The sequence below is a fragment of the uncultured Alsobacter sp. genome (assembly GCF_945952055.1).
Taxonomy (GTDB): Bacteria; Pseudomonadota; Alphaproteobacteria; order Rhizobiales; family Beijerinckiaceae; genus Alsobacter.
Window position 1 is genome coordinate 1 of sequence record NZ_CAMFHB010000008.1, and the last position, 52,537, is coordinate 52,537.

64 protein-coding genes (1 of these 64 cut by a window edge) are annotated in these 52,537 nt (G+C 69.5%); 11 read left to right on the forward strand and 53 right to left on the reverse strand.

Annotated elements, in window-relative coordinates; genetic code table 11:
* The 3 genes from Q0Q47_RS07995 to Q0Q47_RS08005 all read left to right on the forward strand — a co-directional run.
* Positions 1–936 (forward strand): SUMF1/EgtB/PvdO family nonheme iron enzyme (locus Q0Q47_RS07995; protein ID WP_293857125.1); only part of this gene is annotated, 936 nt, incomplete at its 5' end.
* A 185-nt stretch (positions 937–1,121) separates the two neighbouring features.
* Positions 1,122–1,286: a Flp family type IVb pilin gene (locus Q0Q47_RS08000; RefSeq protein ID WP_293857128.1), complete on the forward strand. Its 165-nt coding sequence runs from the start codon at positions 1,122–1,124 to the stop codon at positions 1,284–1,286.
* Between the two features lie 155 nt (positions 1,287–1,441).
* Positions 1,442–2,593 carry an aromatic ring-hydroxylating dioxygenase subunit alpha gene (locus tag Q0Q47_RS08005; RefSeq protein ID WP_293857131.1) on the forward strand — a complete coding sequence of 384 codons (1,152 nt, stop codon included), beginning with the start codon at positions 1,442–1,444 and terminating at the stop codon, positions 2,591–2,593.
* Positions 2,594–2,838: 245 nt separating this feature from the next.
* Here the strand turns inward: Q0Q47_RS08005 and Q0Q47_RS08010 are convergent, their stop codons facing one another.
* Genes Q0Q47_RS08010 through Q0Q47_RS08035 form a run of 6 tightly spaced genes read right to left on the reverse strand, consistent with a single transcriptional unit; the run spans position 2,839 to position 8,021 of the window.
* A complete protein-coding gene (locus Q0Q47_RS08010; RefSeq protein ID WP_293857134.1) occupies positions 2,839–3,414 on the reverse strand; it encodes a nuclear transport factor 2 family protein in 576 nt (191 codons plus the stop codon).
* A gap of 14 nt (positions 3,415–3,428) precedes the next feature.
* Positions 3,429–4,397, reverse strand: a complete 969-nt coding sequence (locus Q0Q47_RS08015; RefSeq protein WP_293857137.1) for a branched-chain amino acid ABC transporter permease — start codon at positions 4,395–4,397, stop codon at positions 3,429–3,431.
* Positions 4,394–5,302, reverse strand: a complete 909-nt coding sequence (locus tag Q0Q47_RS08020; RefSeq protein WP_293857645.1) for a branched-chain amino acid ABC transporter permease — start codon at positions 5,300–5,302, stop codon at positions 4,394–4,396. The genes Q0Q47_RS08015 and Q0Q47_RS08020 overlap by 4 nt, the downstream gene beginning before the upstream one ends.
* 18 nt (positions 5,303–5,320) lie before the next feature.
* The gene (locus tag Q0Q47_RS08025; RefSeq protein WP_293857140.1) at positions 5,321–6,031 is read right to left on the reverse strand and encodes an ABC transporter ATP-binding protein; all 711 of its coding nucleotides are present in this window, start codon (positions 6,029–6,031) and stop codon (positions 5,321–5,323) included.
* Entirely contained in the window at positions 6,024–6,785 is a 762-nt protein-coding gene (locus Q0Q47_RS08030; protein ID WP_293857143.1) for an ABC transporter ATP-binding protein, read from the reverse strand. Before Q0Q47_RS08030 ends, Q0Q47_RS08025 begins: the two co-directional genes overlap by 8 nt.
* Positions 6,786–6,821: 36 nt before the next feature.
* A complete protein-coding gene (locus Q0Q47_RS08035) occupies positions 6,822–8,021 on the reverse strand; it encodes an ABC transporter substrate-binding protein (protein WP_293857145.1) in 1,200 nt (399 codons plus the stop codon).
* A 144-nt stretch (positions 8,022–8,165) separates the two neighbouring features.
* On the opposite strand from Q0Q47_RS08035, the gene Q0Q47_RS08040 reads away from it, so the two are divergent.
* The gene (locus Q0Q47_RS08040) at positions 8,166–8,756 is read left to right on the forward strand and encodes a carboxymuconolactone decarboxylase family protein (protein ID WP_293857147.1); all 591 of its coding nucleotides are present in this window, start codon (positions 8,166–8,168) and stop codon (positions 8,754–8,756) included.
* 63 nt (positions 8,757–8,819) lie between these two features.
* A complete protein-coding gene (locus tag Q0Q47_RS08045; protein ID WP_293857149.1) occupies positions 8,820–9,098 on the forward strand; it encodes a hypothetical protein in 279 nt (92 codons plus the stop codon).
* 92 nt (positions 9,099–9,190) lie between these two features.
* Here Q0Q47_RS08045 and Q0Q47_RS08050 read toward each other — a convergent pair whose 3' ends face one another.
* From Q0Q47_RS08050 to Q0Q47_RS08075, 6 genes are all read right to left on the reverse strand, one after another.
* Positions 9,191–10,975: an adenine deaminase gene (locus Q0Q47_RS08050; protein ID WP_293857151.1), complete on the reverse strand. Its 1,785-nt coding sequence runs from the start codon at positions 10,973–10,975 to the stop codon at positions 9,191–9,193.
* 11 nt (positions 10,976–10,986) lie between these two features.
* Positions 10,987–12,012, reverse strand: a complete 1,026-nt coding sequence (locus Q0Q47_RS08055; protein WP_293857153.1) for an ABC transporter ATP-binding protein — start codon at positions 12,010–12,012, stop codon at positions 10,987–10,989.
* Positions 12,005–12,778 carry an ABC transporter permease gene (locus tag Q0Q47_RS08060; protein ID WP_293857155.1) on the reverse strand — a complete coding sequence of 258 codons (774 nt, stop codon included), beginning with the start codon at positions 12,776–12,778 and terminating at the stop codon, positions 12,005–12,007. The genes Q0Q47_RS08055 and Q0Q47_RS08060 overlap by 8 nt, the downstream gene beginning before the upstream one ends.
* Positions 12,771–13,610 carry an ABC transporter permease gene (locus Q0Q47_RS08065; protein ID WP_293857157.1) on the reverse strand — a complete coding sequence of 280 codons (840 nt, stop codon included), beginning with the start codon at positions 13,608–13,610 and terminating at the stop codon, positions 12,771–12,773. Before Q0Q47_RS08065 ends, Q0Q47_RS08060 begins: the two co-directional genes overlap by 8 nt.
* Before the next feature lie 184 nt (positions 13,611–13,794).
* On the reverse strand, positions 13,795–14,820 hold the full coding sequence (locus Q0Q47_RS08070) for a PotD/PotF family extracellular solute-binding protein (protein WP_293857159.1): 1,026 nt from the start codon (positions 14,818–14,820) through the stop codon (positions 13,795–13,797).
* A 143-nt stretch (positions 14,821–14,963) separates the two neighbouring features.
* Positions 14,964–15,794, reverse strand: coding sequence for a hypothetical protein (locus tag Q0Q47_RS08075; RefSeq protein ID WP_293857160.1), 831 nt, complete (start codon positions 15,792–15,794; stop codon positions 14,964–14,966).
* Positions 15,795–15,866: 72 nt separating this feature from the next.
* Here Q0Q47_RS08075 and Q0Q47_RS08080 point away from each other — a divergent pair, with 72 nt between their 5' ends.
* The 6 genes from Q0Q47_RS08080 to Q0Q47_RS08105 all read left to right on the forward strand — a co-directional run bounded on the left by Q0Q47_RS08080 (position 15,867) and on the right by Q0Q47_RS08105 (position 23,452).
* Complete coding sequence (locus Q0Q47_RS08080) at positions 15,867–17,882, forward strand: adenylate/guanylate cyclase domain-containing protein (protein ID WP_293857161.1); 2,016 nt, start codon at positions 15,867–15,869, stop codon at positions 17,880–17,882.
* Between the two features lie 125 nt (positions 17,883–18,007).
* Positions 18,008–19,594 carry a caspase family protein gene (locus tag Q0Q47_RS08085; protein ID WP_293857162.1) on the forward strand — a complete coding sequence of 529 codons (1,587 nt, stop codon included), beginning with the start codon at positions 18,008–18,010 and terminating at the stop codon, positions 19,592–19,594.
* A gap of 224 nt (positions 19,595–19,818) precedes the next feature.
* Entirely contained in the window at positions 19,819–21,423 is a 1,605-nt protein-coding gene (locus Q0Q47_RS08090; protein WP_293857163.1) for a caspase family protein, read from the forward strand.
* A 159-nt stretch (positions 21,424–21,582) separates the two neighbouring features.
* On the forward strand, positions 21,583–21,879 hold the full coding sequence (locus Q0Q47_RS08095) for a hypothetical protein (protein ID WP_293857164.1): 297 nt from the start codon (positions 21,583–21,585) through the stop codon (positions 21,877–21,879).
* Positions 21,880–22,069: 190 nt separating this feature from the next.
* On the forward strand, positions 22,070–22,618 hold the full coding sequence (locus Q0Q47_RS08100) for an NADPH-dependent FMN reductase (protein WP_293857165.1): 549 nt from the start codon (positions 22,070–22,072) through the stop codon (positions 22,616–22,618).
* Between the two features lie 507 nt (positions 22,619–23,125).
* Positions 23,126–23,452: a hypothetical protein gene (locus Q0Q47_RS08105; protein WP_293857166.1), complete on the forward strand. Its 327-nt coding sequence runs from the start codon at positions 23,126–23,128 to the stop codon at positions 23,450–23,452.
* Between the two features lie 52 nt (positions 23,453–23,504).
* Here the strand turns inward: Q0Q47_RS08105 and Q0Q47_RS08110 are convergent, their stop codons facing one another.
* The 41 genes from Q0Q47_RS08110 to terL all read right to left on the reverse strand — a co-directional run.
* On the reverse strand, positions 23,505–23,888 hold the full coding sequence (locus Q0Q47_RS08110; RefSeq protein ID WP_293857167.1) for a DUF6378 domain-containing protein: 384 nt from the start codon (positions 23,886–23,888) through the stop codon (positions 23,505–23,507).
* Positions 23,864–24,262 (reverse strand): DUF1937 family protein, encoded by a 399-nt coding sequence (locus Q0Q47_RS08115; protein WP_293857168.1) that lies wholly within the window; start codon positions 24,260–24,262, stop codon positions 23,864–23,866. The genes Q0Q47_RS08110 and Q0Q47_RS08115 overlap by 25 nt, the downstream gene beginning before the upstream one ends.
* Complete coding sequence (locus tag Q0Q47_RS08120; protein WP_293857169.1) at positions 24,262–25,521, reverse strand: hypothetical protein; 1,260 nt, start codon at positions 25,519–25,521, stop codon at positions 24,262–24,264. The genes Q0Q47_RS08115 and Q0Q47_RS08120 overlap by 1 nt, the downstream gene beginning before the upstream one ends.
* 9 nt (positions 25,522–25,530) lie before the next feature.
* On the reverse strand, positions 25,531–25,881 hold the full coding sequence (locus Q0Q47_RS08125) for a hypothetical protein (RefSeq protein ID WP_293857170.1): 351 nt from the start codon (positions 25,879–25,881) through the stop codon (positions 25,531–25,533).
* A gap of 20 nt (positions 25,882–25,901) precedes the next feature.
* Positions 25,902–26,285 (reverse strand): hypothetical protein, encoded by a 384-nt coding sequence (locus tag Q0Q47_RS08130; RefSeq protein WP_293857171.1) that lies wholly within the window; start codon positions 26,283–26,285, stop codon positions 25,902–25,904.
* Between the two features lie 158 nt (positions 26,286–26,443).
* Positions 26,444–26,677, reverse strand: coding sequence for a hypothetical protein (locus Q0Q47_RS08135; protein ID WP_293857172.1), 234 nt, complete (start codon positions 26,675–26,677; stop codon positions 26,444–26,446).
* Entirely contained in the window at positions 26,674–27,183 is a 510-nt protein-coding gene (locus tag Q0Q47_RS08140; protein WP_293857173.1) for a hypothetical protein, read from the reverse strand. Before Q0Q47_RS08140 ends, Q0Q47_RS08135 begins: the two co-directional genes overlap by 4 nt.
* Positions 27,184–27,219: 36 nt before the next feature.
* The gene (locus tag Q0Q47_RS08145; protein ID WP_293857174.1) at positions 27,220–27,717 is read right to left on the reverse strand and encodes a M15 family metallopeptidase; all 498 of its coding nucleotides are present in this window, start codon (positions 27,715–27,717) and stop codon (positions 27,220–27,222) included.
* A gap of 10 nt (positions 27,718–27,727) precedes the next feature.
* Positions 27,728–28,666 (reverse strand): hypothetical protein, encoded by a 939-nt coding sequence (locus tag Q0Q47_RS08150; protein WP_293857175.1) that lies wholly within the window; start codon positions 28,664–28,666, stop codon positions 27,728–27,730.
* Between the two features lie 22 nt (positions 28,667–28,688).
* Positions 28,689–29,177 carry a hypothetical protein gene (locus tag Q0Q47_RS08155; RefSeq protein WP_293857176.1) on the reverse strand — a complete coding sequence of 163 codons (489 nt, stop codon included), beginning with the start codon at positions 29,175–29,177 and terminating at the stop codon, positions 28,689–28,691.
* A 15-nt stretch (positions 29,178–29,192) separates the two neighbouring features.
* On the reverse strand, positions 29,193–29,660 hold the full coding sequence (locus tag Q0Q47_RS08160; RefSeq protein ID WP_293857178.1) for a hypothetical protein: 468 nt from the start codon (positions 29,658–29,660) through the stop codon (positions 29,193–29,195).
* A 9-nt stretch (positions 29,661–29,669) separates the two neighbouring features.
* A complete protein-coding gene (locus Q0Q47_RS08165; RefSeq protein ID WP_293857180.1) occupies positions 29,670–31,109 on the reverse strand; it encodes a hypothetical protein in 1,440 nt (479 codons plus the stop codon).
* A 25-nt stretch (positions 31,110–31,134) separates the two neighbouring features.
* Entirely contained in the window at positions 31,135–31,812 is a 678-nt protein-coding gene (locus tag Q0Q47_RS08170) for a hypothetical protein (RefSeq protein ID WP_293857182.1), read from the reverse strand.
* A 12-nt stretch (positions 31,813–31,824) separates the two neighbouring features.
* On the reverse strand, positions 31,825–32,952 hold the full coding sequence (locus Q0Q47_RS08175) for a baseplate J/gp47 family protein (RefSeq protein WP_293857184.1): 1,128 nt from the start codon (positions 32,950–32,952) through the stop codon (positions 31,825–31,827).
* Position 32,953: 1 nt separating this feature from the next.
* Positions 32,954–33,319 (reverse strand): hypothetical protein, encoded by a 366-nt coding sequence (locus tag Q0Q47_RS08180; protein ID WP_293857186.1) that lies wholly within the window; start codon positions 33,317–33,319, stop codon positions 32,954–32,956.
* 8 nt (positions 33,320–33,327) lie between these two features.
* Complete coding sequence (locus tag Q0Q47_RS08185) at positions 33,328–33,888, reverse strand: phage baseplate assembly protein V (RefSeq protein ID WP_293857188.1); 561 nt, start codon at positions 33,886–33,888, stop codon at positions 33,328–33,330.
* Positions 33,885–34,940, reverse strand: coding sequence for a phage late control D family protein (locus Q0Q47_RS08190; RefSeq protein WP_293857190.1), 1,056 nt, complete (start codon positions 34,938–34,940; stop codon positions 33,885–33,887). Before Q0Q47_RS08190 ends, Q0Q47_RS08185 begins: the two co-directional genes overlap by 4 nt.
* A gap of 7 nt (positions 34,941–34,947) precedes the next feature.
* Positions 34,948–35,163, reverse strand: coding sequence for a LysM peptidoglycan-binding domain-containing protein (locus Q0Q47_RS08195; RefSeq protein WP_293857192.1), 216 nt, complete (start codon positions 35,161–35,163; stop codon positions 34,948–34,950).
* A gap of 8 nt (positions 35,164–35,171) precedes the next feature.
* Positions 35,172–35,933, reverse strand: coding sequence for a hypothetical protein (locus tag Q0Q47_RS08200; RefSeq protein ID WP_293857195.1), 762 nt, complete (start codon positions 35,931–35,933; stop codon positions 35,172–35,174).
* Positions 35,934–35,943: 10 nt separating this feature from the next.
* Positions 35,944–37,683 (reverse strand): hypothetical protein, encoded by a 1,740-nt coding sequence (locus Q0Q47_RS08205; protein WP_293857197.1) that lies wholly within the window; start codon positions 37,681–37,683, stop codon positions 35,944–35,946.
* Between the two features lie 236 nt (positions 37,684–37,919).
* Positions 37,920–38,408 (reverse strand): hypothetical protein, encoded by a 489-nt coding sequence (locus Q0Q47_RS08210; protein WP_293857200.1) that lies wholly within the window; start codon positions 38,406–38,408, stop codon positions 37,920–37,922.
* Positions 38,405–38,539 carry a hypothetical protein gene (locus Q0Q47_RS08215; protein ID WP_293857203.1) on the reverse strand — a complete coding sequence of 45 codons (135 nt, stop codon included), beginning with the start codon at positions 38,537–38,539 and terminating at the stop codon, positions 38,405–38,407. The genes Q0Q47_RS08210 and Q0Q47_RS08215 overlap by 4 nt, the downstream gene beginning before the upstream one ends.
* Positions 38,540–38,574: 35 nt before the next feature.
* Positions 38,575–38,946, reverse strand: coding sequence for a hypothetical protein (locus Q0Q47_RS08220; protein WP_293857206.1), 372 nt, complete (start codon positions 38,944–38,946; stop codon positions 38,575–38,577).
* A complete protein-coding gene (locus tag Q0Q47_RS08225; protein ID WP_293857208.1) occupies positions 38,946–39,383 on the reverse strand; it encodes a hypothetical protein in 438 nt (145 codons plus the stop codon). The genes Q0Q47_RS08220 and Q0Q47_RS08225 overlap by 1 nt, the downstream gene beginning before the upstream one ends.
* A gap of 68 nt (positions 39,384–39,451) precedes the next feature.
* A complete protein-coding gene (locus Q0Q47_RS08230; RefSeq protein ID WP_293857211.1) occupies positions 39,452–40,993 on the reverse strand; it encodes a hypothetical protein in 1,542 nt (513 codons plus the stop codon).
* A gap of 26 nt (positions 40,994–41,019) precedes the next feature.
* Complete coding sequence (locus Q0Q47_RS08235) at positions 41,020–41,217, reverse strand: hypothetical protein (protein ID WP_293857214.1); 198 nt, start codon at positions 41,215–41,217, stop codon at positions 41,020–41,022.
* A 7-nt stretch (positions 41,218–41,224) separates the two neighbouring features.
* Positions 41,225–43,117 carry a hypothetical protein gene (locus tag Q0Q47_RS08240; protein ID WP_293857217.1) on the reverse strand — a complete coding sequence of 631 codons (1,893 nt, stop codon included), beginning with the start codon at positions 43,115–43,117 and terminating at the stop codon, positions 41,225–41,227.
* Between the two features lie 18 nt (positions 43,118–43,135).
* The gene (locus Q0Q47_RS08245) at positions 43,136–43,591 is read right to left on the reverse strand and encodes a hypothetical protein (protein WP_293857220.1); all 456 of its coding nucleotides are present in this window, start codon (positions 43,589–43,591) and stop codon (positions 43,136–43,138) included.
* 26 nt (positions 43,592–43,617) lie between these two features.
* Positions 43,618–43,881: a hypothetical protein gene (locus tag Q0Q47_RS08250; protein ID WP_293857223.1), complete on the reverse strand. Its 264-nt coding sequence runs from the start codon at positions 43,879–43,881 to the stop codon at positions 43,618–43,620.
* Positions 43,882–43,891: 10 nt separating this feature from the next.
* Positions 43,892–44,605 (reverse strand): hypothetical protein, encoded by a 714-nt coding sequence (locus Q0Q47_RS08255; RefSeq protein WP_293857226.1) that lies wholly within the window; start codon positions 44,603–44,605, stop codon positions 43,892–43,894.
* Between the two features lie 16 nt (positions 44,606–44,621).
* Positions 44,622–45,836: a hypothetical protein gene (locus tag Q0Q47_RS08260; protein ID WP_293857229.1), complete on the reverse strand. Its 1,215-nt coding sequence runs from the start codon at positions 45,834–45,836 to the stop codon at positions 44,622–44,624.
* A gap of 1 nt (position 45,837) precedes the next feature.
* Positions 45,838–46,188, reverse strand: coding sequence for a hypothetical protein (locus Q0Q47_RS08265; RefSeq protein ID WP_293857233.1), 351 nt, complete (start codon positions 46,186–46,188; stop codon positions 45,838–45,840).
* Between the two features lie 11 nt (positions 46,189–46,199).
* Positions 46,200–47,111 carry a hypothetical protein gene (locus tag Q0Q47_RS08270; RefSeq protein ID WP_293857236.1) on the reverse strand — a complete coding sequence of 304 codons (912 nt, stop codon included), beginning with the start codon at positions 47,109–47,111 and terminating at the stop codon, positions 46,200–46,202.
* A gap of 7 nt (positions 47,112–47,118) precedes the next feature.
* Positions 47,119–47,514, reverse strand: a complete 396-nt coding sequence (locus tag Q0Q47_RS08275; protein ID WP_293857239.1) for a hypothetical protein — start codon at positions 47,512–47,514, stop codon at positions 47,119–47,121.
* A gap of 13 nt (positions 47,515–47,527) precedes the next feature.
* On the reverse strand, positions 47,528–47,812 hold the full coding sequence (locus tag Q0Q47_RS08280; protein WP_293857242.1) for a hypothetical protein: 285 nt from the start codon (positions 47,810–47,812) through the stop codon (positions 47,528–47,530).
* Positions 47,813–47,905: 93 nt separating this feature from the next.
* Entirely contained in the window at positions 47,906–48,913 is a 1,008-nt protein-coding gene (locus Q0Q47_RS08285) for a hypothetical protein (RefSeq protein WP_293857245.1), read from the reverse strand.
* Between the two features lie 52 nt (positions 48,914–48,965).
* On the reverse strand, positions 48,966–50,282 hold the full coding sequence (locus Q0Q47_RS08290; protein ID WP_293857248.1) for a hypothetical protein: 1,317 nt from the start codon (positions 50,280–50,282) through the stop codon (positions 48,966–48,968).
* 10 nt (positions 50,283–50,292) lie between these two features.
* Entirely contained in the window at positions 50,293–50,718 is a 426-nt protein-coding gene (locus Q0Q47_RS08295) for a hypothetical protein (protein WP_293857251.1), read from the reverse strand.
* A gap of 7 nt (positions 50,719–50,725) precedes the next feature.
* Entirely contained in the window at positions 50,726–51,037 is a 312-nt protein-coding gene (locus Q0Q47_RS08300; RefSeq protein WP_293857254.1) for a hypothetical protein, read from the reverse strand.
* Positions 51,038–51,050: 13 nt separating this feature from the next.
* The gene (locus Q0Q47_RS08305) at positions 51,051–52,382 is read right to left on the reverse strand and encodes a phage portal protein (protein WP_293857257.1); all 1,332 of its coding nucleotides are present in this window, start codon (positions 52,380–52,382) and stop codon (positions 51,051–51,053) included.
* A gap of 11 nt (positions 52,383–52,393) precedes the next feature.
* Positions 52,394–52,537, reverse strand: partial view of a phage terminase large subunit gene (gene terL / locus Q0Q47_RS08310; protein ID WP_293857260.1) — the 3' end only. 1,398 nt of this gene lie beyond the right edge of the window; the window shows 144 of its 1,542 coding nt (coding positions 1,399–1,542); the start codon falls outside the window, past its right edge — the gene reads right to left on this strand; it ends in the stop codon at positions 52,394–52,396.

The window sequence follows — 52,537 nt, forward strand, 5'->3', positions numbered from 1 at the left end:
GCCCTGGTCGGCCTGCCCGGGGACGCCGGAGCGCGGGGCGCGCTGGTGGCCGCCGGCTGCGTCGGGCCCGGGTCGCCCGCCTGGCCGGCGCTCGAGACGGCGCTGGTCGCGGTCATCGCAGCCGGATCCCTGACCGCGCGCCTGCGCGAGGATGCAGGGCGCATCCTGTCGCGGCACGGCGACCCGCGCGACCTCGACGCCCTCGTGCCGGTGCCGGGCGGCTCCTTCACGATGGGGGCGCCCGCGCCCGCCAACTCCGCCCCGCCGCACCGGGCGACGGTCGGCCCGTTCCGCATGGGCCGCTTTCCGGTGACCAACGGGCAGTTCGAACGCTTCGTCGCGGAGACCGGGCGGGCGTGGCGCAGTCCCGAACGCGGCAAGCCCGACCGACGCAGCGCACCGGCGACCGATCTCACCTGGCGCGACGCGCGAGCCTATTGCGCCTGGCTGACCGACCGCTGGCGGGCGGAAGGCCGGATCGGAGCGGGCGAGACGGTGCGCCTTCCCACCGAGCCCGAATGGGAACGCGCCGCGCGCGGCGACCAGACCGGAACCGACGGCGCGGTGGTGTATCCCTGGGCGGGGCCCTGGAACCCGGACGCCGTGAACGGCGACGAGACGGGGTTCAACGACACCTGCACCGTGGGGATCTTCCCGGCGGGACGGGCGCCCTATGGCTGCCTCGACATGGCCGGCCAGGTCTGGGAGTGGGTGAGCACGTTGTGGGGCGAGGACATGGGCAAGCCCTCCTTCGCCTATCCCTATCGCGATGATGGGCGCGAGGACGCCGACGCGGGCCCCACGATCCGGCGTGGACTGCGCGGGGGCTGCTTTTCGAGCGGGCCGCCCAAGGCCTGCTGCACCTACCGCGGCAGCCTGGAGCCTGACGGGTTCTGGCGCGGCAACGGGTTCAGGATCGTGGTTGCAGGCCCTTGAACGGCGAGCCGCCGAGCCCGGAAGCGGGCCGTCGACCGTCGGGATCACGTCCCGAAAACAGCAGGTTTGCGAAACCGTTCGCTAACAATGACCGCAAGTGGGCTTCGGGTAAACGCAGTGGTTAACCTCGCAGCAGGCGTGCTCGTCTAGGTTACATTCACCTGCTTGAAGAGGAGAACCTGCAGATGCTGAAGCGCTTCATGAACGACGAGTCCGGTGCCACCGCCATCGAGTACGGCCTGATCGCTGCGATCATCGCGGTCGGCCTGATCGCCTCGCTCCAGGCTCTGAAGACCAACCTCGTCACCACGTTCACGAACGTCGGCAACGCGGTCAAGGGCGCCAACTAAGCGATTGCCTCGCGGCCTACTCGCAAAAGGGCTCGGCTTCGGCCGGGCCCTTTTTTTGTTCCGCCCCGTCGCCCGGCAGCGCGCTTCACAGGCCCCGCGGCCGCTGCTAATCTATCGATATCGATCTAAAAACGATCTCGACGGGGAAACGGGCCATGGACAACAAGGCGGTCGCACGCGAACTGGTCAGGCGCGCCCTGGAACGGCAGTCGGTCCGCTCCACCGACCAGGCCGAGGCTCCGATGCCGCTGCCGGTGTCGGCCTATCTCGATCCCTACCGCTACCGGCACGAGATCGACCGCATCTTCAAGCGCCTGCCACTGGCGCTGGCGCTGTCCATCGAGATCAAGGAGCCGGGCTCGTTCCGGACCATGGAGATTCTCGGCGTGCCGGTGCTCATCACCCGCGCCGACGACGGCAAGGCCCGCGCCTTCATCAACACCTGCCGTCACCGTGGCGCGCCCGTGTGCGAGGAGAAGCACGGCAAGTCGGACCGCTTCGTCTGCCGCTACCACGCCTGGTCCTACGACCACTGCGGCAAGCTCGTCGGTATGTATGGCCAGTCGACCTTCGGCGACATCGACCGCAGCGCCTTCGGCCTCACGCCCCTGCCCTGCGCCGAGCGCTGTGGCCTCGTCTGGGTGGGCCTGCGCCCGGACGTGCAGTTCGACATCGACGAGTGGCTGGGCGACTTCGCCGAGCAGCTGAACAGCCTGAAGCTCACCGAGTGGTACATCTACACCCAGCGCGAGCTCGAGGGGCCGGGCTGGAAGGTGGCCTGGGACGGCTATCTCGAGAGCTACCACCACAACACGCTGCACGCGAACACGGTGGGCAAGTTCACCATCGGCAACCTGATGCTGCACGACACCTACGGGCCTCACCAGCGCATCACCTTCGGCCGCAAGTCACTCATGGACATCATGGGCAAGCCCGAGAGCGAGTGGGGCGACCCGGAGGAGCACGTCCGGCTCATCCACTCCGGCTTCCCCAACCTGTCGATCTCCGGGATCCTCGGAGACCATGCGCTGGTGAGCCAGGTGTTCCCGACGGATCGCCCCGACCGCACCATCACCCGCCAGACCGTGCTCGCGGCGCGCGAGCCCAAGACCGACGCCGAGAAGGCCGCCACCGAAGGCTTCAGCCAGGTGACACTGACGGCGGTGAAGGACGAGGACTATGAGATCGGGCTCAAGATTCAGAAGGGCCTGGAGTCGGGCGGAAACCGCGAGTTCGTGTTCGGGCGGAACGAGCCGGCGCTCCAGCATTACCACAAGTGGGTGGCGAGGCTTTCGGCGGTGGATTGAGCGGCTGGGGGTTGGTGCGTCCTTCGACTCGGCCCTTCGGGCCGGCTCAGGATGAGGACCTTTGTTGTTGAACACAAAGGGACTTTTTTCTCCAGCCACCTCTCAGCCGTCCTGCCCGGGCTTGGCCCGGGCATCCACGACTTTGCCGGGACCATGCTGAAGTCGTGGATGGCCGGGCCAAGCCCGGCCAGGACGCGGAGAGGGTGTCGCAAGCTGGACCGGAGGCTCGTGCCGGCACCAACCGCTTACCTCTTCGCCGCCGACCGCCCATGCGCCCGGTCGAAATCCTTCCACGCCGCCAGCGTCTCCGGGTAATCGGCCTTCCGCCGCTCGGCCCCCACCGCCAGACGGTGCTCGTTGTTGAGGGCCGAGCCGTACTCGGTCACCGGCACGTAGTAGAGGAAGTGGATCGTCCGTTTGGCGAAGAGCCAGCGGCCCGCCTCGCGCCGGTAGACGTCCTCGTATTTCATCGCGGCGATGCTGACGACGTTGTTGGGCGTGGTCTCGGCGTGGGAGAGGACGAGGCCCGTGGCGCGGTCGGGGTCGGCGTCGTCGAAGGCGACCATGCGGTCGTGGGTCCAGTGGAAGGCCGGGCCGCGCACGTCGAAGAGCTTCACGAACATGGCGGCGATGGCGTCGCGCCCCTTGCCGACGAGGAGCCCGCTCGGCGAGGCGAACTCGGCATCGGCCGTGAAGAGGCTCGTCAGGCGTGGCATGTCGTGCTCGTCGCAGGCGATGGCATAGGCCGTCACCAGCTCGCCGATCTCGGCGCGGGCCTCGAGCCGGTCGATGCGGCGCAGAAGATCCTGGTCGTTCGCCATGGCGTGTCCTCCGATCACCTGGTCTTGCGGGCGAAGAGCCCGGACAGGGTTCCCACGACGCCGCTGCGCAGCAGCAGCACGAAGCCGACGAAGAGCGCGCCCTGGATGGCCTGGACCCAGGCCCCCGTCTTGGCGAGCGCGTCGAACATGGTCATCAGCACGGCGGCCCCGACGATGGGGCCGAGCGCGGTGCCGATGCCGCCGATGAGCACGGCGAGCAGCACCTCGCCCGACATCGAGAAGTGCACGTCGCCGAGATTGGCGAGCTGCAGCACGATGGCCTTGGTCGCCCCGGCGAGCCCGGAGATCGCGGCCGAAAGCGTGAAGGCGAGGAGCTTGAAGCGGCGCGTGTCGTAGCCCAGCGAGACGGCCCGGGGCTCGTTGTCGCGGATGGCCGTGAGAACCTCGCCGAAGGGGGAGTTCACGGCGCGGTTCACGATGGCGAAGCCCGCGAGGAAGATGACGAGCGTGACGACGTACATGCTCGTGTTGTCGGCCAGGCTGATGACGCCGAAGAGTTTTCCGCGCGGCCCCGTCTGGATGCCGTCCTCGCCCATGCTCCAGGGCGCCTGCACCAAGTAGAAGTAGACGACCTGGGCGAGCGCCAGCGTGATCATCGCGAAATAGAGGCCCGTCCGCTTGATCGCGAGCCAGCCGATGACGGCCCCCAGCGCGGCCGCCGCCGCCGTGCCGGCCAGGATGCCGAGCTCGGGCGTCAGGCCGACCACCGTGACGAGATGCGCGCAGACATAGGACGCCAGGCCGAAGAAGGCGGCGTGGCCGAAGGCGAGCAGCCCGAGATAGCCGAAGAGCAGGTTGTAGGCGCAGGCGAAGAGCCCGAAATACAGGATCTTCATCGCCAGCGTCGGGTAGACGACGAGCGGCAGCAGCGCCCCCGCCGCCGCCAGGCCGACGAGGTAGGCCAGTTCGCGGGCCCGCGGCGAGGCGAGCCAGGCCGGCGTGGAGGACGGTTTCCCGCTCATGTGCGCCCCATCAGGCCCTGCGGCCGCGCGAGCAGGATCAGCGCCATGAACACGAAGATCACCGTGGTGGAGCCCGGCGGGTAGACCACCTTGGTGAGCCCCTCGATGAGCCCCAGCAGGAAGCCGCTGACGATGGAGCCGAGGATCGAGCCCATGCCGCCGATGACGACCACGGCGAATACGATGATGATGAGGTTCTGCCCCATCTGCGGGCTCACCTGGTAGATCGGCGCGGCCATGACGCCGGCGAGCCCCGCGAGCGCCACGCCGAGCGCGTAGGTGAGCATCAGCATGCGCGGCACGTCGATGCCGAAGGCCTGCACCAGCTCCGGGTTTTCCGTGGCGGCGCGCAGATAGGCGCCGAGGCGGGTCCGCTCGATCAGGAGCCAGGTGCCGAAGCAGATGATGATCGACGCGACGATGACCCAGGCCCGGTAGTAGGGCAGGAACATGAAGCCGAGATTGAACGTGCCCTGGAACTCCTTCGGCGTGCCGTAGGGCAGCCCCGCCGAGCCGAAGCGCACGTGCAAGAGGCCCTCCACCATCATGGCGAGGCCGATGGTGAGCAGGAAGCCGTAGGCGTGGTCGAGGTCGTAGACCCGGCGGATGAAGATCCGCTCGGTGGCCATGCCGACGACGCCGACGATGACCGGCGCCAGGATCAGCGAGGGCCAGTAGCCGATGGACGGCAGGCCGCTGCCGGGAAAGAGCTCGGGCAGGTTCAGAAGCGCCCAGGCGACGAAGGCGCCCAGCATGTACTGCGCCCCGTGGGCGAAGTTGGCGATGCGCAGCATGCCGAAGATCACTGCCACGCCGAGGCTGAGCATGGCGTAGAACGAGCCGTTGATGAGCCCGATGAGCAGCTGCCCGAAGACGGCGGCCGAGTTGTAGGTCTTGCCCAGGATCTCGATCGTGAACACCGGTCAGACCCCCAGCATGGTCTTGAGCTCGTCCTGGCGGGCGGCGATCTCGTGGTTGGTCATCTCCGCGACCACCCTCCCCCCGTCGACGACGTAGTGCCGGTCCGCCACCGTCGCGGCGAAGCGGAAGTTCTGCTCCACCAGCACGATGGTGAAGCCGCGCTGCTTCAGGACCCGCAGCACCTCGCCGATGGCCTTGACGATGACCGGGGCGAGACCCTCGGTCGGCTCGTCCAGCAGCAGCAGGCGCGCGCCGGTGCGCAGGATGCGGGCGATGGCCAGCATCTGCTGCTCGCCGCCCGAAAGCTTGGTGCCGGGCGTCCGGCCCCGGGACCGCAGGTTCGGGAAGAGGTCGTGGATCTCGGCCACGGTCATGCCACCCGGCGCGACGACCGGCGGCAGGAGCAGGTTCTCCTCCACCGTCAGGCTCGCGAAGATGCCGCGCTCCTCCGGGCAATAGCCGATGCCCAACCGCGCGATGGCGTTCGACTTGAGACCCACCGTCTCGCGACCCTCGAAGACCACCGAGCCGGTGCGCTGGCGCAGGATGCCCACGATGGAGCGCAAGGTGGAGGTCTTGCCGGCGCCGTTGCGCCCGAGCAGCGTCACCACCTCGCCCCGGCGCACCACGAAGTCCATGCCGCGCAGGGCCTGGCTCTCGCCGTACCAGGCCTGCAGGCCGCGCACGGTGAGGTGGGGCTCGGCCTCAGTCATGGCCGGTCCCCATGTAGGCGTCGATCACGGCCGGGTTGTTGGCAATGTCGGCATAGCGGCCGGCGGCGAGCTGCTGGCCGTGCATCAGCACCGTGATCGTGTCGGACAGCGTTTCGACGACCGAGAGATTGTGCTCGACCATCAGCACCGTGCGGCTCTTCGCCACGGTGCGGATGAGCTCGGTGATGCGGGCGATGTCCTCCTGCCCGAGACCGGCCATGGGTTCGTCGAGCATCAGGAGCTCGGGGTCCAGCGCCAGGGTCGTGGCGATCTCCAGCGCCCGCTTGCGGCCATAGGGCAATTCGGCGGCGGGCACGTCGGCGGCGTCGGAGAGACCGACCTGGTCGAGCAGCGCCTCGGCCTGGTCGTTCAGCCGGTCGAGCCAGGCCGACGACATCCAGAACCGGTAGGACACGCCGGTCGGCCGCTGCAGGGCCATGCGCACGTTGTCGCGCGCGCTCTTGCGGCCGAAGACGGCGGAGATCTGGAACGAGCGCACCATGCCGAGGCGTGCGACGTCCCATGGTCCGAGCCCGGTGATGTCGCGCCCCTTGAACACGATGCGGCCGCGGGTGGGCGGCAGCACCTTGGTGAGCAGGTTGAAGACGGTCGTCTTGCCGGCCCCGTTGGGGCCGATGAGGGCGTGGACGGTGCCGCGGTGGACGGTGAGATCCAGCCCCCGCACGGCGGTGAAGCCGCCGAACTGCTTCGACAGTCCGGAGGCCTCCAGAATGATCCCGGCGGATGACGTCATCGCGAGCCTTCGCCGGTTACCTGCAAGTCCCGATGGTCAGAGCTTGCAGCCGCTCTGATCGACCGGCAAGGGCGCACCCTGCTCCAGCGTCAGCTCGCGAGCCACCTTCAGGAGGTCCCACGGGCCCTTGCTCTCGGCCGGGCTCTTCACCTCGAAGACGTAGCGCTGCTTCACCACGCTGCCGTTCTCGCGCACCCGCCCGTCCTTGGTGTTGAAGTAGTTGATCGGCAGGGAGCGGACCTTGGCCATCACGGCGTCGCTGTCCGTGGTGCCGGCGGCCTTCACCGCGGCGAGGTAGTGCATGACCGAGGTGTAGACGTTGATCTGCTGCGGGGTCGGCGGCTTCTTGATCTTTTCCTCGAAGCGCTTGGAGAAGGCGCGCAGGTCGTCGGAGAGATCCCAGTAGGCCGAGTCCACGAAGGTCACGCCCTGCGCGACCTCGAGGCCCAGCGCCTTCACGTCGGTGACGAACATGGCCGGGGCCACGATCTTCTTGCCCTGCTTGACGAGGCCGAACTCGGCGAGCTGCTTGATGGCGTTGACGGTGTCGAGGCCGCCGGACGAGAGCGCGATCACCTTGGCCCCGGAGGCCTGGGCCTGCACGACGGCCGAGGCGAAGTCGGTGCTGCCCATGGGGAACAGCGCCTCGCCCAGGAACTTGCCGCCGTTCTTCTCGATCAGCGCCTTGAGCTGGTTCGCCATCTCGCGCGTGCCGGAATAGTCGGCGGTGATGTGGAACCAGGTGTCGCCGCCGGCCGCCACGACGCCGGCCGCGACGCCGTTCGTCTGGATGTGCGTGTCGGTGGACCAGTGCACGGCCCAGGGCGAGCAGTACTGGCCGGTGAGCGAGGACGCGCCCGTCATCTGCCAGTTGATCTTCTTGCGCTCCTTGGCGACGCCCTGCACCGCGATGGCGACCGCCGTGTTCACGATGTCGAAGATCGCGTCGACCTTCTCCTGGTCGTACCACTGGCGCGCGATGGAGGAGCCCACGTCCACCTTGTTCTGGTGGTTGGCGCCCACGACCTCGATCTTGACGCCGGGCATCAGCTTCTGGCTGTCGGCGGCGGCCAGCTCGGCGGCGTGCAGCGAGCCGGGGCCATAGGCGTCGGCGAGCGGTCCGCTCATGTCCGACAGGACGCCGATCTTCACCTGCGTCAGGGGGGTCTGGGCCATCGCCGGCGCGCAGGCCAGCGCCAGCATCGCGGCGCCTGCGAGCATTGCTCTCATCAGCATGGTGCGTCTCCTCAGGGGCGCCGCCTCCTGGGTGGGACGGCTTTGTATATCGATTTCGATGAGTTTAATCTGAGCCTCCGCGGTCGTGCAACAGAGCCGGCTGCGTTTGGAGCCCGCCAGAGGCTCAACTGGGAGTGAGCGACCATGGCCCGCCTGAAGCCCCTCGACCCCTCCGCGTTCAGCCCCGACCTGCAGGCCTTCCTCGGCCCCGCGGCGCTGGCCGATCCGGCAAAGCTCGGCGTGCTGCGGATCTGGGCGCAGCGTCCGGACATCGCGATCGCCTACCGCACCTTCATCCAGGCGATTCTCGCCAACGCGGTGCTGCCGCGCCGGCTGATCGAGCTCCTGCGCATCCGCATCGCCTTCCACAACCAGTGCCGCAGCTGCATGGCGATCCGCTATCGCCCGGGCGTGGAGGAGGGCGTCACCGAGGATCTGGTCTGCGAACTCGCCGCCCCGGAGGAAGCCACCGACCTCACCGAACGCGAGCGCGCCGCCCTGCACTACGCCGACCTCGTGGCCACGAACCACCTCGCCATCTCGGACGCGACCTTCGACCGCCTGCGCGAGCACTTCACCGAGCCCGAGATCGTCGAGCTCGCCATGCACATCGGCTACTGCGTCGGCTTCGGGCGGATCGCGATGTCGTGGGACATGGTCGACGACCTGCCGGACCGCTTCAAGGACCGCTCCGGGCCGATCACGCCGTGGGGCGGCGACGCGACGGTGGTCTAGTCGCCGGCAGACGAAGGCTTAACCGGCGTTGTCCAGAGTGTCCCCACACGAGGAGTGGCGGCGATGCGGCGGATCGAGATCGGAGAGGGGCTGGAACTCGGCTTTCCCGGGCGCTCGAAGGATTTTCGCGAAGGCGTCGAGATCGGCCTGCTGGCGGCCGCGCTGATCTACGGTGCGCCGAGCGTGACGCTCGCGGTCAGCGTGCGGGCGATCCCGCAGGCCTCCGAACTTGCCCGCAAGCTCGGTTATTCCATGACCCGCGCCCCGAACCAGACCCCGGAGCCCGATGCCATCCAGTTCGTGTTCAAGGATACGAAGCGGCTGCGGGTGGTGAAGGGGTAGGCTTCCCCCTTTCGACGCTCCATCTCTCCGCGTCATCCCCGGGCCAAGCCCGGGCATGACGGTGGAGAGGTTGAGCCTTTGAAAAGAAACACCTAATCCGCCGCGATCAGCATCGGGTGGATCTCTCCCGTCGATCCGTCCGTCAGCCCCAGGTCCGTCAGGTGGGGCCCCGGGTTGCACGCCAGGCTCGCGCCGACGACAGCCTTGAACACGCGGTAGGGCGGCTTCCAGTTCACGATGGTGTCGGCCGCGGCCTTGATGGCGCGGAAGCCCTCGGCCACCTCGGGCGCGGGGGCATCCGACAACAGCCCACAGACCGGGAGCGGCAGCACCGCCAGCAGCTTGCCGCCGCTGGCCACCGCCATGCCACCTCCGCAGTCGATCAGCGCGTTGGCGGCGAGCGCCATGTCGCCGGGGTCGCGGCCGAAGACGGTCAGGTTGTGGCTGTCGTGGGAGATCGTGGTGGCCAGCGCGCCCTTCCAGTCGCCCCAGTCCTGCAGGATGGCGAGTTCGGGCGCGGCGGACCACTTGCCGTGGCGGTGGATCATGGCCATGACCGTCCCGTCCTCCGGCAGGCTGATGACGCCGTTGCGCACGGCCACGCGCTCCTCGCCCCATTTGGTGAAGCGCGGCGTCACGATGGTGCGCACCCGCGCGGTGCCGTCCGGAACCTCGGCGAGCTTGATGACGAAGTCGTCGGCGGTCAGCGGGTCGACCTTCATCGTGTCGCGGAAGGGTACCGCTCCCTCGGCGGCCGCGATCGGCTGCGTCAGCGCGCCGTTCTCGGCAGCGAGGCGGCCGGAGACGAAGACCTTCTCGACACCGAGGCCCGCGAGGTCGGAGAGCACCATGAGATCGGCGCGCCGGCCCGGGCCGACGAGCCCGAGGTCGCGCCGGCCGATGCGCATCGCGGCATTGAGGGTGGCGGCGCGCAGGGCGTCGATGGCCGGCAGGCCGTAGCGCACCAGCCGGCGCAGCACGTCGATCATGCCGCCCACCGAGACGAGGTCGTCGGGAAAGACGTCGTCGGTGCAGATCGTCATCGTCTGCGGCAGGTGCGGCAAGGTCTGCAGCGCTGCGACAGCGCCCGGCAAGACGTAGTCGTGCGATCCGCGCAGCTCGATGGTGAAGCCGGCGCGCAGCTTCTCCAGCAGGTCGTCGCCGGAGACCAGCTCGTGGTCGGATTCGATGCCAGCGGCGGCGAAGGCCTGCAGGGCCTGGCCGGACAGCTCGCGCCCGTGGCCGCAGACGAGCTTGCCGCTCTCCAGCCCCGCCGTGACGATGCCGCTCATGCGCGGCGCGCGGTCGATGACGCCGCGCATGTCCATGACCTCGGCGACGCCCACGACCTCCGGCCAGGAGAGCATCTCCTGCATTTCCGGGCGCTGCACGTCGGCGCCGGCCACCTCGATGCCAGGGGCCGACGGCACGCAGGACGGCGCCAGCACGAGGATGCGCAGCGGCAGGGCGCGGCTCGCCTCGATGGCCCAGCGCACGCCCTCCAGGCCGCGCACGTTGCCGACCTCGTGCGGGTCCCAGCAGATGGTCGTGGTGCCCTGCGGCACGATCGTCTCCGCGTAGCGGCGCGGCGTCACCATCGAGCTCTCGATGTGCAGGTGCGTGTCGATCAGCGTCGGCGCCACGTAACGCCCGGCGATGTCGTGCACCGTCGCCGCGTCCGAGCGGCTGCCGCGCGGATGGACGCTGGCGACGAGCGGGCCGACGAGGCCGATGTCGGCCTCGCGCAGTTCGCTTGTGGCGACGTCGACGAGGATGCCGCCGGTGAGCAGGACGTCGAAGGGCGCCTGGCCGCGGGCGGCGCGCACGGCGCGGTCGCGCAGGGCCTGGTCGTCGAGATCGTGCGGTTCGGTGGTCATGCGGGCACCTGTCAGGGCTGGGCGAGCGGGGCGGCGGTGGCGAGCGGCAGGTCGAAGGGCACCGTGTCGCCGTTGGCGTAGCGGGTCTGGGCGGCCGGCGTCTCGGCCTTGATGGGGCCGAGCGACGTGTCGAGAAGATACTCCACGGTCTGGCCGAGATAGGAGGCCCCGAGAACGCGACCCTGGTAGGCGCCCTGCCCGAGCGCAATGCCCTGCGGCCGCCACGCGAGCGCCCGCGTTCCGGCGGGGACCGCGGAGGCATAGGCGACCGCCCCCGCGCTGCCAGTGAGCCGTCCGCCCTCCAGCCCGAAGGTGTTCTCGAACCCCATGAAGCGCGCGACGAACCCCGACGCCGGCCGTTCGTAGATCTCCTCGGGCGCGCCCATCTGCTCGATCCTGCCGGCCCGCATGACGACGATGCGGTCGGCGAGCGCCAGCGCCTCGGCCTGGTCGTGGGTGACGTAGATCATGGTGATGCCGAGCTCGCGCTGGAGCCGGCGCAGTTCCGAGCGCATCTCCAGGCGCAGCCGCGCGTCGAGGTTGGACAGCGGTTCGTCGAGAAGCAGGAGGCGCGGCTCCACGACGATGGAGCGGGCGAGTGCGACGCGCTGCTGCTGGCCGCCGGAGAGCGCCTTGGGGACACGCGCCTCGAAGCCGGTGAGCCCGACGCTGGCGATGGCCGCCCTCGCCCGCCGGTCGAGTTCGCCGGCCTCGACCCGGCGCAGCCGCAGGCCGAAGGCGACGTTGTCGTAGACGCTCATGTGCGGGAAGAGCGCGTAGGACTGGAAGACGAGCCCGATCTCGCGCTTGTTGGCCGGCACGCGGGTGATGTCGCGCCCGTCGAGCACGATGCGCCCGCCGGCGGGCTCCATGAGCCCGGCGATGGCGCGCATGGTCGTGGTCTTGCCGCAGCCGGACGGGCCGAGCAGCGCGATGAGTTCGCCGCGACGGACCGCGAGGTCGAGCTTGTCGACGGCGACCGACCCGCCATAGGCGAGCGTCAGGGCCTCGAGGGAGAGGAAGCGCGGATCAGACATAGCGGGACAGTCCGAGCAGCCGTTCGGCAACGACGACGACGGCGAGCGACAGGAGGGCGAGCAGGGCCGAGAGCGCCGCGACCGAGGGGTCGTAGTTGAACTCCATGTAGGAGAGCATCTCGATCGGCAGCGTGGTGACGCCGGGCCCGGACAGGAAGAGCGAGACCGGCACCTGGTTGAACGAGGTGACGAAGCCCAGGATGAAGGCCGCCACGATGCCGGAGCGGATGTTGGGCAGCACGATGCGGAAGAAGGCCCCTGCCCGGCTGGCGCCCAGCAGGATCGCCGCCTCCTCGATGTCGACGCGCAGGTTGTTGAGGCTCGCCGAGACGATGCGCACCGCATAGGGGATGAGCAGCGCCGTGTGCCCGAGGAAGAGCCCCAGCATCACGGGGAGGCCGAGCGGCACCAGCAGGAAGCGCAACAGCGCGAGGCCGACGATGATCCCCGGTACGATGATCGGCGCCGTGACGATGCTGCGCACCGCCTCTCCGCCCGGGACCTTGTAGCGGTCGAGCGCGTAGGCCGCCGGCACGCCGAGGACGAGCGCCACGAGCGTGGCGCCGACGCCGAGCAGCATGGAGACGCCGAAGGCGGCGCGGAAGCTCTCGACCTCGAAGACCTTGGCGACCCAGCGCAGCGACAGGCCGGGCGGCGGAAAGGCCAGCGTCTCGCCGCTCGACAGGCCGGCGATGACGATCACGACGAAGGGGCCGAGCAGGAACAGCATCACCAGCGCGAGGAGGACGGACCCGAGGCTACGCATGAGCGCCTCCGGCCCGGCGGCCCGCCGCGAGACGGCGCAGCAGCACGTTGGTGGCGATGCTCATGACGATCAGGATCACCGAGATGACGCCGGCTGAGACGAAGTCGTTGGCGACCGAGACACGCTGGTACAGCAGCGTCTCCAGCATCAGCACCTTGGACCCGCCGAGCATGGCCGGCGTGATGTAGGCGGTGAGCGAGCCGACGAAGACGAGCGTTCCGCCCACGACCAGCCCCTCGCGCGTCAGCGGCAGGATGATCTGCCAGAAGACGCGCAGCCACGAGGCGCCGAGCACGCGGGCGGCGGGCACGACGTCGGCCGGCAGGTTTTCCAGCGCCGAGAGCAGCGGCAGCACCGCGAGCGGGAAGAAGAGCTGCACGAGGCCCAGGAACACCGCCGTCTCGGTGAAGAGGATGCGCAGGGGCTCGTCCGAGAGGCCGAGCTTCAGCACGAGCACGTTGAGGAGCCCCGTGCGCCCGAGGATCACCACCCAGGCATAGGTGCGCGCCACCGGCGAGATCATGAGCGGCAGGATGAGCACGCCGACGAAGCGCCCGCGCGCTGCCGGCCCGAGCCCAGTGATGGCGAGCGCCGCCGCATAGCCCACCACGAGGCACACCGCCGTGACCGTCAGCCCGAGCCTGAGGGTGCGCAGGAAAACCGCCTGGTTCAGCGGGTCGGCGAAGAAGGTCGTGAAATAGGCGAGGCTCCAGCCCGCCGGCGTGCGGAAGCTCTCCGCCAACAGCAGCCCGACCGGCAGAAGGAACCCAAGCGCCACGAACAGTGCCGCCGGCAGGACGAGGGCAAGCCCGATGCTGCGCTTCTCGAACACGGGGGTTTGATGCCTTTCCGATCGGGGCTCCCCCTCTCCGCGTCCTGGCCGGGCCTGGCCCGGCCATCCACGACTTTGCCGGGGCAGGGTTGCTCGTCCCCGCCGAAGTCGTGGGTGCCCGGGCCAGGCCCGGGCATGACGCGCGGAGAGAGGGCGCGCCTCTACTTCACCAGACGTCCGATCCTCACCGCGCGACCTTGCCGTTCCAGCCCGCGAGCCACTTCTCGCGGTTGTCCAGCAGGTCGGCGGGCTTGATGAGCTTCAGCGAGGCGACCGTGTCGGCGCCATAGGTGAGTGCCTGGGCCTTGTCGTCGGCGAGCTTCACGTCCTTGTTGGCGGGGCTGTCGACGAGGGCGTTGGAGATCTTGGTCTGGACCTCCTCGGAGAGCCAGTAGTCGATGAACTGGTGGGCGAGGTCGACCTGCTTGGAGCCCTTGACGATGGCGAGCACGTTCATGCCGCCGCCCATGCCCTCCGTGGGCGTGGCCCAGGCGATCGGCATCTGCACCTTGCGGATGCTCGGCCAGTCGAAGCGCCCGACCACGGCCGCGAAGATCTCCTCCTGCTCCATGAGCTGGGGCACCTGGGCGCCGCGGGCGTAGAAGGTGACGATGTCGCCCTTGTTGGCGGCTATGGCGTCGATCGCCTTGCCGTAGTCCGGCGTCGTGCCGCCGAGCGCCTTGTCGAGCATGCTGAGCAGGATCGGCGCCTGGGTGGTGGCGATGTTGGGCAGCGCCACGCGGCCCTTCAGCGCCGGCTGAAACAGGTCCTTCCAGGACGCGATCTTCACCTTGTCGGTGCGGTAGACGATCGACGTCGAGTAGAAGGTGTAGCCGACCGCCATCTTGTCGCCGAGCGGATCCTTGGCGATGTCGTAGAGCTTGCCGAAGTTGGCGAGCTTGCCCGTGTCGATGGGCTGCAGGAGGCCCTTCTTCGCCGCGTCGAGGGCCACGAAGTCGGCGATCGCGGTCACGTCGACGACAGGGTTGGCCTTGTTGGCCTCGAGCTTGGCCAGGCGCTCGCTGGCGTTGCCGGCCTCGATCACCACCGTGCAGCCGCACTTGGCCTCGAACGGGGTGTAGAGGTCGCGCTTGTAGACGTCCTGCGAAATGCCGAACACCGAGACGGTGAGGGTCGGCTTGTCGGCGGCGTGAGCGGTGCCGGTCAGCATCAGCGCGGCGGTCGCGCCCAAAATCGTTCGAACGAGCATGATGGATCTCCTCGGTCAGGCCTTATGCATGATCCTTGCCGAGACATGCACGATCCTGGCCGGGAACGTCACCGGGGACGTGGGTTTCCCACCGATTTTACCGGTCTATGCGCCTTCGCGGCGGCGACCCGCAGCGCGGCGCCTCAGCGCACGATGGTGTAGAGCAGGTCCGACACGATGGGGGCCTGCGGCGTCGGCGCGCAGGCGGCCACCGCCTTGGCGCGGGCCCGGATGGCGGCCGAGAGTTCGGCCAGCGTCTTCGGCCTGCCGCTCTCGAACAGGTCGAGATAGCCGCACGGACTTCTCTCCGGCGCGACGGCGAAGGCGATGACGCGGCCCTCGCCCGGATCCGAGCTCGCCTGGATGCGGGCCGCGGCATTGTCGGGGACCATCACAGGCGTGCCGGCGGGGACGGCCGCGCCCTTGCCGCCGTCCGGCTTCTGGATGAGCGTGAGTTCGCCCGAGTGGTCCTGGTCGTAGACGAACACCGCGGCGCGGATCCCAGGCGTGACCGTCAGCCGGATCGACGCGCCCGCCTTGACGCGGGGACCGCCCTCGATCGCCATGGCGACCGACGGCGTGCCGGTCGGGCCGGGCCTGCTGGAGCGCATGAGCACCCCACCGGCGACGCCCGACGTCTCGGCCATGGTCATGCCCTGGCAGGCCACGCGCTCGCGCTTGCCGACCGTGCCCGTGGTCTCGAGCCCCGCGAAGCTCACGTCGAGCTTGCCGCCGGAGATCTCGACCTTCACGCAGTTGCGGTGGTGGACGACCGTCACCTGGCTCCCGGCGCCGATCTCGATCGAGGTCGGGGCGTTGAAACTGGTGAAGGGCTTCAGCTTGGACCTGACGGGGCCGCTGACCGCGGTGACCGTCGCCAGGGCGAGGCCGTTGTCCTCGTCCTGGGCCTGCGCGAACGCGCCACTGGACATGGTCACCGCCAGTCCCAATGCTAGCCATCCCACTCGGGTCATCGATACGGCTCCAGCGCAGGTGATTCACGGATCCATCAGAAGCGGCGCGCCCGGCGGGCCGGGCAAACCATCATGACACGCAGCCGCTACCCGTTCGTTGCTGCCGCCATGATGGCGCTTGCTATCACCTTTGCCTCGCCCTGGCTGTGCTGGCCCGCACTTGACGGACTGATCGACGACGCCGGCACCCTCGTCCGCTACGAGGCCGGCGCGGAGCATGCCCCCAGCACGAGCGTCGCCGTGCTCGCGGTCGACGGCGACAGTCTCGCCGCGCGGGACCTCAGGGGCACCCCTCGCCTCCTGTTCGGGCCCGTCTGGGGCGATCTCACCACGTCGCTGATCAAGGCCGGCGCCAAGGCCGTCGTGTACGACTTCATGTTCGCGCTGTCGGTCGACGACTGGCTGCGGCGGCAGAAGGTCGGCCAGGGCGGCGTCGACGGCCCCTTCCTCGAAGCCATCCAGGACCACGCCGACAAGGTGGTGCTGGCCCGCAGCGGCGGCCAGTTGCCCGCCATGCCCTACCGGCTGGCGCTCGATGCCGAGGCCCATCCCGAGCGGCTCGGCCTCGCCGAGATCGTGTCAGACCCCGACGGCGTGGCCCGGGAGATGGCGGCACGGTTCCCCGGACTGGACGGGACCCTGCTCGCGTCCCTGCACGAGGCCGCCGTCGTGGCCGCCGGCGGGCAGGCGCGCCGGTCGGCTCCGGCCGGCACGCGCCCACGGCTCGACGGCCCCCTCGAGACGATGATCCCCACCATCGGGCTCGGCGCCTGGCGACGCTGCCTGGCCGCGGCTCCCGACGGAGGAGACCTGGCGCGCCGGGTGGCGGGGCGCGTGGTCTTCGTCGGCTCGGTCCTGCCGGAGGAGGACCGGCGCAGCGCGGGCGACAGGCTGGTCCTGCGCGCCTGGCCGCGTGGCCCGGCGCCGCCGCCGCCCTCCGAACCCTGCACCCTCGGCGAGCCCCGGCCATCCGCGCCGGCGACCGGATGGGTCCCGGCCGTCTACCTGCACGCGGCCGCCACGGCGGCCCGGCTGGAGGGACGGGCGCTGGCCCCGGCGGGCGCCATCCCCGTGGCGACGCTGGCCGGCATCACCGCCATGACGGCCGGCGGCATCGCCGTGGCCTGGTCGATCCCCGCCGTGATCGCGGGCCTCGCCGGCCTCGCCGTGCTGGTGCTGGCGGCGGCCGTACTGGCGCCCATGGCCTTCATCCACCTCACGGTGTCGCCGGCGCTGGCGGGGCTGGTCGCGACGGCGGCCTGCGTGCTCGCGTTCCGCTTCCTGGTGATCGAGCGGCGCGAAAGGCTCATCCGCACCGCCTTCGGCCGCTATCTCTCGCCCACGCTCGTGGCCGAACTCGCCGCACAGGAGACGCTGCCCGCGCTGGGCGGCGAGACGCGCCAGGTCACGGTGCTGTTCTCCGACATCGCCGGCTACACCCGCCGGGTCGACGGGCGCCCGCCCGACGAGGCGATCGCGCTCGTCAACCGCTGCCTCTCCACCATGGTGAGGGCGGTCGACGCGAACGGCGGCTATGTCGACAAGTTCATCGGCGATGCGGTGATGGCGCTGTGGAACGCGCCGGCGGCCCAGCCCGACCACGCCCGCAGGGCGCTCGCCGCCGGGCTGGAGGCCATGGCGGCCCTGGACGCCGAGGAGGCCGGCGCGCCCGATCCCATCCGCTTCCGCATCGGGATCGAGACGGGCGAGGCGTCGGTCGGCAACATGGGCACCGAGGGGCGCCTGTCCTACACGGCCATCGGGGACACGGTGAACCTGGCGGCGCGCCTGGAGGCGCTCGGCAAGCCCTACGGCGTGCCGGTTCTCGTGGGGCCGGGCGCGGCCGCCGCGATCGGCCTCGACCAGTTCCTGGCGCTGGACGACGTCGTTCCCGCCGGCATGAGCCGCCCGGTGACGGTCTTCCTGCCGCGGGCCTGCGTGCGGCGCGAGGAGGCCGATGCGTTCGCCGCCGCCCATGCGCTGGCGCAAGACGGCCACCCCGGCGAGGCGAAACAGGCGTTTGAAGCCCTCGCCCGCACGTCGACCGTCCTCGCCGCCGTGTCGCGGCTGCGGGCCGGCAAGCTTTAAGCACGTTCCTTCACGCTGTTGTCCCAAGCGCCTGTCGACGTGCCCTTGCGCACAGACTTTAAGGTGTTGGCGTTTAGCAATGTTGTATAGGTTGATGCACGACGTTGAGCTGGGGTTGTATTGCCGTGGTCCGCTACGCCGTTCTGTTCGTTCTCGTGGCCCTGGGACTGGCCACGCCGGCTTTCGCCGAGCGCAAGGTCGCGCTGCTCATCGGCAATTCGGCCTACAGTTCGGTCGCGCCCCTGCGAAATCCAGCAAACGACGTCGCGCTGATGGCGCGGACGCTGCGAGACGCCGGCTTCGACGTCGTCGAGACCGCCCTCGACCTTGACGACCGCGGCATGCGCCAGGCCCTGCGCCGGTTCGAGGACAAGGCGGCCGACGCCGATGTCGGCGTCGTGTTCTATTCCGGGCACGGCATCGAGATGAACGGGCAGAACTACCTCGTGCCCGTGAACGCCCGCCTTGCCGCCGACGCCGACGTGAAGGACGAGGCGATCCCGCTGGACCGGGTGCTCGAGGCGGTCGAGCGCGTGAAGCGCCTGAAGCTCGTCATCCTTGACGCCTGCCGGGACAACCCGTTCATCGCCACGATGCAGCGCTCGGCCGGGCAGCGGTCGGCCGGACGCGGCTTCGCCCGGGTGGAGCCAGCCGCGACGGGCACCCTCATCGCCTATGCGGCCAAGGCCGGGACGACGGCGGCCGACGGGACCGGCGCGAACAGCCCGTTCACGATCGCCCTGGCCAAGCACGTCGCGCGGCCCGGCGTCGACATCCGCCTGGCGCTCGGCACGGTCCGCGACGAGGTCCTGGCGGCCACGGGCCAGAAGCAGGAACCGTTCGTCTATGGCTCGCTCGGCGGATCGACGCTGACCCTGGGCCCCCTCGAGCCGCCCAAGGCCGCGGCGCCGCCGCCCCCGGCGGTCGCCGCCGTGCCCGCCCCCGGGCCGGCGCCCGACGCCTGCGGCTATGCCGGCGCCCACTGGGGCCAGGCCGAAAAGCTCGACCGGGTCGAGCTGTACGAAGAGCACCTGAAGCTCTTTCCCACCTGCCCCTTCGCGAGCTTCGCCCGCATCCGGATCGCGGAGAAGACGGCACCCGCCTCCCAGAAGGTGGCGAGCCTGCCCCAGGCCGTTCCCCCGCCGACCGCACTGCCGCCGACGGTTCCGACCCCCGCGCCACCCGCCCAGCGCAGCCTGTCGGAAGGCGAACTGGTGCGCTCCGTCCAGCTGGAACTGCAGCGGGTCGGCTGCGAACCCGGCAAGGTCGACGGATCCTGGAACGCCCAGACGCGGTCGGCGCTGACGCGTTTCAACACCTTCGCGAAGACGACCCTCGACACGAAGGCGATTTCCGAGGAGGCCCTCGCGGCCCTGCGCGGCCGGGACGAGCGCGTTTGCCCTCTCGCCTGCGCCACGGGCCTGCGCGCCAGCGGCGACCAGTGCGTCCCCGTCGTCTGCGGGCCCGGCCAGCAGCTCTCGCCGCGGGGCGCCTGCGTCGCGGTCCCCCAAACCGCCCCCAAGCCCGCGCCGACGGCGAAGGCCGCGCCGGAGCCCGCGCCCGCCCAGGCGGCCGAACCGGCTCGGACGACCGGAGGCGGGGCGGCCGGTGTTTACGACACCCCGCAAGCGGGCATGACCTGCAACAGGTTCGGTGGCGGGGGTGCCTTCAACGGCGGGCAACCTCAACGGCCGGTCTATTGGTGCAAGTGAGCCAGAAGGTGGCATCCGCGCCGGCCGCAAAGCCTGAAGGGCCCGCCGAGCCGGCCGGCGGCCACGTCTGGACCGCAACCGCATCGCCCATGCCCAGGAACGCTCCGGTGCCCAGGACGACAGATTTTTTCTCGACAACCGGCGCAGGACAGGGTGGGCTCTTGGAGCATCATGCGACCGCCCTGCATTCGAGAGCCTGTCGTCGGAGGCGCCGTCAGACCGCCATGCCCATCGTCCGCATCGTCCTGCTGCTTCTCGTCACGCTCCTGGCGGTCGCGTCTCCCGCGCACGCCGAGCGCAAGGTCGCCCTTCTCATCGGCAACGGCGCCTACAAGTCCGTGCCTGCGCTGCGGAACCCCGGCAACGACGTCGCGCTGATGGCGAAAACGCTCCGCGAGGCCGGGTTCGACGTGGTCGACACGGCCCTCGACCAGGACGAGCGCAGCCTGCGCCAGACCTTGCGGCGCTTCGAGGACAAGGCGGCGGATGCCGACGTGGGCGTGGTGTTCTACTCGGGCCACGGCATCGAGATGAACGGGCAGAACTACCTCATTCCCGTCGATGCCCGCCTGTCGGCGGATGGCGACGTCAAGGACGAGGCCGTGCCGCTCGACCGCGTGCTGGAGGCGATCGACCGGGTGAAGCGGCTGAAACTCGTCATCCTCGACGCCTGCCGCGACAATCCCTTCCTCGCCTCGATGCAGCGCAGCGTCGGGCAGCGGTCCGTCGGCCGCGGGCTGGCCCGGGCGGAGCCGGCCTCGACCGGCACCCTGATCGCCTATGCCGCCAAGGCCGGGACGGTCGCCCTGGACGGCACCGGCGCGAACAGCCCGTTCACGACCGCGCTGGCGCGGCACGTGGCGAAGCCGGGTCTCGACATCCGCCTGGCGCTCGGCACGGTGCGCGACGAAGTGTTGTCCGCCACCGGACAGCGGCAGGAACCCTTCGTCTATGGATCGCTCGGCGGCTCGACCCTGACGCTCGGGCCCGCGGAAGCGGCCAAGCCGGCGGCCCCCGCGATTGCGGGCCTGGCGCCGCCGGTCGCCGTCGCTCCGGCTCCCGTCCAGGATGCCTGCGGCTATGCCGGCGCCCATTGGGCGCAGGCGGAGAAGGTCGACCGGGTCGAGTTCTACGAGGAACACGTCCGCCTGTTCCCCACCTGTCCCTTTGCCGGCTTTGCCAGGCTCAAGATCGTGGAGAAGACCTCCGGGGTCGCCGGCGCGGCCAGTGCATCGTCCGCGGCGTCGCAGCAGGTCGCCGCCCTGCCCCGGCCGCTCTCCCCGCCAGCCGTGCCGCAGACCACGCCGGAAGCCGCTCCGCAGCAGGCCCGCAGCCTCACGGAGGGCGAACTGACCCGTCTGGTGCAGGCGGAACTGAAGCGCGTCGGATGCGATCCCGGCCGCGCCGACGGCACCTGGAACGCGTCGACCCGATCGGCCCTGACGCGGTTCAACACATTCGCCAAGACGTCCCTGGAGACGAAGGTGGCTGCCGCGGAGACGCTGGAGGCCCTGCGCAGTCGCGAAGAGCGCGTCTGCCCGCTCGCCTGCGCGACGGGAACCAGGGCCAGCGGCGACGAGTGCCTCCCCATCGTCTGTGGCCCGGGCCAGCAGCTCTCGTCCCGCGGGGCCTGCGTCGCGGCGCCGAAGGCGGCCCCCGCCGCGGCCTCGGCCGCCAAGGCCGCCCCCGCGCCGGCCCGCAGCCCGGCCCGTCCCGCCACCGGCATGTACGACACGCCCCAGGCCGGGATGAGTTGCACGCTGTTCGGTGCGCCGCTGGTCGTCGGAGCCGCATCGGCTCCCGCCCGACCGACGTATTGGTGCAAGTAGCCGGCGGCAGGGCCGGCGCCTGTCGTGCGGCGGCCGAGACCGCCCATGATTTTCGACGTGCTGCGCATTGAAGGATTTCGGTCCTAACTGCAGCCCTTTCGCCGCTCGCGCGTTCTGACCTCCGACACCGTCGTGGCGGTGACACACAGGAGGCTGCGCATGATCCGGCCTGCAGTGCTTGCCTTTATCCTTGTCGCTGGTCCCGCCCTTGCCCATTCCTGGTACCCGCTCGAGTGCTGCTCGGGCACCGATTGCGAGATGCTTTCGGTGCGGCAGATGACCCGCGACGAGACGAGCTGGATCCTGCCCAACGGACAGAAGGTGCCGTTCGAGCAGGCCCGCCAGAGCCAAGACGACGAGTTCCACTGGTGCCGGCACGACAAGCGGCCGCAGACGCAGATCATCGCACCCGGTGCGCTGCGCCCCTGCTTCTTCGCGCCGCGGGGCGGTGTCTGAAGCCTCGCATGGTGCGATGCGGCGGCTTGCGGGAGCCGGCGCAGCCCTGTGATCGCCTCAGGACGCCGTCGAGCGCATCTCCTCTCCGCAAGGGACGGATTGCGACGGTGCAGGCGCCGCGCCGTGGGCGCCGCGGGCGGTTTCCACTAATCTGGCCGCCGACACCCACCCGATCCACGGAGACCCCCCGATGAAGATTCTCGGCCTGTCCGGCAGCCTGCGCAAAGGCTCCTACAACACGGCGGCCCTCCACGCGGCGCGCGAGTTGCTGCCCGAGGGCGTGGTGCTGGAGACCGCGGAGATCGGCGACCTGCCGCACTACAACGACGACATCCGCCAGGCCGGCTATCCGGCCACGGTGCAACGCCTGCGCGACCAGATCGCCGCGGCCGACGCGCTGCTCATCGTGACCCCCGAGTACAACTACTCGATCCCCGGCGTGCTCAAGAACGCCATCGACTGGGCCTCCCGCCCGCCCGAGCAGCCGTTCAACGAGAAGCCCGTCGCCATCATGGGCGTGAGCGGCGGCATCCTCGGCACCGCCCGCGCGCAGTACCAGCTGCGGCAGATGCTCGTCTTCCTCAACGCGCATCCGATCAACAAGCCGGAGGTGATGATCGGCCAGGCGCAGAGCAAGTTCGACGCGAACGGCAGGCTGACCGACGAACCCACACGCGAGTTCGTCCGCGCCCTCCTTGTCTCCCTGGTCGCCTGGACGAAGCGCATCCGGCAGGGGTGAGGGCGCCGCCGGTGTGCGAGGCCCCCACGGCGGCCGCCTCAGGCGGCCGCGCGACGCCCTTCGCAGGCGCGGTCCATCCCGGATCGATCGCGCCGGCGAACGTGACGGCGCCTCCAGGGGGCAGCCTGGCGCGCCATGGGGGCGGGACGACAATCAGGGACGAAATCGGTTCAGGCAGACAAGTCGGAACGCGCCGACCGGAATCCGATCCGGCCGCGGCGGCGGATTTGCAAACCACTGATTTCCGAGAGGAAAGTGGCGCGAGAGACGGGGCTCGAACCCGCGACCTCCGGCGTGACAGGCCCGAGTTTTAGTAGCGATTTCAACGGAGTTTGACACATTTTAGACCCAGGTTAGGGGTCCTTTCGGGCCCAAAGTGTCAACTTTTCGGAGGCCGCCCGGTACCTCTTTCTTGCTCAATTCCGCAAGGGCTTTGTTCACGGTTCGTGCCCTTACACGTTTTGACAAGAGCAGCCATGTTCCAGGTGCTCAAACCAGGAACGTGCCATGCGTGCCCCTGCCCTCGCTCTCGCCGCCCTCGCTCTCGCCGGCCCGGCCTATGCCCAAGCCCACTCGCCCCGCGACTACGCCGTGGCAGCCGTGGGCATGTTGGACCTTTATGGCCGCCGATGCGTCGCGCTGAAAGGCCCGCTCCCCGAAGGGCTGGCCGAGAAGGTCGCCAGCGAGGCAAAGGCGCTCGGCGTCGATGCCGCCCAGGACGCATGGACCCGCATCCGCATCCGCACGATGAGCGACGCGATGGACCGTGACAGTGCGGTCGACTGGCCGGCGTGGTGCGACGGCGCGCTGGTGTTCCTGAGGACCCCGCGCTGACCCCTGAAACGAAAAAAAGACCCCCACCGCCGCGAGGCGATGGGGGTCATGATCATTCTGCAAGGTAAGTCGCCACCGGCGGCTTCTTCTCTTGGTCCTTGCGCCAGTCGTCGCGCCAGCCGTCGAGCCGGGAGCGCTCCACCTCGTAGGCCACCCCGGCGTAGCCGGCGCCGTCGATGTAGTCGTCGGGATTGAATGAGCCGCTGTAGCGGCGCGCGATCTTCATCCCCTCCATCAGGTTCGCGACGTCGTGCCCGTTCAGGGGCCCGCTCAGCCCGTTTATGCGACGGGCCTCCAGGATCCCATTCCACACCGCGGCGATCGCCGCGAAGTTCTCGACCTTGGAGCCGTGCGTGGCCTCCCGGTCGCCGGCCACGAGCGCCGCGGCCCGGGTCAGCACGTCGCCGGCCCTCACCGGCTCGTTAGCGTCTCGCATTCGGTCAGCTCCGGATTGGTCAGGATGACGGGCTTGCCAGCCTGGATGAAGGCCTCGATCTCCTCGTCGACACCGCGCGACAGCTTCCAGCTCGGGAGCTTGGCGACGACGAGCGTGTGGGCCAGGTCGAGGAAGGCCGCGTTCTGGTAGGTCCAAATGTCGTAGGCCGCCGGGTCGACGCCGCCGTGGACGGCGACGGGATGGCTGTGCGCGACGGGGCAGAACACGCGGATGTTCTGGTTCACCAGCTCGCCCGCCACCCGGCTCGCGGCGAGGTACGCCGCGACGTGGCCGCTCGGGTACTTGGTGTAGGGCGTGGCCAGGTAGACGAAGCCCTGGCGCCCCGCCAGGGCGGTGATGAGGGGATGAGCCATCACCGCCGCTCCATGGCCGCCGGGATCCGCACGCGAGGCCGCGCCACCTGCTTTGGCGCCTCGAGCTGGATCGGCGCCCGCTCGCGAAGCCCCCACCGGCTGTGGAGCAGGTAAAGCCACTGCTGCGGCGGCTCGGCGACGGCACGCAGGTCCGCCGCGTACTCGCTGTAGCCCGGGACCGAGCCGTTCCCCAGGACGCGGCCGTTGGCCGGGTTTGTGGTCCAGTGGTAGTGCCCGAACTGGACGATGTCGTGGGTCCAGCCCACGGCCGCCTGCTGCTCCCTGACCTTCTTCGACCCGCGCACGATGGGCAGATCGGGCCCGGCGAAGCCCATGCCGCCCCTGGTCCCGATCTTGTCGCCGTGGGTCGTCAGGATCGTCCGGCCGAAGATCGGGGTGATCTGGTCGGTCGACTTGCCGTACTGCCAGGTCACGCGATCGTCGCCGGCGAAGTGCTGCTCCAGCATCCTGGTGGCCAGGATGTCGTAGGACAGGTGGGCGTAGAGCTTGGCGGTGGGCTTGAAGGTCGTGCGGCCATGGTTGCCCGGGACCGACACGACGTGGACCCGCGGATAGGCCTCCAGCAAGATCCGGATGCCGGCGACGAGCACGGCGACGACCGCGCCCACCTGGTCGTGCGAGGTCATCGCGTTGGTGATCCGCAGCTCCTCGTGGATGTCGCCGGAGATCAGGTCGCCGGCAAGCGCCAGCAGGACACCCTCGCACTCGGTGTCGGCCGACCAGCGGCCGCCCACCACGCACGCGGCTTCGAAGTACCGGCGCAGCCGCGCGGCCGCGATGTCGGGATCGAAGGCGTTGATGCCCAGGATCGCCTCGGCGCTGATGACCTCGCCCATGTGGACGTCGCTGATCAGGCAGCCGATGACGGACCGGCCCCTGGGACCGTCGTCTCTCGGCTTCGCCCAGGCGGGCACCACCTGGTCGACGCCGTGCAGGCCCGAGAGCTGCTCCACGACGTGCTCGAGCTCGCTCGCTTCCTTCTGGAGCTTGGCGGCCCGGTTGCGCCAGAACCGGGCGTCCCGCTCCTCGATGCGGCTGGCCGGCGTCGACACCTCCTTGCGCCGGCTCATGAAGTCGCGGGGCACCAGGCCCAGCGACTTGGCCTCCGCGAGTCGGCCGTGGACGGCGCGCAGCGAGACCCCGAGCTGGACGGCGGCGTCAGGGCCGTTGCCCGACTTCTTGAGGACCTCGATGGTGTGCTGGAGGATCTTTCGCCGATCCGGCGATGCCTTTCCCATGATGCGGCCTCACGACCGGCCGGCGAGGACGCGGGTCCGCATCATCTGCCACATGGGCGGCATGATCGTGAGCGTGCCGCACACCTCCGAGCCGATCAGGAGCGCGATCGTCGCCCCGCCCCCTTCCTCGACGGCCATGGCGTCGTCGAAGGTGTCGCGCGAGGCGGGCGGTGTCAGGTTGAACAGCCGGGTGAGTTCCGGCAAGGCGGTCGGCGCCACCGGTTGGGCCTCGACGTTGTGCCTTGCCAGGCTGGCCTGGAAGTTGGGCAGCGGCCAGCAGTAGCCGGCACGAGCCGCGGCGGGGACGATGAGGGCGAGCGCCAGCGCGCCAGCCATGAGGCAGCGGTTGAAGCGGACCATGGGATCCTCCAGAGATGGTGTCAGGTCGCGGCAGGATTGGGCTTGGGCCGCCTGCGCGACGGCACTTCGCGGCCAGCCTCCCTCAGGAGGCCCGACAGCGTTTCGACGTGATCGTTCAGGTCCTCGACCTCGCTCTTGAGGTCGCGGATCTCCTCACGCAGTTCGGTGATCTGCTGGGTTGCCCCATCCATCACCAGGCGCACGCTCGCCATGGCCTGCTCGTAGAACAGCTGCTCGCGCGACTTGGTCTCGGACGAGGCCTTCTTCGCCTCGGCCCGGATCTTGGTCATTTCAGCCTCGATCTTCCCCCGCTGCGTGAGCCAGGTGCCGAGAAACGTGAGGATCGCGGTCGCCAGGGCGACAGCGACGGGGGATTGCGCCAGTGCGACCAGCTCAGGAGGCATTCGCACCTCCGATGGCCCGGCAGGCCTTGCGCTCCTGGCCGTAGTCGGCGACCAGCTCGGCGACCGCCGACCCCGCCGGCAGGGCCTCCAGCTCGGCGGCGGCACGCTTCTGGAACGCGGCCGAGTAGGACTTTTGGGGAGGGCAACGGGTCAGGTGGTCAGAACTGACTGTTCCGCATCCGGCCAACGACATCAGAGCGATCGACGCGCTCAGCAACGATAGCGCCCGTGACGGCCGCATCTTTCGCCTCCTTGGTCAGGATCTCGACCTCGGTCGTCTTCTGGCCGAGCTTCTTCTGGTTTTTCAGGAGGGTCATGACGACCCCGGCGATCCCCCCGCCCCCCACGAGGAGGGCGAGGAGCCACAGCGCGAGCTGGGTGCCGGTGCTCATTTCGGGGCCGCAGGGACCGCCGCGTCGACGCGGGCCAGGATCATGGCCTCCAGCCGGTCAGGCGTGATGTTGAAGTGCTTGAGGGCCTGAGGCACCGCCTCGAGCGCATACTGCGCGGCATGGGCCACCAGCGTCGACTTGAGGTCGATGGTGGGCGAGGCACCCCCCATCCCCTTCACCTGGGAGAAGCCGTAGGCGATGGCCTTGTCGAGGGCATCGTTCACGACCTGGCGCTGCTTGTCGTCGATCGACAGGCCGAGCGTCTTGGTGATGGCCGCGATCAGCCGGGCCGCGATCCACGCCGCCAGGGCCAGGACCAGCGGCTCGCCGTAGCTGATGGCGAGGTCGAAGAGCGGCCGGAGGTTGAGGACGGTCGTCGCGGTGGCATCCGCCGCGAACGCCGGCAGCGTCGAGAGGACGACGAGCAGCGCGATCAGGAGGAGGAAGATCGAGAACGCAACGCGGCCGAAGGTGATCGGCCGCTCGTAGGGGTAAGAGCGGATCATGGGAAGTCCCGTTCGATGGAGGGCTTGGGGAAGTCGTCAGCCGACGCGCGCCGCCTGGAAGTGCATGGCGTCCACGCTGGTGCCAGCCCAGCGCCCGCCCCAGACCCAGCCGTGGGCCTCGAACGTGCTGACGACGACGTCGCCGGGCTGGAAGAAGTGCTTGGCGGCGTGGTGGCCGTTGCGGTCCACGTCGAAGTCGATGGCGCAGCCGTAGCTGTGCATGGAGAGCGAGGACCGGCCGCGCATCAGGCGGAACTCATAGGAGCCGCCGTAGTCGGTGATCCCGCAGGCATCGGCCTTGGTCTGGTCGTGCCCGCACCTCTCCCAGATCTCGGCCAGGATCATGCGCAGATCGTCGGCGCACTTGCGGTGGATCCGCACCGAGCGGACCGGCGCGCCGCCGTAGAGCATCCGGAACGGCGGCACGATATTGACGATGTTCTGGAGCTTCCAGACAGGGTTCTCCTGCCCGTTGGTGCCGCGCGGGTTGCCGTAGAAGCTGTCGCACTGCGACTGGAGGGGCCAGGTGGGCATGGTCAGTCCCTCACAGACAGTTGCGGTCTTCGTTGCGGCTGCTGAAATAGGCGGTGATCGCCCGTTTCAGCTCGGGCTTGTTCCCGGCGAGCTCGAGCACGCCATGCAGGTTGCGCTTGAGATCCACGTCGGGATCGAAGCCGTGCTGCATGAGGATGTCCCAGCGGGAGATGTACTGGCGCGAGGCCTTCGTGCCGTGCCAGCCGTGCTCGATGGTGCCGGGCACGTAGCCGAGGTTGCCGGCGATGTGGTGCTGCGCCCGGTCCTGCCAGGCGAAGATCGGCCGCTCGTAGGCCTTCGAGATCCAGCCCGGCATGGAGTGCCGCGCCTTGTTCACCAGGGCGAGCGCCATGTGATGGTCGCCCGCGCCGAGCGCCGCGGTCTCGATCAGGCCGCCGACAGCCTCCAGCGCCCGGCGGGTCGCCGCCCAGGCGTAGCCCGGGTGGGAGAACTCGTAGGGAGCGCCGCGCCCGATGCACTCGGGCTTCTCGACCCAGTTGCGGCCGAATGACAGGTGATGCCCGACATGCTCGCCGTTGGGGCCGAGGTCGTAGCAGTCGGACCAGGGCTGGATCACGTCGTAGTGCTGCAGGGCGTAGACCGCGGCCTCGGCCCAATCCCGGCGCCGGAAGGTGATGTCGGCGTCCACCCACGCCACGTACTTCCAGCCCGCCGGCAGGTTCTGGAGCCCGATGTTGATCAGGTTCTCCTTGATCCACAGGTGGGTCTTGGCGTGGACCGCGACGTGCCGCAGGCGCTTGCCGGATGGATCGAGGCGGGCGAGATCCGCATGGAGGTGCGGGATGTCGCCGTAGGCGCACTCGACGATGGTGAGGTTCACACCGCTCTCGAGCATGTGGTGGACGAACTGGAGGAACAGCTTGTTCCGGGTCGCCCAGCGCATGGGGTTGTTGATCACGGTGACGACGTGAAGCAGGTCGGATCGCACGGGGAGGCTCCGTGGCAGGGTTTCAGGTGAGGATGAGGAGCAGGCCCCACAGCGCGCCGGTCAGGATCTCAGCGACGGGCACGAAGATGGCCGGCGGGGCGACGGCCTTGGCGAAGGCGTAGAGGGCGGTCTGGACCCATCCCGCGAGCCAGGCCCAGGGATGCACCAGCCAGATCGGGGCGAAGGCGATCGTGTTGCGGATCGAGAACGCCAGGACGTGGTCGTCGCCGGCGAGGACCTCGACGGCGGCTTCGAAGGTGGTCGGCGGCCGGTCGGGGGTGACGGCGCCGAAGGTGTACCAGCGGCCCCAGGGCAGCAGGGACCAGTAGAGCCAGGCCGCGCCGAGCGCCGCCGCCGCCAGCGGGGGATGGTGCACGGCGGCAAGCCCGCCCATCAGGGGCGCGACCCAGAAGCGGGGATGGCCGGGAAGGCGGTCCCCGAAAAAGCCACCGCCGCGGACCCTGTTCAGGACCGCGGCGGCGAGGATGACCAGCCATGTGGATGCGCTCATGCGGGCGCCATGGCGTCAGAACTGCGCGGCGAGCGCCGCGGCCGCGGCCGGGACCGCCGGCCACTTCGCGTCGGCCGTGTAGTCGGGATCGCCGGCATCGGCCAGCGCCCGCCAGGTGGACCGCATCGACGCGATCCACTGGACGGCGCCCTGGAACGCGGCAACCTGCGCCTCCTCGGCCGACGACAGCGTGCCCTTGAGGCCCAGCAGCGCGAAGTAGGCGGACATGTTGCGCTGCGTGGCGTCGCTCGCGATCGCCTCGATCCGCCGTGCGCACTCGGCGCGGTAGGCGTCACGCGGGATCGCCGAGAGCTTCGTGAGATCCAGCGCCGCGACGGCCGCGGCGAGATCGTCGGGCACCTTGAGGGTGCCGTGCCCCAGCTGCTCCCCGTTGCCGTCGACGGCGGGGAAGAACATGAGGCGGTGGGCGTCGGCGCCGAGGGCGGCGCCGATCTTGGCGACATCGTCGTTGGTGACTTGCATGGGGCGGCCTCACTTGCCGAGGAAGATCACGCTGAACCCGCACGGGGAGTTCTGCGTCTGACTGGAGTTCTGCGCGAAGCTCTGGAGGACCTTGTCGCCGACGTTGAGCTTGCGCACGACGCTGCCGGCCGAGAACGGGCCGGTCACCATGCCGCCGTTGCCGCCGTTCGAGCTGCCGCCCACCGAGGGGTAGGTGGAGCCGCCGTCCGTCGAGAGGCCGATGGCCTGCACCCAGCCATAGGGGTTGAGGGTGCTCGACGTGCCCGGGACCGCCAGGTTGGTGCCGAGCCAGCCCGAGATCAGATACCAGCCGTCCTCGCCGGTCCCGATGGTCAGGATGCCGCTCGAGAAGGTGGAGGTGCTGAAATTGTTGGTGACCGTGCCGTAGGTGCTGACCGTGACCGATACGCCGCCGCCTGCGACGTTGAACGTGGTCGCCGGCAGCGCCACCAGGCCGAACAGCGGCTTGTTGTTGACGATGTTGATGACCGACTGCGGCAGGCCGCCGCTGACCACACGGAAGCTGGTTCCGTCGTAGACCGCGTCGAACACGCACGACGCCGGTAGGTCGCCGGCCACCAACGCCGTGCCGTCGGCGCGCACCAGCGTCTTGGCGCCCAGGCCGCTGACATTGAGCGTCGGGGTCGTGGTGGTGTTGGCCGCGGCCGACTTCTTGATCGTGAACCGCTGGTAGGCCGAATAGGCCGAGACCGCCGGCAGCGGGGTGATGACCAGCGCGTTCGCCGTGCCGCTGTCGGCGAAGGCCGTCACGGTCTGGTTCTGGATCAGCTGGGGGATGGTCCCCAGCTTAGCGAACAGGAACGGCGCGGCGGCGTACTGCGTGATGTTCGAGTTCAGGATCTGGGTCTGGCCGAAGGCGACCGTCACCACGAACAGACCGGTGTAGCCCGCGTCGGGCGTGGGCGTGACCTGCGATCCGGTGGCGGCCGCGGTGCCGGCCTTGGCCGAGTAGGCCACGCCGCCCTGGCGAACGGTGAAGTTCGACGTGCCCGCACCGCCCGGGCCCGAATAGGCCACCGAGGGGTTGGCGGCATTGTAGTAGGGCAGAACCGTCGACCCGCCGTCCGTCTCCGAGAACTGGACCTGGATCAGGTAGTTGATCGACTGGCCCGAGGTGCCCGGCGCCGCGCAGGCGAGGTTCACCGTGTCGAGCAGCAGGCCCTGCTTGACCAGGCTGTGGGTGGTGTCCAAGGCAAGCGAGCCATAGGCCGAGGCGTCGGTGCTCGTGTAGGTGTAGATCGCGCCGGCGGTGAGCTGCACCGTCAGGTTCGGGGCGGCCTGCTGGATGCAGGTGAAGCCGTCGACGACGGTGCTCGTTCCCAGGCAGGCCTGGGCCAGCCAGCCGAGGCCGATCATCGCGTACTTGTTGGTGTAGAGAAGATCCGTGTCGAGCGGGATCGCACCCGGATAGGTGATGAGACGGTTCATGAAGGGCCTCGATGGGGAGGGAGCGTCAGACCAGCTTGGTCCAGGCGGTCGACCCGGCGGGGATGACCGAAGCGACGGCGGCGTAAATGTCGGCGTCCGTGACGGCGCCGACGATGTTCGACAGGGACCCGTAGGCCGCCCGGCTCGCCTGGCCGTAGCCGCCGGCGGGCTGGCCATAGCCGTTGATGAGCGGGATGCCCGAGGTGGAGGGCCGGTAGGCCGTGACGAAGAACTGGTTGGACAGCTGGAGCGAGCCGTAGCCGCCGGCCAGGCCGTAGGCGAGGCCCCGCGCCGTGGCTGGCGACAGGCTGCCATAGCCGCCCGTGTCGGTGGACAGCTCGGGCTCGAAGATCACCGGGGTGCGCCCGGTGAGGTCGATCAGCATCTGGCGCAGGCCCGCGCGCGTGGCGCGCACCCGCAGGATTTCCTTGGTGATCGTCAGCCGGAACGACGCGTCCGACTGGTTCACGCCCCGCTTGATGCGCCGGCCGAAGAAGTCGTAGGCGATCAGGTCCAGGTACGGCGCGGTCGCGGTCGCGATGCGCATCTGGAGCCGCGCGAAGGCGATCATCGTGTAGTAGCCGGCCGCCACCGTCGCGAAGCCGGTCAGCAACGCGCTCAGGACCGGCGCGGTGTCGGGGAACCAGGGCGGCAGGACCTTCCGCAGCCGCGCCAGGATGTCGTTGGTGTCGCCGGTCGCCATCGATGAGGCTCCTCAGGAGATGGTGATCGTGCCGACCGAGCTGATCTGCTTCGCCGAGATGGCCACGTCGGCCGTCCCCGCGTTCAGGAGCAGCGAACTGACGTTCGTCACGCCAGGCGAGGCGTCGTAGGCGACCTGCGCCAGCTTGGTGTAGTTGATGGGCACGCCCAGGCCGCAGGCCCGGATGTAGGCCGTGATGGCCGTGCCCACGATGCCCTTCACGGTGTTGGCGTCGTAGCCGGTGAGGATCGTGAGCGTCATCGAGACGTTGATCGGCACCACCACCGGAGCGAACACCGCGAAGGTCGTGCCGACCGGCCGCACCGCGTCCACAGCCCCATAGACCTGGGTGAGTAGGGTCGAGCTCGGCGTGCCCGTGCCGTCGTCGACGACCACGTAGAAGTAGCCGGGGTTCGGGGAGCCGTCGTAGTTGGCGTTCTCGGTGATCGTGTAGGACAGCCCGAGCTGCAGGCTGGACACGGCATAGCCGACAGCCGCCCGCGTGGCCTTGGACAGGGCCACGATGTAGGCCAGGAAGCGGGTGCGCAGCTGCACGTCGCTCTCGGCGTCCGCGCCGCCCGTCATCGTCGCGGCGTTGGTCACCGCGTCGACGCCCACGATCGTCGTCGTCATCACCGTGATGGTGCCGGCGAGCACGTTGGAGGCCAGCGACGGCGTGTTGGCCTTCACCGGCACGTTCACCGAGGCGACGGTGGCGGCCATGGTGTAGCCGCCGAGCGTGGCCGAATATGCCGAGTTCGCCGTGTCGATCACCACCGTGAAGGACTGCGTGCCATCGGCGGTCTGGACGACCGCGCCCACGGGCACGAGCGCGGTCCCGGTCGCGGTCAGGCGGGAGAAGGTGACCGTGCCGGCGGAGGCGACCGAGCCGAGCCGGGACAGACCGAAGTCGGCCACCCAGCTATCCAGGTCGGTGCCGACCGAGGTCGAGGCCCGGGCCAGCGTGAGGACCTGGAGGATGAGCCCCTGGAGCCACAGGCCGATGGCCGCGTTCGCTTCGACCACGGCACGCAGGATCGATCCGATGGTGAAGTCGACGAGCGCGGTGGCGCGGGCCTGGATGGCCGCGGCCTGGGCCTGCACGAGCTGGGTGAAAGAGCGGGTGTTCAGGTTGGCCATGTCACACGCTCACGTCGAAAGAGAGGGTCAGCTGCTTGCCGGTCTCGGCGTCGGAGTAGACGATCCGCACCACGACCCCGTTGAGGATCGGCGAGACGGTGATGACCGGTTCGGGGGTCCGCGCGACGGCGGCCTCGAGGAAGATCTGGGAGCGGATGAGCGAGGTCAGCGCCTCGACATCCAGGGTCTCGCCGACCCAGCGCGGCAGGCCGGCCCCATATTCAGGATGCCAGATGTAATCGCCGGGGTTGGTGAGGAGGCGTCGCAGCACGCGCTCGAGGCCGCGCTGCGAGCCGTCGACGGCCAGAAGCCCGCCCGAGCCCGACGCCGTGAGGTCGGACCCGAACAGGTGGTCGATGTCGGGCATGGATCACCTCAGGTCGGGCCGCCGGTGTTCGACGGGCCAGGCTGGACGTTGGTGTGGACGTGGGTGGAGCCGACGTTGACGCCGTTGTGCTTGAGCTGGCCGGACGTGTTGATGTTCAGCGAGCCGGCCGTGATCGTCATCGCCCCCGAACCGCCGTTGATGGCGATGGGCTTGCCGTTGGTGGCGATCGACAGGTTCCCGTCCTTGTCGGCCTTGATGACGACGCCGGCCTGGGTCTGGATCACGATTTCGCCGGCCTGGGCGACCGGGGGCTGGTCCTTGTCGGAGAATACCCGGCCTACCGCGATGGCGCTGTCAGGGTCGTCCTCGTGGAAGTGGACCATGAACTGATCGTCGGGCTGGGGCCCGACCGCGATCCCGACCCCATTGCCGACGTGCGCCGCCGCGATGGGGATCCAGCCGGTCTCGACGCCCTCCGGTTGGAGCTTAACCTTCACCGCGTGCTTCTGCGGATCGTAGGAGGTGACCGTGCCGATGCGAGGCGCCGAGCGCGTCTGCATCATGCGCGAGACCTCACGGCGGATCAGCCAGATCAGGTCCTCGCTCACGAGCTGCTCCTGCCCTTGGCGGCGCTCTTGCCGCGGATCGACATGCGGTAGCCGCCGTCGGCCGACATCTCGTGGTCGATGCTGTCGATGGCGTAGGTCTGGTCGAGGGCGGTGCCGGTGCCGTTGAGCTCCAGGCTCATGCGGGCATCCACGGTGGGATCGCCCGGCATCTCGACCTCGATCGAGATCTCGTGGCGCGTGTTCTCGGAGAGCCGCTTCTCGGCGATCTTGTCGGCCTGGTCCTGGGTGAGGTTGGGCAGCCGGTACTCGTAGGTGACGCCCTCGCCCTTGCCCTCCAGCTCTTTCTTGGAGGTGATGGCCTGCTTGGTCTTGTGGTTCCACGACCGGACGTTGACGGTGGCCTTGCCCGAGAGCTTCACGTTGCGGACGTGGCGCAGGCGCAGGAAGTTGCCGGAGGCGTAGTCGGTCGCCGAAGGCGGCCGGTAGGTGACCCGCAGCGTGCCCTCGGACTTGTCCTCGCCGTCGATCCAGTAGAGCTTTTTGGCCTTGACGTACCAGCTCTTGCCCTCGCGGTCGGCGAGGTGCTGCAGGAGCGTGGTCTCGCTCATCTGGTCGGTCAGCTTGGCGAAGTCGCTGCCATAGAGCTTGCCGGCCTTGCCGGTGCTCGAGGAGCCGCTGGTCACGACCGTGAGGCCATGCCGGCCCGCGATTGTGCGGACGATGTCCTCGGCCTTTTGGTTGAGGAACTTCTCGTTCGACTTCTTCTCCAGCGCCTCGGCGCCGTTGTCGCGACCCGAGATCTGGAGCGTCCCGCCGGCCCAGTCGAACTCGATCGAGGTCAGCTTGCCGTCGACGATGGTCTTGCGGTCGGAGCCGTCCGCGGTGAGCCCCATGTCCAGGGTGGCTTCGATTGGCGCGGTGTCCACGAAGTACCCGACCGACAGCCCGGCCCGGGCCAGCGCCGACATGGGGAGCGTCGCGTTGAAGGTGTCGGAGGACGAGAGCCGGTTCACATGGGCAGAGGCCTGCAGGCAGAGCACCGGGCGCCCGCCCAGGACGAGCCAGGCGCGCGGATATCGGACCTGGCCCATGGTGACCTCACTGGAAGAGAATGCCGCCGTTGCCGGCGTTGGCGTTGGCCGGCGGGATGCGCAGGGTGACGGTGCCGGTCAGGAAGGGGTCGGTGAGGCCGTTAAGCCTCGCGATCCGGTTCCACTGCGTGGCATCGCCGAGATACTGCGCGGCGATGGCGAACAGGGTGCCGCCGGTCACGGTGATGACCGTGTTGACGGCGGCCGTGACGATGTCGGCCATGGCTCTCCTCAGGCGCTGGCGTTGACGAGGTTGGCCTGCACCCGCCCGAGATAGGAGGCGCAGTCCTGCAGGGCGCTCTGCTGGAGCGTGGCGGAGGCCTGCGCGGACAGGGACGCGGCCAGGGCGGCCGGGTCGACGCCGACGTTGTCGACCGTGGCGGCCAGCGTGGCGTCGATCGCATTGGAGGCGGTCGAGGCGATGGCGGCGATCGCCGGCACCGTGTTCGCGATCCCGGTCAGCGTGGACAGGGACGCGGTCGACAGCGTGCCGGCGGCATCCACGGCGGTCTCGAGCGTGCCCACCGCGGTGGAGAGCGCGGCCGAGCCGGCGGTGGCCAGCAGGGCGTCAACGCTCGACAGATCGCCCGACACCAGCGCATCGAGGGACGCGCCGATGGCGATGCTGGCCACGCCGGTCGGGTCGGACACGATGTGGCACCCGATCCGGTAGGGGATCTGGTAGGCCTTCTCGTAGGTGACCTCGAACGTCGAGATGACGACCTGGAAGTAGAGGCCGCCCCAGGCCAGCGGGATCTGGGCGCCGGCCTGGCGCAGGCCGTCCAGCAGCCGCGCCCGGGCCATCGCGTCGGGACCGAAGAACAGGCCCGCCCAGCGCGGGTCGGCGTGATCGGAGCCCATCGCGTCGACGATGCGCTCGCCCCCGATGAGGCGGTGGGTGGTCAGCATCTGCCGACCACCGAAGTTGATGTTCTCGGGGATCTCGAACGACTTGAAGACGACCGGCCCGAGGATGAGGATCGTGTCGGCCATCGGTCACCCCTCAGGAGAAGGCCACGTCGGGATCGGCCCACTGCCGGCGCCGGTCGATGTAGGCGCCCGACTGCGAGAAGGTCGCGTCCTCCGTGGTGTGCCGCATGACCGCCGAGGCGACCTTGCGGCCATCGATGTGGAGGTTGATGTCGCTGCGCTTCTCGCCGGCCGCCGGCGGCGGGACCGCGCTCCCCCTGCCCTGCCCACCAGGTGGCGAGCGGGTGTAGCGGTTGCCGCCGTTCTCGATGCCGCCGGAGTTGAACCAGGACTTGACGCTGTCGAAGATCGAGGAGATGGCCGCACGGGCACTCTCGGACGCCGCGACAAGGGCCGTCAGGGCGGCCCCCAGCGCCGTAAAGCCCACGATCAGCGCGCCTCCAGGGCCGATGACGGCCATGATCGCGCCGCCGATGAGGACGGCGCCGAGCGCGGTCAGGCCGGCGGCCAGGCCGACGAGAGCCACGCCGATGATCTTGACCGCTTCCGGATTCGCGATGGCCCACTGCGTGACGCGGTTGATGGCGTCGGTGAGCATGTTCAGCATTTTCACGGCTGGCTCCACGAGTGGACCGCCGAGCGCGGTCATGAGGTTTTCGATGGCGGAGTGGAACTTGGTCATCGCCGTGTTCGGATCCTGCTTGAGGAACTGATCGGCGGCGTCGAGGCCCTTGGCGCCCGTGGTGATGCCGGCGTCCTTCTGCAGGCGGGTGTTCTGCAGGGACAAGACCGCCAGCATCCCGGCGGTGTTGCGGTTGCCGGTGATGCCCGAAAGGATCTCGAGGACCTTGTTGTCGTTGGCCTCGTAGCCCCGGCCGAGCTTCTTCTCGATCGCCTCGCGCAGCGTGGTCTGGGCCCAATCGAGCGGGTTCGCCATCAGGCCAGAGGTGTTGAAGAGCGCGCCTGGCAGGAAGCCGGTGGGGTCGCCGTGGGCGTTCTTGATGACCTTCTGGTGATCCTCGATCAGGCCCAGGTCGTCGAGCGCCTCGGTGTTGCGCTTGCCCGACTTGCCCTGCACGAAGGAGCCGTACAGCGACATGAGCGCGGTACCGGACTGCGAGGGCCCGAACTCCTGGATGAGCGAGGGCAGGTACTTGGTGTAGAACTGCTCGCTCCAGCCCTGCGAGGCAATGCGGCCGTACTGCGTGGCCTGGACGAAGCCCTGGGGCGTCACCTTGCCGCCCGACGCGGTGATGGCCCGGGTCATGCCGTCGAAGTAGCGGACGAAGTCTTCGGGCTGCTGGAGGCCCTTGAGCTCGCCGGCGCGAGCCATCTCGTAGACGGCGTCGCGGGCCTTGTTGCCCGAGCCCTCGGTCACGCCGTTCAGGACGACGCGCATTTTCTCCAGCGGCTCGATGAACTCCATCGCGTGCTCGGTCGAGCCGAACACCATGCGGACTTCCTTGATGTCCTTGGCCACGTCGGAGACCTTGAGCCCGTACTTGAGGGCCATCTGCCAGGAGGTCTCGGTCGCCTCGTTGACGTCGCGCTGCGCGATGCCGGCGGCGATCATCTGCTGCTGGACGTGGACCAGCTCCTCGGCCTTCTTGACCATGGCGCCCATGGCCGAAAGGATGGCGCCACCAGTCAGAATTGCGGCAGCGCCAGCAAGAGCCGCGTGCCACGCCTTGAAACCGCCACTGACGTCAAGTACCTTCTTCTCGACGCCTAGTAGATCGCGCATGATCGTGCCGAGAACGGGGCTCACCCCGTTCTGCATCGACATCTCTACTGCGACCTTGTAGACCGACATGGCTCAATCCTTTCACCACGGCGAGCGTCGTGGCCAGTTGTACTACAATGAAGTGACAGGACGCTGGGAGGTCGCGCCCGTGCCACCGCCGCCGGGAAAGCCCCGGCGACCGCGTCCGACAGTGGAGCCGATGGCCGCGCCCCCCGCGCCTCCCCCACTGCGTCGCAACCCGCTTCACCTGGTGGGCGTCGGGATCGGCATGGTCTGGGTGTTCGTCGCGGTGTTCGCCGCGACGATCATCGTAGCCGCACAGTTTCGGTGATCTTCGAGAACCAGAAGGCCCGGCCCAGCAGCTGCCGGACCGTCGTGGCGCCGAGCAGCTCCACGATCTCCTTTTCCTTGCGCACCGCGGCGCCGCCCAGGAACGACCGGGGCGGCATGTTCCTGGTGCCCAGCTCCTGGTAGACGGCCACGTCGTAGTTCGACCCGACCCAGGCCGTGTGGCCCTGCACCGTGTGCTCGATGCTGTCGCGCATCTTGCCGGTCTCGAGCAGCGGCGTGTCGCCGTTCCTCTTGCGCGCGATCGTGGCCGGTTTCAACGGCGCCCAGGCCGCGAAGGGGCCGGCGGCGCCCTGGTAGTTGCCCAGCTCGGCCTTGGCCTCGGCCTTGACCAGCAGAGCGGCCTGCTCGAGCGCCGTGTACTGGTCCTTGGGCATGGCGGCGATCGCGCTGCTCAGGAACCCGACGAACTGGGAGATCGAGGAGAAGCTTCGCGTCTCGCTCATCGCCTCTCCCTCCAGGTGAGGCTATCCCAGTTGAACTCGGCGCCGTCGAACTCCCCGAAGGTGACGACGGCGGCAAGCCGCCAGGCCGGATCGGCAGCAAAGGCGACGTCGAAGGGTACGCCGTTCTTCACGAGGTAGAGCGCCTCGCGGAACGACCCGTCGCCTTTCAGTTTTTTGCCTGCTCGATGACCTGCTCGCGGGTGCTGGCGACCTTCTGCAGGGCTTCGCCGGCGGCCGCCAGGCCCTCGTAGCCGAGCCGCTGGAGCACGGCCTCGATCTCGCGCTCCGTGGAGGGCGGCGACACCGGCTCCCCGCCGATGGCGATGACCGAGCACGCGGACATCGCCATGTTCATGGTGGCCTGGTTGGACGAGAACGCGCCCAGCACCTTGGTGAGGCGATAGAGCTCGACGGGCCCGATCACCTTCACCTTGATGACGCGCCCGTTGGCGTCCGTCGCTTCTGCGACGTTCTGCGCGGCCTTGACGATGACCTCCGATGCGGTCTCGCCGGCCTCGCCGATGCGGACCTCGGTCATCAGACGACCCTCTTGCGGGTGGAGGCGGCCCAATCGAGCTTCATCTTGACCGACGCGTCCGCCTTCCAGCTGCCGGCGTCGGTCAGCTTGAACACGGCCTTGTCGAAGCGATACTGCTTCGTCGTGCCGTCAGGCTCGGTGATGGTCTGGGTGATCGAGGCGGCCGCCACGTTGCCGCCGGAGTAGTAGGCCGTCTCCAGGGAGGCGATCCAGTCGTCCAGCACGCCGTCGGCGCGCTCGACCTCCAGCGTGCCCTCCCAGCCCTGCGGCAGCTCGAGGAAGCGCGGCGGCCCGTCGAGCGGGCGCACGTCGATGCGCTTGGTCATCTGCTTCGCGTCGAAGCCCGTGACCGCGTTGATCTTGATGATGGCCTGCGAGGTGCCATCGTAGAGGTCGATGCTCGCGTCTGCACCGACCGAGAAGTTGTTGACCGGCAAGGTCGCCTCCTGAGACGAAAAAGGCCGGCGCGAAGCCGGCCTTGTCTGGGTTTACTGAAGGGTTCGGGTCAGTACGCGGTGTTCAGCGTGGTGGACTGGCGGGAGATTTGGACCGACTGGCCACCCTCCAGGTTCACGATGAAATATTCGATGACCGAGAGGTACACGACCTTGACGTCGGCCTGCATGTAGCCGAGCGCCACACGGGTCTGCGGGTTGTTCGTGGTGTCGAGCACGGTCTGATAGGGCACCGTGCCGTCCGCCGTCCCGATGAGCCCCTGGTCGGCCAGCGCCTGCAGGAAGCTGTCGAGGGTGATCTTGGCCCGCCGGCGGGTGTCGGGGGACTGGAGTTCACCGACGTAGATGCCCATGCCGGCGTTGAGCGTGGCCGCGATGTAGTTGGTCATCCGGGTGTAGTTGTCGCCGTGGATGACCGCGTTGGACGAGGTGTTGCGGCCGAACCGGCACCCGAACACGGCGCCGCGCGGCAGCGGGTTGGTGATGACGTCGATGCCCGCCTGCGCCAGCGTCTGGAGTTCGGCGCTGGAGTAGTTCTGCGAGGCGATCGACTTCTGGGTGCCCACCACGCCGTAGATCGGCTTGTTGAGCGTCGACTGGTGCGGGGCCTGGTTGCCCATCAGGCCGACGACGAAGCCCTGCGGCGAGATCAGCCGCTGCACGCCGTTGACCGTGTCGAGGAACATGACCCAATCGCCAAGCATGAGCTTCATGGCGTAGCTGTCGATGCCGGCCGTCGACTTGACCGAAACCGCGTTGGCGATGGTGTCGCCGGCGGGCCCGGTCGCCACCATGTAGATGCCTTCCGACAGGCCGAAGGTGACCTGGGTCGACCAGGTGGTGCTGTCGTCGCAGTCGACCAGGGCCGCGACGGAGATGCCCTGCCCGCGCATCGCGTACATGCCCTTGCGGGGCACGGTGTCGAGGCCGACGAGGACCGAGCCGGTGATGGTCGTGGCGCCGTCCGTGCCGCCCGAGAGCGTGTAGGTCGTGGTCGTCGGCGCCGTCACGCCCGCGCCCGCCGAGGCGGTGACGAGCTTGGAGGGACCGCGCAGCGCCGACTGGCCGCCGTTGATGGCCGCGGCCATGTTCACCCACAGGGCGTTGCCGGTGCCGGTGATGTTGTCGAAGATCTCACCGACGACGCCCGGCAGCGAGATCGAGACCTTGTACGAGCTGGCGGCCGAGCCGGGCCCGATGGACACGGACAGGGTGTTGCCGCGCGTGCCGGTGTACTTGGCGGTCAGCGTGATGCAGCTCGTCTGCACCACGACCGAGGCCGCCACGTCGGTGCCGTCCGTCACCCGGATGCACCGGAAGCCGATGGCGGCGCCCTGGAGCACCGCCGCGGCGAGCGCGGTGCCCATGTCGTACTTGCGGTTCTGGATCGCGCCGAACTGCGCCGTGTAGTCGGCGAGGCCGGCGACGATGGCGGGCGAGTTCGTCGGCCCCCAGGTCGCCGTGCCCACCAGGCCCACCACGTTGGTCGGCACGCCGTTGAGCAGGTAGATGGAGGGGGTGACGATCTGGACGTAGAGATCCGGCGTCACGAGCGCGGTCGTGTTGATCTGACCGCTCTGGGTGATCGGCATGGCTGGCCCTCAAGGGTTGCGGTGGTTCAGGACTTGGAGGCCGGCGCAGGGGCCGGTTCCGGGGCCGCCTCGGGCTCGGGAGCAGGCCCCGGGTCCGGTGCAGCGATGGGCGTGACGAACGCCGCCTGCGGGCCGCCCAGATAGGCAGCGACGCTGTCGGCGTCCGTGATGTGATCGCCCACCTGGTAGTGGGCGAACGGCGAGATCACGACGAGGTGTCGCATGGCTTCCTCACAGGACGAGCAGGATCCCCGCCGGCAACGCGGCGGCGACGAGGGTGGCAGTGGTCGCGGAGACGATGTCGGCGGCGTAGGCGGCCTCCACGACCTGCGCGAGGGCAACGATCTGCGAGGCCGACAGGTCGGCCGGCAGGACGCCATCGGCGATGACCGCGTTGAGCGCCTGCTGCACGACCGCCGCATCGGCCGCGTTCGCGCTCTCGACGACCACGGCACCCCGCACGAGCGAGACCGTGAAGCTGTCGAGGGCGCTGGCGACTTCGGTGGCCGCGACCGCGAGGACGAGGCCGCCCGTGGCACTGTCGGTCGCCGGGGCGGCTTCCGTGGCCGATGCGGAGGCCGCGAGAACCGCGGACGCCATGTCGCCGGTCGTCGCCGCTTCGCTGGCGGCCGCGCCCATCTGGGCCGTGGCCGTGGCGTTGTCGGCGGTGGCAGCGGCTTCGGAGCGCGCCGCCGTCGCCAGCAGGCTCGAAGCCTGGCTGTCGGCGGTGGACACGGCCTCGAACGCCGAGACCGCCCCGTTCGGGGTGGACGCGTCCGCGCTGTCGGTTGCGGTGGCCGGCTCGGTGACGCTGGCCGTGCCGGCGAGCGTGGCCGCGAGCTGGTCGACCGCGCCGGCGGCCTCAGTGGTGGCCGCCTGGGCCGTGAGGGCGGTCGTGGCGGCATCGCCGGGGCTGGCCGCCTCCGTGGCGCTGGCGACCGCCTGGAGCCCCGCCACGCCGCTGTCGGCGATGGATGCGGTCTCGGAGGTGGCCGCGATGGCCGCAAGCGCCGACGCCGCGCTGTCGGTCGCGGTGACGGTCTCTGTGGTCGCGCCGCCCGGGTTGGCCGTCGCGGACACGCTGTCAGTCGCGCTGGCGGCCTCCGTGGCGGCAGCGGCGGCGCCCAGGGCTGCGGTGGCCGCGTCGGCGGGCGAAGCCGTCTCCGTGGTCGCTGACGCGGTCTGGAGGCCTGCGATGCTGGTGTCGGTCGCAGCGGCGGCCTCGGAGGTCGCCGCGAGGGCAACCAGGGCCGCGTCATTGGCGTCGGCGATCGCGGCGGCTTCGGTCGCGGCAGAGACCGCGACGAGAACGGCGACGGCGCCGTCCGTGGCCGATGCGGCCTCGCTGTCGGCCGCCACGGCGACGAGGCTCGCGTCCATGCCATCGGCGGCGATCGCCGCGTCCGTGACGGTGTCGTTGTAGGTGGAGCCGGACACCGCGGCGAGCGCGCCGACGCCGGAGGGCGGCGTGTAGAGCCAGCTGCCGGCTGCGAACGCGATGGTGACCGGGATGTAGGAGTATTTCGAGCCGACCGCGACGTAGAGCACCGTCCCGATGGACGAGATGTTGATGCCCCCGACCTCGGTGACGGGGTCGGCGGTGCCGCTGTTGTTCCAGTTGCCCGCGTTCAGGCGGACATAGATCTTTCCGTTCTTGACGACCAGGCAGATGCGGTTGCCGCTGGCCCCTGCGGCCCCGTACTGCGAATACACCGGGACGTTGTCGGAGTAGTAGAAGCCGGTGTCGTCGGCCTGCACGCCCTTGTTCGGCGAGACGTCGGTCAGCGTGGCGAGGACCTGGGTCGCGTTGGTGATCGCGATGATCTGGTTGCCAGAGCCCGAGCTGCTGCCGCAGAGCAGCTCGCAATAGAACGGGCTGGAGCTGCCGATGGTCGAGCGCGCCCACTGGACGGTGCCGTCCACCGAGGTGGCGATCGTCAGGTTGCCGTTGGACAGGGTCGGCGTACCCGACACGTCCGAGGGGTTGAGCGTGGTGGGCGGGATGACGACGGCGACCGTGTCGGTCACGGTCGCGGCCTCCGTGGCCGCGCTGCTGTAGGTGGTCCCGACGACCCAGGCCTGGTCGAGGCCGGCGGCGATGAGCCTCTCGAACGAGGTGCGCATGGGGCTGTCCTCGCTGGATTAGGTCACCTGCCAGATCTCGAAGCAGAACCCGCCGAAGGCGTCGTTGGCGGTGGTGTTGTTCGGGCCGCCGTACTTGATGCCGGTCGAGGCGACGATGGTCTCGACGCTGTAGGCCGCGTCCCACGTCAGGCTGGCGCCTGGCGTGAGGCCGGTGACCAGGAAGCAGGCCTCGACGGGCACGAAGGTGGTCGCCACGGCGGTGCCGGCCAACGCCGCCGGAGGCGCCTGCCGCCCCATGACCGTGGAGCCCTGGAGCACGCCCAGCAGCACCTGCGGCATGGTCGTGGCGCCGTGGATCGTGCCCTTGAGGCGCACCATGACCGTGCCGGATGCCGGCACGGTGAAGGACAGGCGCAGGTTCGTGGTGTCCAGCGCCGTCATGGCGATGAGGGTGGCGCACGATGCCGTGACCGCCGTCGCCGGATCGTAGTTCTTGCCCGCGAGCAGCGGCATGGCGGTCCCTCTCGGTCAGGCGGGCCTTACTGGCCGGCGGGCGTCTCGGCCTGCGTGGTCTCGGTGGTGGCCGCCTCCGCCGCGGCCGCGCTGACCGCGTCGTTGCCCGGGCCCTTGACCAGCTCCAGGTCGCTTTCGAGGAAGTCGCGCTCGACGACGTTGCCGTCCTTGTCGGTCCAGCGGACGTTGTAGCGAAGCTGGAGCTTCTCCTCGTCGACGCGGGCGCCGACCACGAAGCCCTCGATCACCGGGGTGACGACCCGGACGTTTTCGCCCTTTGCGAACGGCATGTGGCTCTCCTCAGGCCTGAGCGGTGTAGGTGACGTTGAGCGTGTCGCCCGACGACACCGCGCGGTTGCCGCCCGTGAACGAGCCGGCGCTGTAGAGCGTCCCGGTCGTGCCCGACTTGGTCGAGACGGTCGTCAGGAAGCAGCCGGCGATGGTCGCGGTGGCGTTGATCGTGAACGAGGTGGCCGAGGTCGCCTTCGACCCGGTGCCGGCGGTGCCCGAGCCGCCGCCCGATGCGGTGGCCGAGTTGAACGCCGCGGCCGGCCGGGTGGAGTTCGAGTAGGCGGCGCTCTCGCTCCAACCCGCGTGCGACGCCATCGTGTCGGCGGCGTTGTAGGTCGGCGTGGAGCCGCCGTCGACGAGGCCGAGATAGAAGGCCGCCGTGTAGGCCGACCCCGACAGGTACTTGTCGAGGAGGTCGATCTTGCCGACGTTGGTGACGAGGTTGTCGAACTCGTCGACCCACTTCACCTCCTCCATCGCGCGCATCTGATCGCGGATGAAGCCGGCGGTCGGCAGGTCGTCCATCAGGACGGCGTGCTCCCACAGGCTGCGCAGCTTGAGGTAGTCGTCCCGGCACTCCTCGCGCGGCCCGGTGAGGGTGGCGACGTAGCGGCCGACGACCTCCATGGTCTCGTCGGCCTCGCCGGTCTTGACGATGCCGGCGGCCGCAACGGCGTCGGCGACGAACGCCTGGCCGGCGCTCGCCTGAATGTTCTCAGCCATGAAGTGCTCCCGAAGGTCAGGTGAAGGCGGAGTAGGCGCCGCCGATGAAGGTGACGAGCGTCGAGGTCGCCCCGAGCTCGATGACGACCAGGTCCTTGGCGTTGGGCGTGGCCGAAAGGCCCGGGACCAGGCCCGAAGCCGACTGCGAGCCCGCCGGCCAGGCGGTGCGCTGGATCTGCCGGTTGCCGACGTTGTCCTGCTGCACGACCAGCTCGATGCGTCGGTTCGTTCCGGCGAGCGGCCGGTTGAGGAACACGAGGCTGGTGATGTCCGTGGTGAGCGGGCCGACGTTGAAGGTCTGGCCGAGCGCCAGATCGATGGTCAGCACGCCGGCCACCGGCGTGATGTTCACCTGGGCGTAGGTCGGCGGCACGTTGCCGGCGGCCTGGCGCTGGGTGTTGAGGGTCGCGGTCGGCGCGTTCGTCGTCGCGCTGCCGAGGTCCGGCACGACCGTCTCGTTCAGCGTGACGTTGCCGATCTCGTACTCGGTTTCGGTCTGGTTGGTGCCATATTCCACCGTGAAGTGGATGTCGCGGCGGTAGATCCCCTCCAGCTCGGGCGTGTCGATGCTCGACGTCCCGAAATACAGGATGCGGGCGCCCGACCCGTCCGGCATGGACAGGAAATTCAGCGCGGCCAGGCCGGCGTCCACCGCGCTCCCGATGGCCGCGCGCTGCGCGGGGGAAGTCGCCCAGACGGACACCTGGAAGCGCTGCTCCTGCCGGCGGATCTCGCGCAGCGCCTGCCCTGCCCCGCGGATCGAGGCCGCGACCCTCGTGCTCGAAGACCAGGACACGGCGGCGCCGGCCGAGGAGCCGCCGGTGAGCGTGGCGATCGCCGTGGCGATGGTGGCCAGCGTGTCGCCGGCCTGGACCGCGTAGACGAAGGCCGTGCCGTTGACGGTGAGGTGGACGTTCTGCGGCACGGAGACCGTGCCGCCCAGCGTCAGGCCCGCGCCCGCGACCGTGACGGTCAGCGTGGTGGTCGGGCCCGTGATCTTCTTCCACTCGCGCGGCAGGCGGGTGGTGCGCCGCGAGGCGCCGGCGACCGTGTAGACCGAGACGTTGACGATGCCCTGCGGGATGTCGCGGTTGAGGTCGTTGGGCTTGGGCCAGCCGGCGAAGATGCGGGCGCTGTCGCCGGTCAGCGAGGGCTGGCCGGTGCCGTTGGGGTAGAGGATGGCGGCGATCTGGCTGACGAGCGTGTTCTCGACGTCATGGATGTCGGCCACGTCACGCCTCCAGCTGCTTGCACCGGCAGCGGTAGCCGAGCGAGTTCCAGTAGGCCGCGCCGACCTGGTAGCGGTTGCCCAGCTCGTCCACGATGACGTCGCGGTTCTGGATCTGGCCGTTGGTGGCGTCGGGGATGAAGATGGACCAGTTCGCCCCGCCCTCGGTGTCGGCGGGCAGCGCCAGGTCCATGCGCGACGCCTTGCCCTTTTCTTGGATCGAGGCGCGCAGGCCCGACAGGATCACGGTTTCGTTATCCGACAGCGTGCCCTGGTAGGCGATGGCCCCGAACCCCGACGAGGGGACCGGCCGCCGCACCGAGACGGTGCGCGGGTAGATGAAGCTCCCGGCCATGCCAGTCTCCGTCAGATGAAGGCGCGGATCCGGAAGGGATCGAGGCTGGCCTTGGTGTCGGTGTCGAGCAGCGTGTCGGAGAAGCGCCGGATCTCGGTGTCGCCGGCCCGGTAGAGCTGGATGTTGCCGGAGATCTCGCTGATGCTCTGGAGCTGCGAGACGATCTTGGCCGTGGCCGACTTGACCGCGGCGGGGATCTGGGTGTCGGGGAAGCCCGCCAGGTAGCGGACCTTGGCGTCGGTCCAGGGCGCCAGCATCATGCCGACCGGCAGGAACACCTGGGCGGCCTGCGCGTCGACGCCGCACTGCGTCACGTCGATCGCATTCCAGACCGGCACGCCGCCGACCTGCTGGACCATGGAGATGAGCGCATAGTCGCTGCTCACGCCGTAGAGGCTCTCGGAGCGGCGCGGGTAGCCGTAGCGGCCCATGGCCGACATGACGCGCACCAGCGGGGAGCGCATGACGGGCACGATGTTGCGCCGCGCCGGTAGCACGCGGACCTCGGTGATCGTCAGGCCGAACTCGGCCGTGACGCCCGCGGCGTGGGCATTGACGACCTTGGCGAGGGTCACGGTCGTGCCGGAGACGGCCGACACGATGCAGGCCTCGGCCTTGCCGCTCACCCCGCGCTCGAGGACGATGACATCGCCGACGAGGTCCTGGGTGCAGAGCCAAGCGGGCATGTTCGCCAGCGCGACATTGGTCCCGGCAGCGATGGCGCCTGGAAGGGCCACGGAGGCGGACGGATCCGCTCCGGTCATCCAGCCCGGCGAGCCATCGCTGCCGGCCGTCCACAGCACGCCCTCCGGTCGCCCGATGGCCGCGTCGACGATGACGGAGGCCTGCACGACCTGCTGCGCCGTGGCATTCGGGATGCCGTAGGTCGCATAGTCGCCGGGGGCGAGATAGCTGGAGGGCATGGGGACCTCACGCGGCGTTCATGAGGAACGCGAAGTTGGCGATGGTGGCGACCGACCCGGCCGAGTTCGCGATCTGCACCCGGAAGTAGGCGAAGGGCAGGTTGTCGGTGATGTTGAGGGTCGCCTGCGTGTTCGCGGTGATGGCGACCGACGAGGGCGCGCCCTGCGGCAGAGCGCCGGCCGCGTCGAGGTAGCGGGTGATGGTCAGCGTGCCGGCCTGGTTCATCTTGATCGCGGCGCCGATCGCCTTGAAGCCATCGGCGCACAGGATGCCGCTGTCATAGCTCGAGGACGCGGGGATCGAGGCGCCCGGCGCGACGGCGGCCGGGTAGCACTGGACGACGGGGCCGTATGCCCCCGGTTCCCAGAACCCGGAAAGCTGCTGGCTGGAAACGAAGGGCATAGGGGTCTCCCTGTCAGAAGGCGAGGACGGGCTGCTCGATCTCGGGCTCCGGGTAGAGGAGCGAGGTCTTGCGGGCGAGCTTGGTCTTGAGGAGGTAGCGGCCGATTTCGTCGTCCACCTCGGCGGCCCCGTCGATGAACGTGACGACGAAGTTCAGGGGGCGATTGTTGCTGTCGACCCAGGACGCGGGAACGTCGGTCTCGCCGAACAGCTCCTGGGTGTGGGCGGCCGGGCAGATGCTCATGAGGTGCGTGGGCTGCACCGGGCGGCTGCCGTCGTGGGGAAGATAGACCTTCATGGGGGCGGGGTCCTATCGCAGGCGTTGAACGAAAAAGGCCCCGGCGGTGAAGCCGGGGCCTTCGGTGGGGGTAGGCGTAGGCTCAGTCAGCGATCAGGGCCGCTGGACCGCGACCACCGCGTGAGCGTAGGACGGGGCCTTGGCGATGATCGCGCTGAACTGGATGCCGACGTACTGGCCGAGCAGGTTGGCCAGCAGGCCGAGCTGGAAGATGCGCGGGTTCGGGTTGCCGTCGCCATTGTGGACGAACGGCATCTCGACCTGGCTCTCCGAGAGGATGACCGCGTAGTAGTTCTTGTTGCCGGCGGCCGGGGCGGAGAAGCCATAGGCGGCGCCCGAGCTGGTCGGCACGAACGGCTCGGGGATGATCGGCAGCGGGCCGGCCTGGGTGTTGATCGCCGGGACGGTGACGCCCGGGACGACCTCGACGGTGGCCATGGTGACGTTGCCGGCCTTCGCCTCGCGGTCCAGGTAGTCGCCCAGGATCGGGTTGACGACGATGACCGAGGGGCGGACGGCGTAGGTCACGTTGGCGACCATCGCGGCGACCTGCGCCTTGAGGCCGTCGACGATGGACGCGCCGGGCGCGATGGTCGACTGCAGGGTGATCTGCGTGAGCAGGCCGACATACTGGATGGTGGTGGGCGTCGACAGCGAGGTGTCGTTGCCGCTCCAGATGTTGGAGGCCTGCAGGAGCAGGATCGAGTTGACGATGTCCTGGATGTCCTTCGCCTCGAGCGAGGCGAAGTTGCCCTGCATGCGCGTCACGTCCACGTCGAACAGGGAGAAGTTCGTCTGGTTCGTGAGGGCCTTGATCATGGCCGAGCGCTCGACGCGGGTCGGGCTGGTGGGCGTCGGCGCGATCGTGCGGGGATCCGTGAACGCGGCGGTCGCGATCGCGGTCTGCTCGAAGTAGCGGTGCGGGTGGCCGGTGGCCGGCACCTTGTTGATGCGCTGCAGGACGGGGGACGAGCGGCGGACGAGATCGAGGATCTCGCGCTCGTACATGTTGACCTCGATGGCACCGTTGCCGAGGAAGTCGGCAGCGGCCTGGAGGGTCGCGAACTGCGCCGGCGTACCGGCGATCGAAGAGCCACGCATGGCGGGCGGTCCTTTCAGGTGAGTGCGGTGCGGGCGAGATGACCGGCTGGGATCAGCCGATCAGGCCTTCGCGCGACAGGGCCGTCTTGGCGGCGATGCGCTGCTCGGGGTTGAGGTTCGCCTTGGCGAGGACCTCGTCGAGCTTGGCGACGCTGATCTTCTCGCCATCGGCGAGGCTCAGGTCAGCGCGGGCCAGGATGGCGGTGATCGCCGGCGGCAGCGTCTTGCGCTCGGGAGCCGGGGCGGCCTTGGCGGCGGCAGCCGTCAGGTCCGCGATCTTCGTGTTGAGCGGCGCGACGGCAGCGTCCACGGCGGCCTTGACCGCAGCGGCGATGTCGGCGTCGGTCTTGGCAGCCGGCGCGGCCTGAGCCTGGACCGGGGCAGCCGGGGCACCGCGCAGGCTGGCCGCGGTGGCGCGGAGCTGCGAGGCGGCGTCCTTGAGGCCTTCCTTGTCGAGCTCCGCGGCCTCGGCCTCGAGCTTGTCGGCGCGGGCGAAGCGGGCAGCGGCGGTGGCCGCGGCGGCGTCCTGGGAGGCCTTCACGGCGGCGATGTCGGCCTCGACCTTGTCGAAGCGGGTGCCGAGAGCGCCGATGGCGTCGGCGATTTCCTTGAGATCCATGGGATCATACTCCTGCGTCTCCGCCTTGGAGGCGGCGAGCGAGGTTGAGGTGTAGGCGGCCTTGTCCTTGCGCAGGATCGAGGCGCCGGTGAACACGAGAGCCGTGATGGTCAGAGGGTCGGCCACCGGGTCGGCCACGTAGATGTTCTGGGCCTCGAACGAGAACCCGAGCGCATCCTTGAAGGCGCGAATGGCGTCCGCGGTCTCCGGAAAGTCGGCCGCGTAGATGAAGCCCTCGATGACGATCGCCCCGTCGACGATGTCGGCCCCGGTGATGAGGCCGACCTTGTTCTGGGGGTAGTGCCCGTCGAAGTCGAAGGTGGTGTTGACCGCCATGCCGAGCAGCGAAGGCAGCGCGGCGCGGGCGGCGTCGGAGGACAGGATGATGCGCCGGCCGCCCGACCCGCCAGGAGCGTTGTCGGAGGGCTCGTCGAGGCGCACCAGCACGCCCGAGAAGGGCATGCGGTTGGGGTGGTCGTCGGCCGGAGGCAGCTCCAGCGACATGGCCTGCACGGCCAGCGTCGGGAGGCGGTTCCAGCCGGCGGTGTCGACCTTGTGGGTGGCGGCCGCCGCGAGGATGCGGCGGCGGGCCGTGGCGCGCTCGGCGTCGGACAGGCCCTTGGCGGTGGAGACCGCCGTCCAGGCCATGCCCACGTGCTTGGCGTCGTGCAGCGGCAGGAGGCGCTTGCCGGGCACCGCGAAGGCGTCGGCCGGAAGCGCGTCCCGCTCGGCCTTGGTCAGTCCCGGCATGGCGATCTCCTCACAGGCCGTTGCAGATGCCGTTAATCAGCTCGCGGGCCGGGCCCGTGGCTGCGTCGCGCGCCGAAAGGCAGCAGCGCCGCACGTCGATGAGCGCGTTGTGGACCGTGGTCAGCAGCGCCGCGTTGGCGCTGTCGCCGTCGCTCTCCAGCCCGGCGATGGTCTTGTCGATCAGCGCCAAGAAGCCCGAGGCTTCGGAGGACGACACGGTCTCGCTCGCATCGCTCGTGGTGACGGTGACGTCCGCCCCCTCGGTCGAAGCGCCGGACGTGTCGGCGGCGCCGCCCTCGACGGTCGTGGCCGTCTGGTCCGCAGCGCCCGCGTCGGCGGCCTGCTGCGTGGCCGTGGCCTGGTCGGCGCCGGCCTGGTCGGCGGGGGCCGTGGTGTCGGCCGCCGCAGCGGCCTTGCTCTTGGGCGATCCGCTCATGGATGCCTCACGCGAAGACGGTCACGTCGAACGTGCCGGCTGCCAGGGTGTTGGCGGCCAGACGCGGCGCGAGGTTGACGGTGAAGCCCGTGGTGGTGCGGGCGGAGATCCACCAGGTGCAGTCCTGCCCGGGCGTGACGTGGACGGTGTAGGCCGCCGGCAGCGGCTCGTCGAAGGCGACGGCGGTGGCGACCGACTGGCCCGCGCCGCCGCCGATGGCGTTGGCGACGGCCTTCTTGATGGCGCAGATGAGCCGGTCCTGCTGGGCGAGCGCCTGCGCAGAGCCAGTCATCTCCACCCGCTGGATGGGAAGAGGCATGAGAGGGTTCCTTTCAGTTGCCGAGGGCTCGGCTGTTCGCGCGTTCGGCCTGTTGCGCGGCCTGGTTGGCCGCCTCCTGCGCCACTTGGGCGTTGGCCTCGATCAGGAGCATGTCGGCAAACGGGCTGAGCGACGGCGCCATGCCGTTGAGCGCCCGGTGCTCGTTCGGGGTGATCGCGTTGGAGGCGTAGAGGGTGGCGTAGACGTTGGCCGCCTGCATCTCGTCCTCGCGGTCGAGGCCCAGCCAGGCGAACTCGAGCTGCGAGAAGCCCATGAGCCCCTGCACCGTCTCGCGCGTCAGGTAGGCCGCGATCATGTGGGCCATCGGCTTGATGGCCGACACCCAATCCCGGTCCTCGCCGACTTCGGCGGTGTTCCGGTTCACGTCCCGCTCGACGCCGAGGTTCTGCGGCGACAAATCGAACGCGATGGCGATCTCGCTCTTGAGAAACTCCTGCCATTTCAGGAACAGGGCGTTGTCGCCGTCAGGGAAGAGCTTGAGGACCGAGTAGCCCCTGCCCTTCTCGCCCGAGGACTGCGAGCCGAAGATGGGCATCTGGCCCTGGCCCTCGACCTCGTGACGCCAGTAGTTGCGGAAGGCGGCCAGCGTCTCGGCGCTGGCGCTGTCGCCGATGTCGATCGCGATCGAGGGCCGTGCGTTCGACGCGACGTTGCCGGCGAACTCGCCGACGCCCAGGATGCGGCTGATCGACTGGAAGGCCACCTCCAGCGGCCCGAGCCCGAACGGCGAGGCCGTCGAGGGGTTGGGCTTGAGGTAGATCAGCTCGTCGGAGCGCAGCAGGATCGACTTGCCGGCCGTGTAGGCCGCGTTGTAGCCGATGGTCTGCTGGTAGCGCGCCTCGTTCGGATCGCCGGTCCAGGCCGGGAAGAGCTGGATCGACAGGCCGTCGACCGGCCACATCCAGAGCGGCCGGATGGGATCGCCGCCCAGGCGCTGCTCGATGGCGCCGGCGCCGCAGCAGATGTCCTCGATCACCTGCTCGATGAGGCTGTGGAAGCTGTCATCGTTGTTGGGGTTGCGCAGGCAGCCGGTGAGGAGGTCGATCTGGCGCTGCAGCTCGGGGTTGACGTCGATGCCCTTGACCGGCCGGATCTCCCAATCGAGCAGCTTGATCGGGTTCTTGAGCGCGTTGATGGCGCGCCGCGCGTAGGGCGTGCGGGAGAAGGCCCGCAGGTTGCGGGGCGTGGGCTTGAAGGCGGCGCGCTTCTGGTTGATCGGGCCGAGGCCGACCTGGTTGAAGAGCGGGTAGGCCGAGGTGTCGCGCTCGGGCGCAGCGCGGCGCCGGCCAGCGCCTCGCCGCTTGAAGAAGTCGAGGATTGCCATGAGCGGTCCTGTCAGCCGAACAGAGGTTTGCGTGAAGGCGCCGCGAGGGCGTTGTAGGCGTCGGAGGTCGCGTCCACCTGGTCGTCGTGGCGCCCCTTCGGGAACACCTTGAGCTCGTCGAGGTAGTCGCGGTTCCAGGGCCCTTCGAGCAGCCG

What these genes read in the sequence shown, in the direction of transcription:
- Q0Q47_RS08000 (WP_293857128.1), top strand. Translation starts at nt 1,122, where the DNA reads ATGCTGAAGCGCTTCATGAACGACGAGTCCGGTGCCACCGCCATCGAG.
- Q0Q47_RS08005 (WP_293857131.1), top strand. Translation starts at nt 1,442, where the DNA reads ATGGACAACAAGGCGGTCGCACGCGAACTGGTCAGGCGCGCCCTGGAA.
- Q0Q47_RS08010 (WP_293857134.1), bottom strand. Translation starts at nt 3,414, where the DNA reads ATGGCGAACGACCAGGATCTTCTGCGCCGCATCGACCGGCTCGAGGCC.
- Q0Q47_RS08015 (WP_293857137.1), bottom strand. Translation starts at nt 4,397, where the DNA reads ATGAGCGGGAAACCGTCCTCCACGCCGGCCTGGCTCGCCTCGCCGCGG.
- Q0Q47_RS08025 (WP_293857140.1), bottom strand. Translation starts at nt 6,031, where the DNA reads ATGACTGAGGCCGAGCCCCACCTCACCGTGCGCGGCCTGCAGGCCTGG.
- Q0Q47_RS08030 (WP_293857143.1), bottom strand. Translation starts at nt 6,785, where the DNA reads ATGACGTCATCCGCCGGGATCATTCTGGAGGCCTCCGGACTGTCGAAG.
- Q0Q47_RS08035 (WP_293857145.1), bottom strand. Translation starts at nt 8,021, where the DNA reads ATGCTGATGAGAGCAATGCTCGCAGGCGCCGCGATGCTGGCGCTGGCC.
- Q0Q47_RS08040 (WP_293857147.1), top strand. Translation starts at nt 8,166, where the DNA reads ATGGCCCGCCTGAAGCCCCTCGACCCCTCCGCGTTCAGCCCCGACCTG.
- Q0Q47_RS08045 (WP_293857149.1), top strand. Translation starts at nt 8,820, where the DNA reads ATGCGGCGGATCGAGATCGGAGAGGGGCTGGAACTCGGCTTTCCCGGG.
- Q0Q47_RS08050 (WP_293857151.1), bottom strand. Translation starts at nt 10,975, where the DNA reads ATGACCACCGAACCGCACGATCTCGACGACCAGGCCCTGCGCGACCGC.
- Q0Q47_RS08055 (WP_293857153.1), bottom strand. Translation starts at nt 12,012, where the DNA reads ATGTCTGATCCGCGCTTCCTCTCCCTCGAGGCCCTGACGCTCGCCTAT.
- Q0Q47_RS08060 (WP_293857155.1), bottom strand. Translation starts at nt 12,778, where the DNA reads ATGCGTAGCCTCGGGTCCGTCCTCCTCGCGCTGGTGATGCTGTTCCTG.
- Q0Q47_RS08070 (WP_293857159.1), bottom strand. Translation starts at nt 14,820, where the DNA reads ATGCTCGTTCGAACGATTTTGGGCGCGACCGCCGCGCTGATGCTGACC.
- Q0Q47_RS08075 (WP_293857160.1), bottom strand. Translation starts at nt 15,794, where the DNA reads ATGACCCGAGTGGGATGGCTAGCATTGGGACTGGCGGTGACCATGTCC.
- Q0Q47_RS08080 (WP_293857161.1), top strand. Translation starts at nt 15,867, where the DNA reads ATGACACGCAGCCGCTACCCGTTCGTTGCTGCCGCCATGATGGCGCTT.
- Q0Q47_RS08090 (WP_293857163.1), top strand. Translation starts at nt 19,819, where the DNA reads ATGCCCATCGTCCGCATCGTCCTGCTGCTTCTCGTCACGCTCCTGGCG.
- Q0Q47_RS08095 (WP_293857164.1), top strand. Translation starts at nt 21,583, where the DNA reads ATGATCCGGCCTGCAGTGCTTGCCTTTATCCTTGTCGCTGGTCCCGCC.
- Q0Q47_RS08100 (WP_293857165.1), top strand. Translation starts at nt 22,070, where the DNA reads ATGAAGATTCTCGGCCTGTCCGGCAGCCTGCGCAAAGGCTCCTACAAC.
- Q0Q47_RS08105 (WP_293857166.1), top strand. Translation starts at nt 23,126, where the DNA reads ATGCGTGCCCCTGCCCTCGCTCTCGCCGCCCTCGCTCTCGCCGGCCCG.
- Q0Q47_RS08110 (WP_293857167.1), bottom strand. Translation starts at nt 23,888, where the DNA reads ATGCGAGACGCTAACGAGCCGGTGAGGGCCGGCGACGTGCTGACCCGG.
- Q0Q47_RS08115 (WP_293857168.1), bottom strand. Translation starts at nt 24,262, where the DNA reads ATGGCTCATCCCCTCATCACCGCCCTGGCGGGGCGCCAGGGCTTCGTC.
- Q0Q47_RS08120 (WP_293857169.1), bottom strand. Translation starts at nt 25,521, where the DNA reads ATGGGAAAGGCATCGCCGGATCGGCGAAAGATCCTCCAGCACACCATC.
- Q0Q47_RS08125 (WP_293857170.1), bottom strand. Translation starts at nt 25,881, where the DNA reads ATGGTCCGCTTCAACCGCTGCCTCATGGCTGGCGCGCTGGCGCTCGCC.
- Q0Q47_RS08130 (WP_293857171.1), bottom strand. Translation starts at nt 26,285, where the DNA reads ATGCCTCCTGAGCTGGTCGCACTGGCGCAATCCCCCGTCGCTGTCGCC.
- Q0Q47_RS08135 (WP_293857172.1), bottom strand. Translation starts at nt 26,677, where the DNA reads ATGAGCACCGGCACCCAGCTCGCGCTGTGGCTCCTCGCCCTCCTCGTG.
- Q0Q47_RS08140 (WP_293857173.1), bottom strand. Translation starts at nt 27,183, where the DNA reads ATGATCCGCTCTTACCCCTACGAGCGGCCGATCACCTTCGGCCGCGTT.
- Q0Q47_RS08145 (WP_293857174.1), bottom strand. Translation starts at nt 27,717, where the DNA reads ATGCCCACCTGGCCCCTCCAGTCGCAGTGCGACAGCTTCTACGGCAAC.
- Q0Q47_RS08155 (WP_293857176.1), bottom strand. Translation starts at nt 29,177, where the DNA reads ATGAGCGCATCCACATGGCTGGTCATCCTCGCCGCCGCGGTCCTGAAC.
- Q0Q47_RS08160 (WP_293857178.1), bottom strand. Translation starts at nt 29,660, where the DNA reads ATGCAAGTCACCAACGACGATGTCGCCAAGATCGGCGCCGCCCTCGGC.
- Q0Q47_RS08165 (WP_293857180.1), bottom strand. Translation starts at nt 31,109, where the DNA reads ATGAACCGTCTCATCACCTATCCGGGTGCGATCCCGCTCGACACGGAT.
- Q0Q47_RS08170 (WP_293857182.1), bottom strand. Translation starts at nt 31,812, where the DNA reads ATGGCGACCGGCGACACCAACGACATCCTGGCGCGGCTGCGGAAGGTC.
- Q0Q47_RS08175 (WP_293857184.1), bottom strand. Translation starts at nt 32,952, where the DNA reads ATGGCCAACCTGAACACCCGCTCTTTCACCCAGCTCGTGCAGGCCCAG.
- Q0Q47_RS08180 (WP_293857186.1), bottom strand. Translation starts at nt 33,319, where the DNA reads ATGCCCGACATCGACCACCTGTTCGGGTCCGACCTCACGGCGTCGGGC.
- Q0Q47_RS08190 (WP_293857190.1), bottom strand. Translation starts at nt 34,940, where the DNA reads ATGGGCCAGGTCCGATATCCGCGCGCCTGGCTCGTCCTGGGCGGGCGC.
- Q0Q47_RS08195 (WP_293857192.1), bottom strand. Translation starts at nt 35,163, where the DNA reads ATGGCCGACATCGTCACGGCCGCCGTCAACACGGTCATCACCGTGACC.
- Q0Q47_RS08200 (WP_293857195.1), bottom strand. Translation starts at nt 35,933, where the DNA reads ATGGCCGACACGATCCTCATCCTCGGGCCGGTCGTCTTCAAGTCGTTC.
- Q0Q47_RS08205 (WP_293857197.1), bottom strand. Translation starts at nt 37,683, where the DNA reads ATGTCGGTCTACAAGGTCGCAGTAGAGATGTCGATGCAGAACGGGGTG.
- Q0Q47_RS08210 (WP_293857200.1), bottom strand. Translation starts at nt 38,408, where the DNA reads ATGAGCGAGACGCGAAGCTTCTCCTCGATCTCCCAGTTCGTCGGGTTC.
- Q0Q47_RS08220 (WP_293857206.1), bottom strand. Translation starts at nt 38,946, where the DNA reads ATGACCGAGGTCCGCATCGGCGAGGCCGGCGAGACCGCATCGGAGGTC.
- Q0Q47_RS08230 (WP_293857211.1), bottom strand. Translation starts at nt 40,993, where the DNA reads ATGCCGATCACCCAGAGCGGTCAGATCAACACGACCGCGCTCGTGACG.
- Q0Q47_RS08235 (WP_293857214.1), bottom strand. Translation starts at nt 41,217, where the DNA reads ATGCGACACCTCGTCGTGATCTCGCCGTTCGCCCACTACCAGGTGGGC.
- Q0Q47_RS08240 (WP_293857217.1), bottom strand. Translation starts at nt 43,117, where the DNA reads ATGCGCACCTCGTTCGAGAGGCTCATCGCCGCCGGCCTCGACCAGGCC.
- Q0Q47_RS08245 (WP_293857220.1), bottom strand. Translation starts at nt 43,591, where the DNA reads ATGCCGCTGCTCGCGGGCAAGAACTACGATCCGGCGACGGCGGTCACG.
- Q0Q47_RS08250 (WP_293857223.1), bottom strand. Translation starts at nt 43,881, where the DNA reads ATGCCGTTCGCAAAGGGCGAAAACGTCCGGGTCGTCACCCCGGTGATC.
- Q0Q47_RS08255 (WP_293857226.1), bottom strand. Translation starts at nt 44,605, where the DNA reads ATGGCTGAGAACATTCAGGCGAGCGCCGGCCAGGCGTTCGTCGCCGAC.
- Q0Q47_RS08265 (WP_293857233.1), bottom strand. Translation starts at nt 46,188, where the DNA reads ATGGCCGGGAGCTTCATCTACCCGCGCACCGTCTCGGTGCGGCGGCCG.
- Q0Q47_RS08270 (WP_293857236.1), bottom strand. Translation starts at nt 47,111, where the DNA reads ATGCCCTCCAGCTATCTCGCCCCCGGCGACTATGCGACCTACGGCATC.
- Q0Q47_RS08275 (WP_293857239.1), bottom strand. Translation starts at nt 47,514, where the DNA reads ATGCCCTTCGTTTCCAGCCAGCAGCTTTCCGGGTTCTGGGAACCGGGG.
- Q0Q47_RS08280 (WP_293857242.1), bottom strand. Translation starts at nt 47,812, where the DNA reads ATGAAGGTCTATCTTCCCCACGACGGCAGCCGCCCGGTGCAGCCCACG.
- Q0Q47_RS08285 (WP_293857245.1), bottom strand. Translation starts at nt 48,913, where the DNA reads ATGCGTGGCTCTTCGATCGCCGGTACGCCGGCGCAGTTCGCGACCCTC.
- Q0Q47_RS08290 (WP_293857248.1), bottom strand. Translation starts at nt 50,282, where the DNA reads ATGCCGGGACTGACCAAGGCCGAGCGGGACGCGCTTCCGGCCGACGCC.
- Q0Q47_RS08295 (WP_293857251.1), bottom strand. Translation starts at nt 50,718, where the DNA reads ATGAGCGGATCGCCCAAGAGCAAGGCCGCTGCGGCGGCCGACACCACG.
- Q0Q47_RS08300 (WP_293857254.1), bottom strand. Translation starts at nt 51,037, where the DNA reads ATGCCTCTTCCCATCCAGCGGGTGGAGATGACTGGCTCTGCGCAGGCG.
- Q0Q47_RS08305 (WP_293857257.1), bottom strand. Translation starts at nt 52,382, where the DNA reads ATGGCAATCCTCGACTTCTTCAAGCGGCGAGGCGCTGGCCGGCGCCGC.